General features: G+C 39.4%; 46 protein-coding genes (1 of these 46 running past the window's edge). 33 read left to right on the forward strand and 13 right to left on the reverse strand.

The window, feature by feature from the left end; translation table 11 throughout:
• Together AC6I5C_RS03450 and AC6I5C_RS03455 are read left to right on the forward strand one after the other, a co-directional pair.
• Positions 1 to 673: OmpA family protein (locus AC6I5C_RS03450; RefSeq protein WP_497903960.1), on the forward strand; the 673-nt coding region annotated here is incomplete at its 5' end.
• Between the two features lie 165 nt (positions 674 to 838).
• A complete protein-coding gene (locus AC6I5C_RS03455; protein ID WP_497903961.1) occupies positions 839 to 3,202 on the forward strand; it encodes a T9SS type B sorting domain-containing protein in 2,364 nt (787 codons plus the stop codon).
• 10 nt (positions 3,203 to 3,212) lie between these two features.
• Here the strand turns inward: AC6I5C_RS03455 and AC6I5C_RS03460 are convergent, their stop codons facing one another.
• The 3 genes from AC6I5C_RS03460 to AC6I5C_RS03470 form a co-directional block, all read right to left on the reverse strand.
• Positions 3,213 to 3,518 (reverse strand): antibiotic biosynthesis monooxygenase family protein, encoded by a 306-nt coding sequence (locus AC6I5C_RS03460; RefSeq protein ID WP_497903962.1) that lies wholly within the window; start codon positions 3,516 to 3,518, stop codon positions 3,213 to 3,215.
• 10 nt (positions 3,519 to 3,528) lie between these two features.
• On the reverse strand, positions 3,529 to 4,260 hold the full coding sequence (locus AC6I5C_RS03465) for a YqjF family protein (RefSeq protein ID WP_497903963.1): 732 nt from the start codon (positions 4,258 to 4,260) through the stop codon (positions 3,529 to 3,531).
• Between the two features lie 116 nt (positions 4,261 to 4,376).
• A complete protein-coding gene (locus AC6I5C_RS03470) occupies positions 4,377 to 9,956 on the reverse strand; it encodes an alpha-2-macroglobulin family protein (RefSeq protein ID WP_497903964.1) in 5,580 nt (1,859 codons plus the stop codon).
• Positions 9,957 to 10,192: 236 nt separating this feature from the next.
• Here AC6I5C_RS03470 and amaB point away from each other — a divergent pair, with 236 nt between their 5' ends.
• From amaB to AC6I5C_RS03485, 3 genes are all read left to right on the forward strand, one after another.
• Positions 10,193 to 11,746: an L-piperidine-6-carboxylate dehydrogenase gene (gene amaB, locus AC6I5C_RS03475; protein ID WP_497903965.1), complete on the forward strand. Its 1,554-nt coding sequence runs from the start codon at positions 10,193 to 10,195 to the stop codon at positions 11,744 to 11,746.
• Positions 11,747 to 11,935: 189 nt separating this feature from the next.
• Complete coding sequence (locus AC6I5C_RS03480; protein WP_497903966.1) at positions 11,936 to 12,838, forward strand: OmpA family protein; 903 nt, start codon at positions 11,936 to 11,938, stop codon at positions 12,836 to 12,838.
• A gap of 16 nt (positions 12,839 to 12,854) precedes the next feature.
• On the forward strand, positions 12,855 to 13,379 hold the full coding sequence (locus tag AC6I5C_RS03485) for a hypothetical protein (RefSeq protein WP_497903967.1): 525 nt from the start codon (positions 12,855 to 12,857) through the stop codon (positions 13,377 to 13,379).
• Between the two features lie 248 nt (positions 13,380 to 13,627).
• Here AC6I5C_RS03485 and AC6I5C_RS03490 read toward each other — a convergent pair whose 3' ends face one another.
• Together AC6I5C_RS03490 and AC6I5C_RS03495 are read right to left on the reverse strand one after the other, a co-directional pair.
• Entirely contained in the window at positions 13,628 to 14,761 is a 1,134-nt protein-coding gene (locus AC6I5C_RS03490; RefSeq protein ID WP_497903968.1) for an ATP-binding protein, read from the reverse strand.
• A gap of 18 nt (positions 14,762 to 14,779) precedes the next feature.
• Positions 14,780 to 15,532, reverse strand: a complete 753-nt coding sequence (locus AC6I5C_RS03495; RefSeq protein WP_497903969.1) for an SDR family NAD(P)-dependent oxidoreductase — start codon at positions 15,530 to 15,532, stop codon at positions 14,780 to 14,782.
• Positions 15,533 to 15,843: 311 nt separating this feature from the next.
• On the opposite strand from AC6I5C_RS03495, the gene AC6I5C_RS03500 reads away from it, so the two are divergent.
• From AC6I5C_RS03500 to AC6I5C_RS03570, 15 genes are all read left to right on the forward strand, one after another.
• Entirely contained in the window at positions 15,844 to 16,905 is a 1,062-nt protein-coding gene (locus AC6I5C_RS03500) for a DUF4382 domain-containing protein (RefSeq protein WP_497903970.1), read from the forward strand.
• 153 nt (positions 16,906 to 17,058) lie between these two features.
• The gene (locus tag AC6I5C_RS03505; protein WP_076662510.1) at positions 17,059 to 18,060 is read left to right on the forward strand and encodes an AAA family ATPase; all 1,002 of its coding nucleotides are present in this window, start codon (positions 17,059 to 17,061) and stop codon (positions 18,058 to 18,060) included.
• A 97-nt stretch (positions 18,061 to 18,157) separates the two neighbouring features.
• On the forward strand, positions 18,158 to 19,024 hold the full coding sequence (locus AC6I5C_RS03510; RefSeq protein ID WP_497903971.1) for a DUF58 domain-containing protein: 867 nt from the start codon (positions 18,158 to 18,160) through the stop codon (positions 19,022 to 19,024).
• Between the two features lie 15 nt (positions 19,025 to 19,039).
• On the forward strand, positions 19,040 to 20,746 hold the full coding sequence (locus AC6I5C_RS03515; RefSeq protein WP_497903972.1) for a hypothetical protein: 1,707 nt from the start codon (positions 19,040 to 19,042) through the stop codon (positions 20,744 to 20,746).
• A gap of 11 nt (positions 20,747 to 20,757) precedes the next feature.
• The gene (locus AC6I5C_RS03520) at positions 20,758 to 21,762 is read left to right on the forward strand and encodes a vWA domain-containing protein (RefSeq protein WP_497903973.1); all 1,005 of its coding nucleotides are present in this window, start codon (positions 20,758 to 20,760) and stop codon (positions 21,760 to 21,762) included.
• Positions 21,763 to 21,810: 48 nt separating this feature from the next.
• Positions 21,811 to 22,848, forward strand: a complete 1,038-nt coding sequence (locus AC6I5C_RS03525; RefSeq protein ID WP_497903974.1) for a VWA domain-containing protein — start codon at positions 21,811 to 21,813, stop codon at positions 22,846 to 22,848.
• 133 nt (positions 22,849 to 22,981) lie between these two features.
• Positions 22,982 to 23,827 carry a tetratricopeptide repeat protein gene (locus tag AC6I5C_RS03530; RefSeq protein ID WP_497903975.1) on the forward strand — a complete coding sequence of 282 codons (846 nt, stop codon included), beginning with the start codon at positions 22,982 to 22,984 and terminating at the stop codon, positions 23,825 to 23,827.
• A 36-nt stretch (positions 23,828 to 23,863) separates the two neighbouring features.
• Positions 23,864 to 25,639 carry a BatD family protein gene (locus AC6I5C_RS03535; RefSeq protein ID WP_497903976.1) on the forward strand — a complete coding sequence of 592 codons (1,776 nt, stop codon included), beginning with the start codon at positions 23,864 to 23,866 and terminating at the stop codon, positions 25,637 to 25,639.
• Position 25,640: 1 nt separating this feature from the next.
• Positions 25,641 to 26,399, forward strand: a complete 759-nt coding sequence (locus tag AC6I5C_RS03540; RefSeq protein WP_497903977.1) for a tetratricopeptide repeat protein — start codon at positions 25,641 to 25,643, stop codon at positions 26,397 to 26,399.
• A gap of 56 nt (positions 26,400 to 26,455) precedes the next feature.
• Entirely contained in the window at positions 26,456 to 26,758 is a 303-nt protein-coding gene (locus AC6I5C_RS03545; RefSeq protein ID WP_053976355.1) for a hypothetical protein, read from the forward strand.
• Positions 26,759 to 26,841: 83 nt separating this feature from the next.
• Positions 26,842 to 28,434 carry a SulP family inorganic anion transporter gene (locus tag AC6I5C_RS03550; RefSeq protein WP_053976354.1) on the forward strand — a complete coding sequence of 531 codons (1,593 nt, stop codon included), beginning with the start codon at positions 26,842 to 26,844 and terminating at the stop codon, positions 28,432 to 28,434.
• A gap of 6 nt (positions 28,435 to 28,440) precedes the next feature.
• Positions 28,441 to 29,232 carry a universal stress protein gene (locus AC6I5C_RS03555; protein WP_497903978.1) on the forward strand — a complete coding sequence of 264 codons (792 nt, stop codon included), beginning with the start codon at positions 28,441 to 28,443 and terminating at the stop codon, positions 29,230 to 29,232.
• A 38-nt stretch (positions 29,233 to 29,270) separates the two neighbouring features.
• The gene (locus tag AC6I5C_RS03560) at positions 29,271 to 29,900 is read left to right on the forward strand and encodes a carbonic anhydrase family protein (RefSeq protein WP_497903979.1); all 630 of its coding nucleotides are present in this window, start codon (positions 29,271 to 29,273) and stop codon (positions 29,898 to 29,900) included.
• Positions 29,901 to 30,077: 177 nt separating this feature from the next.
• Positions 30,078 to 31,937, forward strand: coding sequence for a SulP family inorganic anion transporter (locus tag AC6I5C_RS03565; RefSeq protein ID WP_497903980.1), 1,860 nt, complete (start codon positions 30,078 to 30,080; stop codon positions 31,935 to 31,937).
• A gap of 8 nt (positions 31,938 to 31,945) precedes the next feature.
• Positions 31,946 to 32,572 carry a carbonic anhydrase gene (locus AC6I5C_RS03570; RefSeq protein ID WP_053976350.1) on the forward strand — a complete coding sequence of 209 codons (627 nt, stop codon included), beginning with the start codon at positions 31,946 to 31,948 and terminating at the stop codon, positions 32,570 to 32,572.
• Positions 32,573 to 32,632: 60 nt separating this feature from the next.
• Here AC6I5C_RS03570 and AC6I5C_RS03575 read toward each other — a convergent pair whose 3' ends face one another.
• The 3 genes from AC6I5C_RS03575 to AC6I5C_RS03585 form a co-directional block, all read right to left on the reverse strand.
• Positions 32,633 to 33,886 carry a T9SS type A sorting domain-containing protein gene (locus tag AC6I5C_RS03575; RefSeq protein ID WP_497903981.1) on the reverse strand — a complete coding sequence of 418 codons (1,254 nt, stop codon included), beginning with the start codon at positions 33,884 to 33,886 and terminating at the stop codon, positions 32,633 to 32,635.
• A 248-nt stretch (positions 33,887 to 34,134) separates the two neighbouring features.
• A complete protein-coding gene (locus tag AC6I5C_RS03580; RefSeq protein ID WP_497903982.1) occupies positions 34,135 to 35,226 on the reverse strand; it encodes an HmuY family protein in 1,092 nt (363 codons plus the stop codon).
• 13 nt (positions 35,227 to 35,239) lie between these two features.
• A complete protein-coding gene (locus AC6I5C_RS03585; RefSeq protein WP_497903983.1) occupies positions 35,240 to 37,372 on the reverse strand; it encodes a TonB-dependent receptor plug domain-containing protein in 2,133 nt (710 codons plus the stop codon).
• 73 nt (positions 37,373 to 37,445) lie between these two features.
• Here AC6I5C_RS03585 and AC6I5C_RS03590 point away from each other — a divergent pair, with 73 nt between their 5' ends.
• Genes AC6I5C_RS03590 through AC6I5C_RS03605 form a run of 4 tightly spaced genes read left to right on the forward strand, consistent with a single transcriptional unit; the run spans position 37,446 to position 42,539 of the window.
• Positions 37,446 to 38,351, forward strand: a complete 906-nt coding sequence (locus AC6I5C_RS03590) for a DUF6607 family protein (RefSeq protein WP_497903984.1) — start codon at positions 37,446 to 37,448, stop codon at positions 38,349 to 38,351.
• A gap of 4 nt (positions 38,352 to 38,355) precedes the next feature.
• Positions 38,356 to 39,837, forward strand: coding sequence for an ankyrin repeat domain-containing protein (locus tag AC6I5C_RS03595; protein WP_497903985.1), 1,482 nt, complete (start codon positions 38,356 to 38,358; stop codon positions 39,835 to 39,837).
• Between the two features lie 12 nt (positions 39,838 to 39,849).
• Positions 39,850 to 40,335, forward strand: coding sequence for a DUF2271 domain-containing protein (locus AC6I5C_RS03600; protein WP_497903986.1), 486 nt, complete (start codon positions 39,850 to 39,852; stop codon positions 40,333 to 40,335).
• A gap of 11 nt (positions 40,336 to 40,346) precedes the next feature.
• Positions 40,347 to 42,539: a PepSY domain-containing protein gene (locus AC6I5C_RS03605; RefSeq protein WP_497903987.1), complete on the forward strand. Its 2,193-nt coding sequence runs from the start codon at positions 40,347 to 40,349 to the stop codon at positions 42,537 to 42,539.
• On the opposite strand, the gene AC6I5C_RS03610 is transcribed toward AC6I5C_RS03605, so the two are convergent.
• Positions 42,536 to 43,075 carry a CvpA family protein gene (locus AC6I5C_RS03610; protein WP_076662491.1) on the reverse strand — a complete coding sequence of 180 codons (540 nt, stop codon included), beginning with the start codon at positions 43,073 to 43,075 and terminating at the stop codon, positions 42,536 to 42,538. The genes AC6I5C_RS03605 and AC6I5C_RS03610 overlap by 4 nt on opposite strands.
• 110 nt (positions 43,076 to 43,185) lie before the next feature.
• Between AC6I5C_RS03610 and AC6I5C_RS03615 the strand changes: the two genes are divergently transcribed.
• From AC6I5C_RS03615 to AC6I5C_RS03650, 8 genes are all read left to right on the forward strand, one after another.
• A complete protein-coding gene (locus AC6I5C_RS03615) occupies positions 43,186 to 43,542 on the forward strand; it encodes a hypothetical protein (RefSeq protein WP_076662490.1) in 357 nt (118 codons plus the stop codon).
• A 35-nt stretch (positions 43,543 to 43,577) separates the two neighbouring features.
• A complete protein-coding gene (pheS, locus tag AC6I5C_RS03620; RefSeq protein ID WP_497903988.1) occupies positions 43,578 to 44,597 on the forward strand; it encodes a phenylalanine--tRNA ligase subunit alpha in 1,020 nt (339 codons plus the stop codon).
• A 120-nt stretch (positions 44,598 to 44,717) separates the two neighbouring features.
• Positions 44,718 to 45,224, forward strand: a complete 507-nt coding sequence (locus AC6I5C_RS03625) for a GbsR/MarR family transcriptional regulator (RefSeq protein ID WP_497903989.1) — start codon at positions 44,718 to 44,720, stop codon at positions 45,222 to 45,224.
• A gap of 16 nt (positions 45,225 to 45,240) precedes the next feature.
• Positions 45,241 to 46,368: an efflux RND transporter periplasmic adaptor subunit gene (locus AC6I5C_RS03630; RefSeq protein WP_497903990.1), complete on the forward strand. Its 1,128-nt coding sequence runs from the start codon at positions 45,241 to 45,243 to the stop codon at positions 46,366 to 46,368.
• An 18-nt stretch (positions 46,369 to 46,386) separates the two neighbouring features.
• Positions 46,387 to 49,527: an efflux RND transporter permease subunit gene (locus tag AC6I5C_RS03635; protein ID WP_497903991.1), complete on the forward strand. Its 3,141-nt coding sequence runs from the start codon at positions 46,387 to 46,389 to the stop codon at positions 49,525 to 49,527.
• A 4-nt stretch (positions 49,528 to 49,531) separates the two neighbouring features.
• The gene (locus tag AC6I5C_RS03640; RefSeq protein ID WP_497903992.1) at positions 49,532 to 50,947 is read left to right on the forward strand and encodes an efflux transporter outer membrane subunit; all 1,416 of its coding nucleotides are present in this window, start codon (positions 49,532 to 49,534) and stop codon (positions 50,945 to 50,947) included.
• Between the two features lie 17 nt (positions 50,948 to 50,964).
• Complete coding sequence (locus AC6I5C_RS03645; protein ID WP_497903993.1) at positions 50,965 to 51,558, forward strand: TetR/AcrR family transcriptional regulator; 594 nt, start codon at positions 50,965 to 50,967, stop codon at positions 51,556 to 51,558.
• A gap of 55 nt (positions 51,559 to 51,613) precedes the next feature.
• Positions 51,614 to 52,009 carry a hypothetical protein gene (locus AC6I5C_RS03650; protein WP_053977074.1) on the forward strand — a complete coding sequence of 132 codons (396 nt, stop codon included), beginning with the start codon at positions 51,614 to 51,616 and terminating at the stop codon, positions 52,007 to 52,009.
• Between the two features lie 6 nt (positions 52,010 to 52,015).
• Here the strand turns inward: AC6I5C_RS03650 and AC6I5C_RS03655 are convergent, their stop codons facing one another.
• On the reverse strand, positions 52,016 to 53,017 hold the full coding sequence (locus tag AC6I5C_RS03655; protein WP_053976335.1) for an NAD(P)H-dependent glycerol-3-phosphate dehydrogenase: 1,002 nt from the start codon (positions 53,015 to 53,017) through the stop codon (positions 52,016 to 52,018).
• Positions 53,018 to 53,641: 624 nt separating this feature from the next.
• Here AC6I5C_RS03655 and lysM point away from each other — a divergent pair.
• Positions 53,642 to 54,127: a peptidoglycan-binding protein LysM gene (gene lysM, locus AC6I5C_RS03660; protein ID WP_497903994.1), complete on the forward strand. Its 486-nt coding sequence runs from the start codon at positions 53,642 to 53,644 to the stop codon at positions 54,125 to 54,127.
• A gap of 42 nt (positions 54,128 to 54,169) precedes the next feature.
• On the opposite strand, the gene AC6I5C_RS03665 is transcribed toward lysM, so the two are convergent.
• The 3 genes from AC6I5C_RS03665 to mfd form a co-directional block, all read right to left on the reverse strand.
• Positions 54,170 to 55,474 carry a TlpA family protein disulfide reductase gene (locus AC6I5C_RS03665; protein ID WP_497903995.1) on the reverse strand — a complete coding sequence of 435 codons (1,305 nt, stop codon included), beginning with the start codon at positions 55,472 to 55,474 and terminating at the stop codon, positions 54,170 to 54,172.
• Between the two features lie 69 nt (positions 55,475 to 55,543).
• The gene (locus tag AC6I5C_RS03670; RefSeq protein WP_497903996.1) at positions 55,544 to 56,407 is read right to left on the reverse strand and encodes a DMT family transporter; all 864 of its coding nucleotides are present in this window, start codon (positions 56,405 to 56,407) and stop codon (positions 55,544 to 55,546) included.
• Positions 56,404 to 57,671: the 3' portion of a transcription-repair coupling factor gene (gene mfd / locus AC6I5C_RS03675; protein ID WP_497903997.1), read on the reverse strand. The gene runs 2,098 nt beyond the window's last position; 1,268 of the gene's 3,366 nt are visible here — the last part of the coding sequence; the start codon falls outside the window, past its right edge; its stop codon occupies positions 56,404 to 56,406. Before mfd ends, AC6I5C_RS03670 begins: the two co-directional genes overlap by 4 nt.

Here is a 57,671-nt window from a genome sequence, read left to right on the forward strand (position 1 = left end):
CCGCGTTAGAAAGGTAGAGGAGCCATGCGATACCCAATTGTTGGTTAAGATCACAGATGAGAAGAGCAAGGAGGCGATCGTTGGAGCGATGGCCACATTGTATGCAGCCAACGGGGAGGAACTGGGCAGTGCCGTTTCCGATGCGCAGGGTATGGTAAGCTTCAGCATATTGTGCGAGACGGATACGGAACTTGGGGTGACCTCTGCGGACCACATCGGTAAGAGAGTGTCCATAGAAGGAAGCCTTGAGAAGGAAGTAAGGGAATCTGTTGAGCTGGCACCTATCGAGGAGCTGATCGTAGCGGACCAGGTAGTACTTAACCCGATCTACTTCGACTTCGACAAATCGAACATTACGGCACAGGCGGCCTTTGAGCTTGACAAGCTGGTACAGGTGATGACCAAGTACCCGGATATGGTAATCTTGGCCACTTCACATACGGACAGCCGCGGATCTGATGCCTACAACATGTCACTGTCTGACAGACGTGCGAAGTCTACTGCACAGTACGTGATCTCGAAGGGCATCGACAAGAGCCGCATCACCGGAGAGGGTAAGGGAGAGACCGAGCCTAAGGTTGATTGTGGCGCAAACTGCACCGAAGAGCAGCACCAGCTGAACCGTAGATCGGAGTTCATCATCGTGAGCGGTGGACCTAAAACAGCAAACTAACCTAACTGAATAACTAAGTGTTAATTGAGCCCCGTCAGAAATGATGGGGCTTTTTTTGTTAGTTTAAATTATCTGAATGTTATTTGAAAGTTAATAACTGATTTAAATTTTCCAATAATTTTCATATCGTTTAAGTTTCTTGATTAATTCATGTTAATTCTTTAAATGAAATTTATTAAGCTAGTCTTGTTGATTTATGTTTTGGGAACATTTTCCAGTTTTGCACAATTAGGTTTTTGTGCTGGTAGCTCTGGAGACCCTATTTTTGTTGAAGATTTTGGAACTGGAACAACGAATGGACCGCCTTTGTCGAGTTCAGTGACAACCTATAATTATATAAATGGAGCTCCTAATGGAGGAGCTTACACTATTTCCAATTCTACAGATTATCATGCTTGGCATGAAACTGGGGATCATACCCCAAATGATACCAATGGAAAATGCTTAATTGTTAATGGAGATTTTGTGCCAGGGATATTTTATAAAACCACTATTACGGGACTTTGTGAATTTACAACCTATGAATTTTCAGCATGGATATTAAATTTGGTAAACCCTTCTACAACGGTCTGTGCTAATGGGGGGATCCCAATTAATGTTACTTTTCAAATTTGGGACAGTACCAATACCAATATTTTGGCTACTGGAGATACGGGTGATATTAATTCCCAAACTGATATAGTTTGGGATCAATATGGGTTGGTTTTTCAAACTGAAGCAGGGCAAACCTCCGTAATATTAAAAATGATCAACAATGCACCCGGTGGCTGCGGAAATGATTTAGCCATCGACGATATTGTCTTTAAAGCGTGTGGAGATACGACAGTGGTGACCGATACTTTGGGCAATACTGAAGCGACCATTTGTAATAGCGCCATTCCGTATGATTTAGATCTAAATGCTACGCCAGATTACGCCGTATATACTACACACGCCTTTCAATGGCAAGAGAGTATTGATGGTGGAAATTGGACGGATATGCCGGGAGTTACAGGACAAAATGTTACAGTAGCGGTTGATGGTCCAAAATACTTTAGAACTAAAGTTGCAGAAGCATCGATTAACTTAGCTAATGATCAATGTATCACCTATTCCGAAGTATTTTATATTGATATCAATCCAGATCCCGAAGTGGCAATTAGTGAAGGGAATGTCGATTTTAATTGCAATACAGGGCAGGCTTTATTATCCGTTACAGCTGAAAACGGTCTTATTGTGAATTGGTATGATGCGGCTACAGATGGGAGTTTGTTGGAAGAAAACAGCCTTAGTTATAATGCTACAACGGCGGGCACTTTTTACGTGGAGACGGTAGATCCTGTAACAGGCTGTGTATCTTTTCCTAGAACAGAAGTGTCAGCGTTTGGTAGTATTCCTGATGGGCCTTTGAGTGATGGAGACATAACGTTTAATTGTTATGATGATTTGGCCTTACTTTCTGTTTCTGTACCAAATGGTGTTCAGGTAAATTGGTATGATTCTGAAACCGGAGGCACTTTGTTACTGGCCAATAGTCTGACCTATGAAGCAATACAAGAAGGCACCTATTACGCAGAAGCAGTATTTCCTGATACGGGGTGTACTTCAGATATGCGAACACCGGTTTCAACCTCAATGATTTATCCAGAATTGCCTTTGAGTGATGGTGATGTGTATGTATGCGAGGAAGCAACGGCGGAATTAAGTGTTACAGTACCAGTTGGAGTGACTGTTAATTGGTATGATTCCGAAACTGGAGGCACTTTGTTAATGGAAAATAGTACATCTTTGCAAGTTTCAGAATTGGGAACTTATTATGCTGTGGCTGTTTTTGAAGATACCGGCTGTCCTTCACAAGGAAGTGTTCCTGTAAGCCTGAATCTTTTCGAAACCCCAGATGTTTGGGATGAAACCTTATATTTTTGTGAGGGAGATTATATTATGCTTCATGCTGAAATAATGGATGTGAGTTATATGTGGAGTACCGGACAGACCACGGAGGCTATAAATGTTAATGAGGCAGGAATTTATACGGTGGAAGTTACCAGTCCGGAAGGGTGTAAAGCTACAAAGACCATTACTTTAATTGAAGTTGGGCCACCAGTGATCCAAAACGTGGTTTCAAATGGTGCTTCAATTATTGTTACCATGCAAAATGACGGGGACTATTTGTATTCTTTAGATGGGGAAGATTATCAATCCAGCAATGTGTTTACCAATGTGCCTGGAGGATATTATACCATCCATGTAAAAGAAATTAATGGTTGTGAAGAAGCGGTGAGGGAATATCTACATTTTATGATTCCAAAGTTGATGACACCTAATTTCGATGGACATAATGACCGTTTTGATTTGGTAGGAATTGAGTCCTTTTCATCTTCCGAAGTTTATGTGTTTGATCGTTTCGGGAAATTGTTGGTGAGTTCAAGGAATACCTCTTTTGCTTGGGATGGCACCTATAACGATGCCCTAATGCCTACAAGCGATTATTGGTATTTCATCAAGATTGAAGGCCAGGTTTTTCAAGGGCATTTTACCTTGAAGCGATAATCCAAATGCTTTAGAACTCGTATTCGCGCTCTACCTTACAGATTTTTACATTGTACCAGCTGTACCAATGGGTTCTTCCTTTGCGTTGAGCTGCCAAATGTTCACTGTGTTGTTTCCATTGTTGGATGCTTTCTAAACTTTCCCAATAGCTAACGGTGATGCCTATGTCATTTCGGGCACTATCTATTCCCAAAAAGCCTGGTTGTTTCTGGGCTAGATCTTCCATTTGTTGGGCCATTTCAGTGTAGCCTTCAAGTGTGTTGCTGTGTTTTGAGGTGAAAATAACCGCATAATAGGGTTGAAACTCTGTATTCATTGGTTGTGTGTTAAGAGTGGGCAATGGGCAATTTGCGTTTTCCCCAAGTCAAAACCTGAACGCCTTTGGAGTAGTGGCTTCGATTTGGAGGGGTATTTAAAAACATGTCGAATTTAGGATAATGGACCTCCAATTTTTTGATATTTAGAGTTTGGATAGGCCATTCCAAATGATGGACATCATAGGCAATTAGGTTGTCTCGATAATCCTGAAAAACAGCATAACGCTCCGTTAGCCATATATCCGTCTCGTCCTTATAATTCAAATAGTCGCCAAGCCTGTATTCCACATCAAGGCTATTATTTTGTTTGGTGTTTTGTGAATGATAGCTGTAATCGTTGCGCATGATATTGGCATGTTGATAAGGGAACTTCGAAATCATTTTCAAGATACTGCAAGAGGACCTTTTGCTGCCTTCCATACTCAAAAAATAAACGCTAGGTTTTCCATGTCTTTTGACATAAGTGCGAAGGTTGATTTCATGAAAATCAGAAATATGGGGTAATTTTGGAACACTCCTAACCCCTATATTGTTCATGTCGAACGCTACCAAGCTAAGCCATGCTTTCCCATTTATGGTATCTAATTCCAATCCTTTAGGGAGTAGTGGCTCCAATTCCTTAGGTTCGATTTCCCAATGAAAAAAAAGGGCCTTGTTCCATTCTTGATAGAATTTCCAAGGCCTTTTTGGTATGTTAAACGAGCGGTGTTTAGTGTGTTGTAATAGCTCTGTAGCTTTCATTTTAGTGTATTTTCAAGGAAGATCTATCGCAGTTGTCAACTTCCTTAAAATTACACATTTATTTTGTTTTCAGCTTTATCCTGGTTACGCAATCTCAAATAGATTTCAGCTCCGATTTATTTTACAACATCCACCCATTTTCCTTTGTTTCTCACTAAATAATCATTGTCATACATAGCTTCTACTTGAATTCCCGGAAGGTAATACGTGCCCAAATACGATGCATTCAACATGATGTTGAAAGTTTTGGTATCCTGTGGACCTTTCTTGCTCAAATCAAAATAGAAATTTACACGGTCGTCCCTAATATCGGTATAGCGTGCTTGACTAACTGTAGTATCACCAAAATCGGTAAAGCGTGTGTTGACAATTTCCCAGCCGGAAGGGAATATTTGGGTTAATGCGATATCATTGACGTTTTCTTCTTTTAGGTTGCTCACTTTAACTGTGGCTACAAAGTCCTGTCCTTGCTGAAGTTTGGTTATATCCACAGGATTGCCGCCTAAATCTTTGTAAACTACCGAAACACTTAATCCGCGTTGTTCGGTCAATTCTTCACCCAGCGGTAATTTTCCAGAATTCAAGATTCGTACATAAACCGTGTTGTTTATGTTATTGGTGAAGGTTATGGCATTAGTGCCTTCAGAAACCTTCAATTGACGTTGTGCAATGGCATTTTTGGTGTTTATGGTTTCTGTTGTTCCATTGAAAGTATAAGCCAGGTTTAAAGCTTTGCCGCCATTGGAGTTTACCATTTTTGCCATGGCCATCAAGCAATAGGCCGTAGTTTGGGTACTCATCCATTTGTTGCTAGATAGGCTGTTGGCAATATATTCGGCAGTTTCCCTCATCTGCGGATTTTTGGTCAAGACCATCGTCTCAAACGCCATGGCACGATTTCTTTCTACTGAACCATAGGTGTAATAGTTGTATTGGGAAGACGTGAAATGAATGTTCGCCGAATTGGAAATTTGCTCACTTGCTTCCTTTTGACCGGCCAACGCATAAGCAGCAGCCAAACGCCATTTGGCTTCATTGGACAGCTCAGTAAACTCACGTAGGCGGTTCATGGCTGCCAAATCTGGTGCTCCAGCCAAAGCCAAAGTATATAAGCGGTAAGCTTGAGCCAAATCGGAATTATGGGAGCGGTAACTTGGTCTCCAATCCCTAGCAGCTTGTCTTTGGTATTGCAGCCAATTGCTCTTAAAGGTCAAAGGCAGTACAAATCCTTTTTTCTCGGCTTCCAACATAAAATGTCCAGCATAAGAGGTTCCCCAATCATTGGCTGTTGCTTCACCCATCCAATAGCCCATACCACCATTTGCCGTTTGGAAATGTGATAAACGTTTGATGCCGTTTTCAATATTGCTCTGGATGGATTTCTTTTTGTCTCCAGTCAAATCGAATATGTCTCCCAAATACAATTGCGGGAACACGCTGGAAGTAGTTTGCTCTACACAGCCGTGAGGATATTGGATCAAGTATTGTAATCTACGTGTAAAATCCATTGGAGGGAGGGTTGAAAACTCTACGGTAGCACTGTTGCTACCGGGCACTCCAAATGTTGTAAAGTCAATTGTTTTATTGGTATTGCCTTCTAAAATAGAATCTATCGCCCTTGAACTGATTGGATTGGGATTGATAACGTCCATTTCAACCTTATAGGAAGACTGTTCTCCGTTTCCTTTGGCGATGACTTCTACCGTGCTGATGCCTTTGGCTTTACTCACATCCAATGAAAAGTAAGCCATTTGTTCGCCTGGTTTGCTAAACGAAAGGGTTTGGGAAGGGGCTCCTTCTATGGTAATGCCATTGCTTAATTTTAAGCTCAAGTTGACAGTTTTTACCTTGTCCTCCATGGCAAAAACGGTCACTGGAAGTGTCACTTTTTCGCCAGGACTTAATTTCCGCGGAAGCGATGCCAAAACCATTAAAGGTTTTTTAACCTGTACAGATTTGTCTGTGCTTCCATAGGCTTCAGTTTGGTTGTTTCCAGCAACCACCATGGTTCTCACGGCTCCTATGTAGTTTGGGAGTTTTAAGTTATGAGTGCGTGTTTCGCCAGCTTTTAAGGTAAATGGGCCTATATAACTTACTACAGGTTTAAAACGGTTGGCTTTTTTGTTTTTACCAGCTGTAGCATAGCCATCGCCACCCACAGCAAACACTTGGTCGATACTTCCTGAATACGCACCAATCACATCGTCGTAGATATCCCAGGTTTTTACGCCCAAGGCTTCACGGGCATAGAAGGTATCCCAAGCATTTGGTGTTTTGAAACGCGTAAGATCCAAAAGGCCTTCTTCTACCATCGCAATGGTATAGGTCATTGGCTTGTCCTGTTTTTCGGAAACATTGATTTCGAAGGTCTGTTCTGGACGTAACACATCGGGCATTTTTAGTTCGGGCTCCAAACGGGTATCTGGATCTTCCACCATAATTGGAATGACCCCGTAAAGCCTAATGGGGAGATCGTTGGCCGAAATAGCATGGGGCTGCAATAGTGAAATATTGATGAATACGTTTGGTGCCATTAATGACCTAATTGGCAATTCCACAGTGGTTTCACCGGGTTGGGTTTTTACCCAGTTGAAGTCGATAACCTCGGTGCCGTTTTCAATACTTAACAAAGCTCTTCCCTCAGATCCGGATTGGAAGGTGATTTTGGCTGTTTCGCCTACATTGTATTTCTCTTTATCGGCCGCAAACACCAACATTTTGGCGGCTTCTTTATCGGCTGATGGGGCTTTTTGCCACCAATTTTTGTAGAAATAAACGGTGAGCCCGGTAGCGTGCCCGCTTACTGGATCGATAACTCTAATCAAGTAACGGCCGCGTCTATAATCAGGGACATTTACTTTAAAAGTTCCTTTTCCTTTGGAATCTGTGTCTATTGTTGTATTGAAAAACGGTGTGTGGTATGAGCTGGAAGCATAGCTGGATAAGTTGTCGTAAGAGGAGTTCCACCACCAACGCCATTCAATTTTATATACTTTTACTTCCAAACCATCACGCTGTACAGGTTTTCCATCTTTATCCACAACAACAATGTCAACGGTTTGGTCTTCTTCCGTAGGTAAAGACCCGTAGGCATTGCCTTTTGGGGATTTTAAACCAACGAAAGTTTTGTATGGGGCATAAGATTTTGTGAAAGCGTTTAATGAGAAATCTCCTCCGTTTTCAAAGGCACGTACCAAAAATTGTGCGTTCAACATTCCTGGGGCATTTTTGCCAATCTCCAGTTTTGAATTGATTTGAGCTAGACCCTCGGCATCTACATTGCCTTCAAAAATGTTGAGCTCTTCGGTGTTGAATTCTCTTGAAGGATCTACAAAGGTATAGTCCTTATAGTTTTCAAAACCGCTATAGGAAGTACTGAATTTAGCTTTCACTTCGGCTTTTAGATTTTTTCCTGGGGCTCCATGTAACCATTTTACATCCAAAATTCCTTTGAGAGGTGCGTTGTAGCCTAATATCTCATTTTCAAAATCCAAATTTAGCTTTAACCTGTTGGGCTTTACCGTTTCTATTTTAAGGGATTTATGAAATACCGCTCCACCAACGGAAACTTTCGCGCCATAGTTCCCTGTTTTTCCTTCGGATAATGTTGGTACAGTAAATTTGTAAAACTGATCAACATTTTCGGTAGTGACATTTTTGTAAATGAGTTTGCCGCTAGGATCTGTAACTTCCATTTTTACGGGATGTCCTTTTGGAAGTTTGTTTTGGACATCATTTAAGATAAAGGTAAGGTGCAGTGAATCGCCTGGACGCCATACGCCGCGTTCGCCATAAATGTAACCTTTTAGGCCGCGTTGCAGTTTGTTTCCGGAGATGTCAAATTTGCTCAGCGATAATGAATTTCCATCGTGAAGTTTGACATAAGTGGTACTTTGTCCTTTAGTAACGATGGCAAACGCCGCATGTTTATCGGAGTCAATCAAAGTAAGACCTTCTTCGTCTGTGGAGGCTCTTGCGATTTCCTGTTGTTGGTAGTTGTAAATGGCTACCGTGGCGTTAGACTCTGGATTGGTAGTTAAAATGTTGGTTACGGCAAAATAGTAAGAGTTGTTGGCTCCTTGTTTTACAATGGCTCCTAAGTTAGATGCGATCAAGTTTTGCGTGATGATGCGGTCTTCGTTGTAATAGGCATCATGGCAAGGATTATTTTTCTCGTTCCAATTATAGGTATAGTGGCGGTAGCGGTAGGTGAGATTGTCCCAATATTCTTCTTCCTTTAAATCCTCGTCTTCGGTGTCGGTTTCAGTATAATCTTCGTCATAATAATACTCTTCATCATAATAGTATTCATCGTATTCCTCATCATCTTTGGAAGTGGAGGTCGCCGAATGTGCATCGCAATGGTACAGAGAATAACTTTTGTCGAAACTTAATTCTACACGGTAGATAGCGCCTGGTTCAGCTTGAAAGTATTTTGAAAGGTCGATACTGTAAGACTTCCATTTTCCTGTGTTTTCAGTTTCGTTTTGAATAAGTGGAATGGTATGTTTGGCAATTCTTCTCCCCACTTTTCTAATGTCTCGGGAACTGTTACTGTTTAGGTTATTGTCTTGTAAAAACTGAAGCACATTGTCTTCGAAAATCTTGATAATGCGTACATCAACCGCTTTTAAGTTAACAGCTTCAAAATTGAATTTCAGTTCTTTTGAATTTGGTAAAATCGAGCCGCTTCCAATCAATTTCACATTGGGTTTGAGCTCTTCAAAGGACAGGATTTCAGAATAAGGCGTTTTTAGTTTGAAACCGTCTTGGTTGGTGATGCCTTGAAAAACATCAATTTGGATATTACCCACCAATTTAGCATCTGGATAGACTTTTAACACATTGCCATCCACCACAAATTTTGGGGATTTCACATTTTGAATGCTTACCAAACCATCAAAATTCTGCTGTTGCTTTAAAGGATCGGAGAAGTTTAGGGATAAGCACTGCTCTGGCGACTGGATTACGGACACATCTACAATAGTGAAGTTATTGGTGCCGGGAATGGTGATTTCGCGTTCTCCTTCATTGGTGGCCTTTATGGTTTTTCCGTTCCAAGTCACCACAATTTTGGAGTCTTCCATCTTACGGTTGATACTATCGATTTTGAATTCGAAGACCTTAGCACTTGCACTGCTTTCATTGAAAACAATACTTAGAGGCTTATTGTTTTGGGAGGCTGTAAGCAGTTGTTTGGCGTTGTCAAGAGAGATTACATCAGCCGACTTAATCATACCTTCCAAATATTGCCAGTTCTTGCTGTACGACTGCAGGTTGTTAGTGGTAATGTTGAAATTTGGAGTGATGGTTTTAAATTGAAAGGTGTAATCCTTAAACTCATCAGGAATGTTTTGGTAGATGTCTTTCAATTTAACGGTTACCGTATACTCTGTTGAAGAATCAAATGGTTCATCCGGAGTAAATAATAAGGAATGGTTGTTGGCAACGGTCAAAGTTCCCTGAACATACGGTGATATACTAACTAATTTATCATTGATTTCCTGGCCCATTTCCCAGCCTTCCACATCTTTGGCCAAATTAATTTGAATGGGTTCGGCTACAGAGACCATCCCAGAGGTGGTGTAGCTAATGTATTCCCTGAACTTAAAAATATTGTCGGGTTCTTCTTTCTTTTTACAGGATACGGCAAGCGCCATCACAAGTGCGATAGCAAATAATTTTCTTAGAAGCATAGGTTGGTGGTGATAAAATGAATGAACTTAATTGTAAGAAATCGTGCGTGGTTTCTTGTTAAAATAATTACGTTCAATGGGTTAGGTTTAGATTCGGTTTGGTTGTTAAATTTGTCTTAAAATGACGGTGTAAAGGGCTAAAGTTAACACTTATAAAGCAATGTGGACTTTATAAAAGCGACTTATTATTAGTATATTCGCAAAAAAGCAAACAAATAATTCAAAAATTTTAAATTATGCAGGCAGTTGCAATAGATTTCGGGATAGAAAAAGCCCTAGAGGAATTAGGGATAAAAGATATAAATGAAGGGACTTCCACAGGATCTCAAAGTTTTTCAAATGGTGATATTATTGAAAGTTTTTCTCCAGTAGATGGACAACTTATTGCCAAGGTAAAATCTACTACAAAGGAAGATTATGAAAGGGTTATGGAGTCGGCAACTTCTGCCTTCAAAATTTGGCGCAGTACTCCTGCTCCTCAAAGAGGGGAGATAGTAAGGCAGTTTGGGGAAAAATTGAGAGAGAAAAAGGAAGCGCTAGGAAAATTGGTGTCTTACGAGATGGGGAAATCGTATCAAGAAGGTTTGGGTGAAGTTCAGGAAATGATAGACATCTGTGATTTTGCTGTTGGTTTGTCGCGTCAATTGCATGGTTTGACTATGCATTCGGAACGTCCAGGACACAGAATGTACGAACAGTACCATCCTTTGGGAGTTGTTGGTATTATTTCGGCCTTTAATTTTCCGGTAGCAGTTTGGTCTTGGAACACGGCATTGGCTTGGGTTTGTGGTGATGTGTGTTTGTGGAAACCAAGCGAAAAGGCACCGCTTTGTGGGGTGGCTTGCCAAAATTTGGCAGCAGAAGTTTTTGCCGCCAACAATTTGCCAGAAGGAATTTCCTGCTTGATCAATGGCGATTATCGTGTAGGAGAGTTTATGACTAAGGATACTCGAGTGCCTTTAATATCGGCAACAGGCTCCACCCGAATGGGAAAAATTGTAGCACGGGAAGTGGCCGCTCGTTTAGGAAAATCTTTATTGGAACTGGGAGGAAACAATGCGATTATTGTGACTCCAGATGCTGATATTAAAATGACGGTGATTGGCGCTGTGTTTGGGGCTGTGGGAACCTGTGGACAACGCTGCACCTCTACACGCCGACTGATCATTCACGATAGTATTTATGATAAAGTGAAGCAGGCCATAGTGGATGCTTACAAGCAATTGCGCATAGGAAACCCTTTAGATCAGCACAATCATGTTGGGCCTTTAATTGATAAGGATGCTGTGGCCATGTACGAAGCGGCTTTGGACAAAGTGGTTGCCGAAGGTGGTAAAATTTTGGTTGAAGGCGGAGTTCTTTCTGGTGAGGGTTATGAAAGTGGATGCTATGTAAAACCTGCCATTGCCGAAGCACAGCCAGAATTTGAAATTGTGCAGCACGAGACTTTTGCACCAGTACTGTACTTGCTGAAATATTCTGGAGATGTTGAAAATGCCATTGAGATTCAAAATGGTGTTGCCCAAGGTTTGAGTTCGGCAATTATGACCAATAATTTGCGTGAAGCAGAACGCTTTTTGTCGGTTGCAGGGTCTGATTGTGGGATTGCCAATGTAAATATTGGAACTTCAGGAGCTGAAATTGGAGGTGCTTTTGGAGGTGAAAAGGAAACCGGTGGCGGACGAGAATCTGGAAGTGATGCTTGGAAAGTGTATATGCGTAGACAAACGAATACGATTAACTACACTACTGAGCTGCCATTGGCACAAGGAATTAAATTCGACTTGTAGAAGACGAATTATAGTTAGAAAATCTCCATTGAAAAATGGGGCTTTTTTTGTTTAAAGCGTATTAAATTGACTTGTAAATAATTTCATCTGTTACCTTATTTTAAGTCAGAAAAATTTTCCTTGTTCATTTATGTTAAAAGTTGCTCAAAATTTAGTAATTTCAAGGTTAATTAATTAATCCTTAGCTAGATGAGTAAATTAACGTACCAACTCGGTATTCTGATTACAATCCTTCTTGGCGCATTTTTAAACTATTATTACTGCTGTGATAAGGTGGAGGAAATTGTGGTGGAAGAGATTGTTTCAGAACCAGTAATTGAACCAACCAAAAATCCATTTTTGGTTCAAGATGCCAATGGCAATTTGGATGTCAAGGTTAATGACAATTTTAACTTTAAGACATCGGAAATGACCATTTTAGAGCCACTTTCCGGAAAAGTTACAGACGGGGTAATGCAATTGTCGGCCTATTTGGCTGAAAACCCAGACAAGTCTGTTAGTATTACAGGGTATTACAAAAGTGATGAGGTCAACCACACGGCTTACCCCAATTTAGGATTGGCCAGGGCTGGAGCGGTCAAGAACTATTTTGTATCCAAAGGAATTTCTTCTCGAGTTATTGATACTCATGGCAAGCTTTATGATGCCATGGTTCCTGATGCAGACAACATTTATTACGGTCCTGTGGAGTTTGCTGTGGCAACTACTGGGGATCATGGTGATTTGGATGCTTTGGCAGACGAGATCAACAGTAACCCTTTGGTGCTGAACTTTGGAATTGATGAGTTCGTCATTAAGCTAACCGAGGAACAGCGTGAAAAGTTTGCTAAAATCTCAAGATATCTTGACAAGGTGGATGGTGCCACTTGTACCATTGTTGGGCATACCGATACCACAGGTCCAGAAGATCACAACATGGTATTGGGTAAAGAACGTGCCGATTTTGCCAAAACCTATTTGGTAACACATCACATTCCAGAGGCTAAAGTCATGACTGAATCCAAGGGGTCTTCTGAACCTATTGCAGACAATAGCACTACCGAAGGGCGTGCTGCTAACCGAAGAACCATTGTAACTGTTAACAAACCATAAACCAAAAAGATAAATTATGAATATGTGTAGTTTAATTCCAATCATAGTTGGGGCCATTTGTGCCCTCTTAGGGTATCTGTTAGGCAAAATGCTAGGAAAAGGACCTGACAATACCGCAGAAATTCAAGCGTTGAAAAACAAGATTGCCGATTTAGAGGGCAACCTGAAATCCTGTAAAGATAAACTTGGAGCCATCCAAATGCAGGATAGTCGTATGGCGGCTGCCATGGCGCATGCTGCTATGCCTTTTAATGCTGCGGAAGCCAAGGCGATCTTTGGCAAAGTTGTCAAAGAAAATGACTTGACTATTGTAGAAGGTATTGGTCCTAAAATTCAAGAGTTGTTTCATAAACATGGCGTGCATACTTGGAAAGCACTATCGGAATGTAGTGTACCGAAATGTCAAGAAGTATTGGATGATGGTGGTGAAGCCTATAAAATCCATAATCCAAAAACTTGGCCAAAACAGGCTTTATTGGCCTATGAAGGCAAATGGAAGGAACTTTTTGATTGGCAACAAGAACTTGATGGAGGCCTTTAAATAAATTAGAGTGGTGGGGCTGTATGATAAAAGCCGTTTCGATTTTTGAAGCGGCTTTTTTATTTTAAGAAAGTATTGGTTTAAAAAACAAAACCCTATTTCAATGCCGAACTTTTATCGGGAGAAATAGGGTATGTATTTAATTGATTAATAGCTAGGCTAAATTCGTGAAAAAGAAGTTTCTGAAAAGATGGAATTCTATAGTTGGTACCAAAAAATGTATAATCGGTAAAGGTCGAAAAGACCATTTAACTGTACTTCACTTTTCTTAAAATCCGCATGGCATCTTTGTAGGAATCATAGATGCTTTCGCTGTATTGTCTTAGGTAAGGTTTGGCCTCGTTAAGTTTGTCAATGGCATTGTGAAACAAGTTGAGATAGCAAATTAAATAGGTTTCAGGAAGGTTTCTTAGGTCGGCAAGTTCATTGGGTGTTAAGGTGAGTCCTTTTTTTAGTTTTGTCAATAGGGTATTGTTGGTGTTGTAAATGTGATGCAATACCTTTTTATCGAATTGAGGTGGCTGAAACAATAATTTGGCGTCGATATTGTAATTGGCGTTATCCTCAAAACTGATAAGCGTTTCTTCCAAAGGGTAGTATCTGTAGGAGTTTTGAAGCCCTAATCTAACGTATTCAATGATTTTGAAACTGCTATCGTCATAACTAATGGAAACCTCGTCTAGATTGGAAAAGAAAATTCGAACTTGTTCATTTACCAATTCAATATCTACTCTAGAAAAGAATATTTCCTCCTTAACTGTCTTTTTCTTTCCAGACCAACATAACACGAAGTATTCCTTAAAAACTTTGTACTGCGGGTTGTAATCCTTGCGCTTGTTCATGAAGTCGAACACCCCATCCAAAGTGTATTCAATATTGTTTTGGGAATGGTGCTCGATGGCCTCCACAATTTTAGAGTTGACATCTTTGATCTCAACATCGAAAACTTTGGGCATGCTCATGCTGCCTTCCCTAAAAAACACAGAACCTCCGTAGTATTTCCAAATGTTTTTCCGTAGGGAAGTAATTTTTCCAATGGGCCTGATGGTTACCAAACCCACCACCTTGTTATCTGGCAAATGCGGAAAGGGAATATTCTCATATTGCACAATGGGTGGGTTGGTTAAATAGGCGTTGATCAGGTTTTGAATCTTACTGTCATCAAAGAAATCCACTCCCCAAATTTTATTGTCTTCATCATCAACACCAATAACGATATACGAGTTGTTTTTGGGGTTGCTATTGGAAAGCGCGCAGATGTGCTTTAAAAATTTGGCCTTTCCTTCCTTTTGGCTAATATCGATTTTACGCTTTTTATCATAAAAACTGTTCTCGTCGTTATGTGCGAGTAGGTTTTTAATGAGTAGGCGTTTATTGATCATATAGCTGTTTCTTAAAGGTTATAGCTCTTTTTTAACGATGGTTGAGGAAGCCTGTGCAGTTGGAAATACCAATAAGTCTGCAACATTGACGTGTGCCGGGCGTGATACAACAAAATAAATAATCTCGGCAATGTCTTCTGCTTGAAGGGCCTCAAATCCTTTGTAAACGGTATCCGCTACAGGATCTCCCTTAAAACGCACTTGAGAGAACTCGGTTTCTACCATCCCTGGATTCACGGCACTTACCTTAATGCCAAATTGGTTGAGGTCAATGCGCATTCCTTCCGTTATAGCCAATACGGCATGTTTGCTTCCGCAGTAAACATTTCCTTTGGGGTATACTTCTTTTCCCGCAGAAGAACCAATGTTGATAATATGACCAGATTTGCGTTCTGTCATTCCTGGAATTACAGCTTTGCTCACATACAACAGTCCTTTTACATTAATGTCCATCATAGCATCCCAATCGTCTAAAGATCCATTTTGTATAGGGTCCAATCCATGGGCGTTACCTGCATTATTGATTAAAATATCGATATTTTTGAAATCTTCGGGCAAGGAAGCAATGGCATTTAAAGTGGCTTCTTTATCTCTCACGTCGAAGTTTAAAGTAATCACGTTGGTCTCTTTCTTAAGGGCTTCTTCAATAGTGTCCAAACGTTCTTGTCGTCTGCCGCATAATACCAATTGAATGCCGTTTTTGGCAAAAATATGGGCGGTGGCGCGTCCAATTCCGCTGGTTGCTCCGGTGATTAAAGCAGTTTTTTTCATTGATTTTATATTAACTAGGTAATTTTAGCGTTTATGATTTTAGATTATTGCAAAAATGCCTTTCCTAAATTGAGAAATGGCATAAATTTGCAAACTTTTTTGGCGGTACAGGTCTTTAAAAACAAACTAAAGTTACAGAAATGTAAAGGAATAAAGTAAGCTGAAGAAAGCTTATTTGTGAAGTTTTGACTGTTTATGTTAAAATATTTTTGTAATCGATTGTTTTTTAGAAATGTATGGTCGGATTTTTGAGTTGAATAATCTAAATGAAGGATATGCTGCGTATATATAGACAAAACCCCAAATTATTTATGAAGATTTTAAAAACATCCTTTTTATTATTTAGCGCTGTCATATTTTTTACCCTTTCAAATTGTAGTAGCGATTCCTCTACTGGAAATGGCGTGGAAGGCACCTCTTTTATTTCTGTTAGATTATCCGATGAACCTGGCGATTTTGATAACGTCTTTATAGATGTTCAAGATGTTATGGTGAAGGTGAATGATAACAGCGACGGCGAAAGTGGTTGGCAGAGTTTAGGACCTATCAATGCTGGTGTTTACGACCTTTTGGAACTTACCGGAGGTATCAGTGTATTGTTGGTAGACAATTTTGAAGTGCCTTCTGGCATGTTGAATCAAATTAGGTTGGTGTTGGGCGACGATAACACTGTGGTTATTGACGGAGTGACACATGACTTACAAACCCCAAGTGCACAACAATCTGGTTTGAAGATTAAAGTAAATGAAACCTTGGATCCTGGATTTACCTACGAATTCTTATTGGACTTCACTGTTGATGAGTCTATTGTAATTGCTGGCGATTCTGGAAATATCAATTTAAAGCCAGTTATCTATGCCAGTGCAGAATATGCTTCTGGTATTATCGAAGGGATGGTTTCTCCATCCAATATTCAAGCGGTTGCTTCTGTTGAAGTAGATGGTAATATTATTTCGGCTTATACAGATGAAGAAGGCGTTTTCAATTTAAATGGCGTGCCTCAAGGAACTTATGACGTTACCATTACCCCAGCCGAAGGTTCTGGATATACGTATACAGTGGTGCAAGGTGTTGAAGTTATCAATGGCCAATATACAGATGTAGGTGTTATCAATTTGCCGTTAATGCCTGGAAGTATCGCGGGAACGGTTCTTAACGAAGGACTTTCCGCTACTGCCTCAGTAATGGTGGAAGGTGAAATGGTTTCTGCTTCAACTGATGAACTTGGAACCTTTTTGTTGGAAGGGATTCCAGCTGGAATATATAATGTTTATGTGGCGCCAGAAGAAGGTTCTGGTTTGGAAACTTCAGAATTTATTGAGGTAGAAGTAATTTCAGGTGAAACAACTAACTTAGGGGACATTATGTTATAAAATGTTAGGAGCCTAATAAAAAATTGTTAAAGAGCAGCACAATACGTGCTGCTCTTTGTTTTTTAACCTACAATTAACAGTTTGGCAGGAAAAAATTCAACAATTTGCAAGCCTCAATTAAGGATACTATATTCGAGTTTAAAAATAAATAGAATGGAACAAACAGGTACAATTGATATCGCGACCATCAATGAGAAAATTGAAAAAGAGAGTGCTTTTGTTGATTTGCTTACCCTAGAAATGAATAAAGTAATTGTGGGCCAGAAACATATGGTGGAACGATTACTTATTGGTTTATTGGGGCAGGGACACATTTTATTGGAAGGGGTGCCTGGATTGGCAAAAACGCTTGCCATTAATACGCTGTCGAAAGCTGTTCACGGTAGCTTTAGCAGAATTCAGTTTACTCCAGACCTGTTGCCTGCCGATGTGGTGGGAACCCTTATTTATAACATCAAGGAGAATGATTTCTCCATCAAAAAAGGACCAATTTTTGCCAATTTCGTGTTGGCGGATGAGATCAACAGGGCGCCTGCTAAGGTGCAGTCGGCATTATTAGAAGCCATGCAAGAAAAGCAGGTGACCATTGGTGATGAGACCTTTGTGTTGGACAAACCGTTCTTGGTAATGGCCACTCAAAACCCTGTAGAGCAGGAAGGGACCTATCCGTTACCGGAAGCGCAGGTAGACCGTTTCATGTTGAAAACCGTAATTGATTATCCTAAGTTGGAGGAAGAGCAATTAATTGTTCGTGCCAACCTAAAAGGTGCTTTTGAAAAAGTGAACCCTGTGGTGTCCATCGAGCAGATCTTGAGTGCCCAAAAGGCGGTTCGTGAGGTGTATATGGATGAGAAGATTGAGAAATACATCCTCGACATCATTTTTGCGACCCGTTATCCAGAGAAATATAGATTGGCCGATTTGAAACCGTTGATTTCCTTTGGAGCTTCTCCTCGTGGAAGTATCAACCTTGCCACTGCCGCCAAATGTTATGCATTTATCAAACGTCGAGGGTATGTAATTCCTGAAGATGTGCGTGCGGTGGTTTATGATGTATTGCGCCACAGAATTGGAATTACTTACGAAGCCGAAGCAGAAAATATTACTTCCGTAGATATCATCAATAAAATTGTAAACGAAATTGAAGTGCCTTAGTCGGTGCCTTTACGAGATAGATTTTGTTTCGCAGCAAGGCCTTAGCCAAACTGTGACCAATACTTTATTTGCTGATTGCTAAATACTGTAGGCTAATATGGATACTAAAGAGTTATTAAAGAAAGTTCGAAAAATAGAGATTAAGACAAGACGTTTGTCCGATCATATTTTTGGGGGTGAATACCATTCTACCTTCAAGGGACGTGGTATGACTTTTAGTGAAGTACGGCAGTACCAATTTGGTGATGATGTAAGGAATATTGATTGGAATGTAACTGCACGTTACAACGAACCTTATATAAAGGTTTTTGAGGAAGAACGCGAACTTACTATGATGTTGATGGTAGATGTGTCGGGTTCTGAATTGTTTGGTACGGAACAGCAGTTCAAAAACGAAGTGGTTACCGAAATTGCCGCGACTTTAGCCTTTTCGGCCACACAGAACAATGACAAGATTGGCTTGATTTTGTTCTCAGATGAAATAGAGCTTTTCATTCCGCCTAAAAAGGGAAGATCGCATGTACTGCGTATCATTCGTGAGCTTATCGAATTTCAACCTAAAAGTAGACAAACCAATGTGGTGGAAGCCTTAAAGTTCTTGACCAATGTCATGAAGAAAAAGGCCATTGTATTCATGCTTTCCGATTTTATTGCAGACGATTATAAACAGACCCTAAAAATAGTATGTGGTAAGCACGATGTTACTGGAATTAGGGTGTATGATCAACGCGAAGAGGAAATCCCAAATATTGGTATGGTGCAAATGCAGGATGAGGAAACGGGCGAACTTATGTTGGTCAACACACAATCCAAAACCGTACGCCGCAACTACACTAAATTCTATCTTGACAAGGTAGATTATTTTAGGGACAGCTTTACAAAATCTGGAGCAGGAACTATTGACTGCCGCGTAGATGAAAGCTATGTGAAAAAATTGTTGGGATATTTTAAAAGACGCGCTTAAAAAAGACAATAACCTATGAAAAACAGCCTCGGAATTATAAAATTGAACCTCAATAGACAACTGCAAGTTTTGGGTGTTTTGTTTTTGGTATTCGGTTTTACAAAGGTTTCATATGGTCAAGTAACTTCAACCGTAGATTCTACCAAAATTAAAATTGGAGAACAGATTACCTACAAAATTGCCGTGGAAGCGGATTCAACAGATTTGGTTGTCTTCCCCGAAGGGCAAACCTTTTCGCCTTTGGAAGTCATTCAATCTTATGAAATAGACACGACAAAGCGCGATGCCAAATTCAACCTAATCAAGAAATATGGTTTGACCCAGTTTGATTCTGGGAGTTATATCATTCCAAAACAAAAAATTCTTATTGGCGACAAAACCTTTTTCACAGATTCTTTAAGAGTTGAGGTGAATACAGTCGTAGTGGATACCACCAAACAAGGCTTGTACGATATCAAACCCTTTATGGAAGTCAAGGAACCATCTAGCAATTGGTGGAAAATCCTCTTGGCTGTTTTGGGCATATTTGCTTTGGTAGGCGGTTTGCTATATTGGTTCTTATGGCGAAAAAAGCCATTGACCGAAGAAGAAAAAATAGCGTTGTTGCCGCCTTACGATCGCGCAAAAATGGCATTGAAAAGCTTGGATGAAAGCGATTATCTGCAAAAGTCAGAATTGAAAGAATACTATTCTGAATTGACTTTCATCATTAGAAGGTATCTGGATGAAAAGGTCTATGACCGCGCTTTGGAAAGTACTACGGACGAGCTTATCGAACGCTTGTATTTGCTTAGGGAAGGCAACCAAATTTCCATAAGCAAAGAAGACATCCAAAATTTGGAAAGCATCTTGAAGCGTGCCGATTTGGTGAAATTTGCTAAATCTGCTCCAGATGTGGCTTTGGCCGAAATGGATAGAAATACGATTGATTTGGAGATCGATCATGTAAAGGAATCTCTTCCAGAGCCAACCGAAGAAGAGAAATTACTGGACCAGCAATACAAGGAAGAGCAGGAACGTAAAAAGAAACGCAAAAAGGTCATCATTACGGTTGTTATTGCCTTCTTCTTGATGATGGCTACTGTTGTAGGTCTTGGTATTAAATACGGGTTTGCCTATGTAAAGGATACGGTTATTGGTCATGAAAGTAAAGAACTTTTAGAAGGTGAATGGGTGAGTAGCGATTATGGGGTGCCGCCAATAAGCATTTCAACTCCTAGAGTATTAAAGCGTGTAGAGCTGCCGCTTCCAAAGGAAGCTCAAGGCTCGGTAAAAGTGACGGCATTCAGTTATGGAACCCTTTTGGATATGTTCAGCGTAATGGTAAGTACCACCGTCCTACAGCAACCACCACAAGGGCAACAAGCTCAGGGAGCCGATCAAAGTGCTCCAAAGATTGACTTGGCCCAAGCCTCAGAAATGGCTATTGCAGGTATGGAACAAAAAGGTGCTAAGGATATTCTGGTGAAAAGAGAACAGTTTATTACGCCTAATGCGGCCGAAGGTTTAAAAACGTACGGAAGTTTGAGCATTCCATTGTTGAATACAGAAACTTTGGTGCCTGCAAAATATACCATATTGCAATTTACATCAGAAAATGTGTTACAGCAGGTGATGGTTACCTGGCCAGATAATGACGTGTATGCTGATGAAATGATAGATCGCATTATCAATTCTGTGGAATTGGTTAAAAAAGAACAAGAAGCCGAACAAGAGAAATAAACAAGAGCTAAATGTTGGAAGGTATAGAGTTTTTAAATAAAGAATTTTTTTGGCTGCTGTTGGTGTTGCCCTTGGCATTGTTGTGGTATGTGTTGAAGCATAAAAAACAAACCGCCGAACTAAAGATTTCCAGTTTAAAAGGTTTTAAACTTACTAATACTTGGTTGCCAAAATTGAAGCATTTATTATTCGTTTTGCGACTTTTGGCTTTGGGGTTGCTTATTACAGCTATAGCTAGACCTAGAACCGTGGATGTTTCCACTAAAACCAAGACTACGCGAGGGATTGACATTGTCATGGCTATAGATGTCTCGGCCAGTATGTTGGCAAAAGATTTACAGCCTAACCGTTTGGAAGCCTTAAAGGATGTTGCTGCGGAGTTTATCAAAGGGCGTCCAAATGATAGAATTGGTTTGGTAGAGTATGCGGGAGAAAGCTACACAAAAACACCAATTACCAGTGATAAAGCCATTGTATTACGTTCTTTGGACGATATTAAGTACAACACCATCATTGAAGGTGGTACGGCTATTGGTATGGGATTGGCGACTTCTGTAAACCGGTTAAAAGACAGTAAGGCTAAAAGTAAAATCATCATTTTGTTGACCGATGGGGTGAACAATTCTGGATTCATTGATCCTAAAATAGCTAGTGAATTGGCTTTGGAATATGGTATTAAAGTATATACCATTGGTTTGGGAACCAATGGAATGGCACTTTCTCCAATTGCCATAATGCCTAACGGTAAGTTTCAGTACGGTCGTGTACAAGTAGAAATTGATGAGGCTCTGTTGAAAGAAATCGCTGAGGTTACTGGAGGAAAATACTTTAGGGCAACCAACAATAAAAAGTTGGAAGAGATTTATGCGGAAATCAACAAACTCGAAAAAACGGAAATAGAGGAATTCAAATTCTATAATTACGAAGAGAAATTCCGTCCATTGGTATTGTTAGCTAGTATTTTGTTGCTGGTTGAAGTGCTGCTGCGGTCTACGGTTTTTAGAAGTTTTGTGTAATAATAATTAAATGGATAACCTGATAAAGGTTATCAACAAGAATAGAATATGTATCAATTAGACGAAAAAATATGGTTCTGGGGATTATTGGTTATTCCAATAATCATCCTACTCTTTTTGATGCTCCAGGTTTGGAAATACAGAGCCCAAAGAAAATTTGCCAATAAGGAACTGTTACAGCGTTTGAGCCCTAACCAATCCTTGTTTAAATCCATCTTGAAAATAGTGGTATTGTGTTTGGCCTTTTCATGTTTGGCTTTGGCGATGGTGAACCCTAAGATTGGTACCAAACTTGAAACGGTAAAACGTGAAGGGGTGGATGTAGTGTTTGCGGTAGATGTGTCCAAAAGTATGTTGGCCGAGGATATTGCGCCTAACCGTTTGGAAAAGGCCAAGCAGTTGGTAACCCAAATCATCAATAATTTGGCCAGTGACCGTGTAGGGATCATTGCCTACGCAGGGAAGGCTTTTCCGCAATTGCCAATTACCACAGACTATGCTTCGGCCAAGATGTTCCTTCAAAATATGAATACAGACATGTTGTCTTCACAGGGAACGGCTATCGATGAAGCCATCGAATTGGCCAAAACCTATTTTGATGATGAAGAACAAACCAATAGGGTGTTGATCATCATTTCAGATGGGGAAGACCACAGCGAAATGTCTTCACGTGTTGCAGAAGAAGCCAATAAACAAGGCATTCGTATTTTTACTATTGGGGTTGGAGATGTTAAAGGAGGCCCTATTCCTATTAAGAAAAATGGGGTAGTGCTCAACTATAAAAAGGATAACAACGGTGAAACGGTAATTACGAAGTTACATGAGGAAACCTTGAAAAGTATTGCTGAAGAAGCGAACGGAGAATATATAAATGGAAGTAATACGGCTACAGTTGTGGAGACCATCCATGAGATTTTGAACAAGATGGATAAAACTGAGTTTGAATCTAAGGAATTTGCCGATTTCAAAGACCAGTTTCAATGGTTTTTGGGCTTTGGGATTTTCTTTTTGTTCATCGATATTTTCTTATTGGAACGCAAGACTGCATGGTTGAAGAAGTTGAATTTATTTAACGAAAACCTGTAGATTCCCTACTATTTATGTAGCTTGTCGGCATAACGGCAATTTTATAAATTTTTTAACGGACATAAAAAACAGGGTTTTATATCTTGGTATGTCAAATGGTTTAAAACAAAGGTTTTGGCCTTTTAGTTTAATAATGAAGTCACAAATGAAACAATTGGTTTTAGTACTCTTAATGGTCACCACCGGATTTTCCTTTGCGCAGGATAAAGACAAGGAAAAAGAGCAATTAAAGGCTATCCAAAAAGCCAATTCATATGTGTATGATGCCAACGAATTGGTAGAGCAGGAGGATTATACAGGGGCTGAAATGGAATACCGTAAAGCCATTTCTGAACAGCCTACTACCGTATCCGGAACCTACAATTTGGGAAATTCCTATTACGAAAAGGGAAATTACGATGAAGCGCTTTACCGCCACCAACAGGCGGCTAAAAATGCTACAGACAGAGCGGAAAAACACAAAGCTTTCCACAACATTGGAAATATTCTGATGAAAAATGAAAAGTGCCAAGAAGCTGTGGAAGCTTTTAAGAATGCCTTGCGCAATGATCCTTCAGATGATGAAACAAGGTATAATTTAGCCATGGCCAAAGAGTGTGCAGAGCGTCAGCAGGAAAACAATAAGGACAAAAAGGACGAAGACGAGAATAAAGAGGATAACCAGGATCAGGAGAAAGAAGATCAACAAAATCAGGATCAGCAAAACCAAGATCAAAAGGATCAAGGTGATCAAGATGAAAAAGATGGCGATGATCAAGAAGATGACAAAGGAAAGCCTAAGGACGACAAGAAAGACAATCAGGGAGGTGACGAGAAGGACAAGGAGCAGCAAAAGCCGCAGCCACAGCCTGGACAATTGTCGCCACAACAGATAAAGAATTTATTGGAGGCCATGAACAATCAAGAACAAAAAGTTCAGGAGAAGATGAATGCCGAAAAGCAAAAAGGCACTCCCGTAAAAGCAGAAAAGGACTGGTAGAACAAATTTTCAAGATTTATAGTTGCAGATAGACACATGAAATTGATCAAACATATCACAATATTGTTATTTGTTTTAAGCACCGCAATAACGGCTGCCCAAGTTAAGTTTGAGGCCAAAGTGAGCAAGACCAAACTTGGGATTAACGAGCGTTTGCGCATCGATTTTGAGATGAATAAGGACGGGGACAATTTTACTCCTCCGGACTTTGCAGGTTTCAATGTTGTAGGTGGTCCCAATACTTCGGTGAGCAACTCGTGGCTTAACGGAAAGCGCTCATTTTCTAAAACCTACAGTTATTTTCTGGCCCCTAAAAAGCGAGGAAAAATTACCATTAATCAGGCTACCATAGAAATTGATGGAGAAATTTATAAAACCCAAACCGTAGCGGTTGAGGTTACGGCAGCCGTAAAACGTCCCAACGATCCTTACAATGCCGATAATATAGCAGAAGATAATATCCACTTGGTAGCTGAGGTTTCCAAAACCAATCCCTATCTCAACGAGGCTATTTCGGTGGAATACAAACTTTATGTGTCTGCCAATACAGGTGTGAGCAATTGGAGGGAAATTGACAATCCTAAGTTTAGTGATTTTTGGAGTCAGAATATTGATATCAAAGGGCTGAAGGTAGAAAACGGCACCTACAAAGGCGAAGAATACCGTTATGTGGTGTTGCGTAAAACCGTGCTATATCCACAGAAAACCGGAAAATTGGACATAGAACCTTTAAGTTTGGATGTAACGGTTGATGTACCCACCAACCGCCGCGATATTTTTGGTGGGCGCTTAATGACCAAGGTGCACCGTACAGTCTCAGCTGGGGCAAAAACCATTAATGTAAAACCCTTACCGGAAGAAAATAAACCTTCGGATTTTACTGGAGCTGTGGGAGATTTTGACTTTAAATTGAAAGCTTCCAAAAACGAATTGAATGCTACTGAATCACTTCAGTTGAAGGCAGAAGTAACTGGAAATGGAAATTTAAAACTATTCAAGCTTCCCAAATTGACCGTGCCTAGTTCTTTGGAGATTTATGAGCCAGAATATAATGAGAATGTTAGAACAACACTTGGAGGAATGCAAGGGAGTATTTCCGATAGCTATACTGTGGTGCCTCAGTTTAAGGGGAAATATCCAATCCCGAAGGTGTCCTTTTCCTATTTCGATTTAAAAACAGAAAGCTATAAGCGCATCACTTCAGATGAAATTGTCATTGATGTTTTGGAAGGTCCAAACAACAATGCCACACAAGATAATAGTCTTACTACAGCGGCGGGCAATAAGCAAAAGGTTATTTTAAGTAACGACCAATTTGCCTTTATAAAAACCGATGCTCATTTAAAGCCTATCAAACCTCAGTACTTCTTTAAGTCTACATGGTTTTGGAGTTCTTTATTGCTACCATTGTTGGCTATTCCATTGGCGATGGTTTACAGAAAGGAACGTGACAAACGTGCCGCAGATGTCTTTGGAAATAAAATCCGTAAGGCCGATAAGTTGGCCAAAAAGTACCTTGGAGAAGCTAAGCGCAATTTGGGACAAAAGGAAGCCTTTTATGTGGCTCTTGAAAAGGCCCTTCACAATTATTTAAAAGCGACTTTGCATATTGAAACCAGCGAGTTCAGTAAGGATAAAATTAGAGAACTCCTCACGTCCAAAAATGTAGAAACTACGGTGGTGGATGAGTTTGTTGGAATTTTAAAGAATTGCGAATTGGCGCGATACACCCCAATTACCAATGTAGAAATGCAGCAGGATTATGAGAAATCTGCCAAGACAATTTCATTAATTGATAAGCAAATTAGTTAAGATGAAAAAGTTATTCCTTATCCTTTTCGTACTGATCTCTACTTTAGGCTTTGCCCAAAACGATTCATTGTTTGAACAGGCCAATAAGCTTTACAATGATGGTGATTATGCCGAAGCCATTGAAAAATATGAAGCTATTTTGAATAATGGTAAGCATTCTGCCGAGGTGTATTTCAATTTGGGAAATGCCAACTATAAGCTCAACAATATTGCGCCCAGTATTTTCTATTACGAAAAGGCACTGCAATTGGCACCAAACGACAGGGAGATCCAAAATAATATGGCATTTGCCAAAAATATGACCATAGATGCCATTGATGTAATTCCAGAAGTTGGTCTTTCAAAAATAGTAAATGGTGCCACTAGATCATTGGGATTTGATGGCTGGGCCTATGCAGCAGTGGCTGGGTTATTTATTTTTGTGGTGCTGTATCTTTATTACTATTTCAGTTATTCCACGGTTACCAAACGTATCACGTTTGTATCCAGTTTTGCTTTCTTAGGAATTAGCCTAATAGCCTTAACATTTGCGTTCCACAGGTATGAATTGGAGCGTAGGGACCAACCTGCCATAGTGTTTGCACAAGAAAGCCAAGTGAAAAGTGAACCTAATTTAAGAAGTGAAGAAGCCTTTAGGTTGCATGAAGGTACCAAGGTTCAAGTTTTGGATACACTTAACGATTGGAAAAAAATTAAACTCTCCGACGGAAAAACGGGCTGGATAAGCGGAAATGACATACGCTTGTTGAAGACTTTTTAAATTATTTAACGAATTTCTTAGTAACGAGTGTTATATTTGTTACTTTACGAATTCTAATGTTTCAAAAGGCCATTACAATTTTCTTTTTATCAGTATTTGTTGCTTTTATTGCAGCACCTACTGTTGTGGCCGTTCTTGATAACGATTTTGATATGGCAGCCTTTTTCAGTGTCAATGAAGAAGAGGAAAAGTCTGTAGAAAAAATTAAGGATAACGAAATCAAGTTTTTTGAATTTGATAAAAACGAATTGGTATTTGATGTTTCCAAGGAAAAAAGGATAACGGTATTACCTGTAAAACATTACTCCAAGAAGTTTTTTAAAATCATTTCTCCCCCACCAGAACATACAATAGTTTAAACCCAGTTTGGTTTGGATATACTCATCTAGGCCCACATTTTATGTTTAACTATAGCCTTTTTAAAGGTGAAAAAAATTAGCGTATGTTTAAGTTTATTAAGCAAGATTTTCCGGCTAGTATAGTCGTGTTTTTTGTGGCTTTACCCCTATGTTTGGGTATTGCCTTGGCAAGTGGAGCTCCTTTGTTTTCTGGAGTCATTGCCGGTATTATTGGAGGAATTGTAGTAGGGTCTTTAAGTGGATCCAATATAGGTGTTAGTGGGCCAGCCGCCGGTTTGGCTGCTATCGTTTTGACAGCTATTGGAACTTTGGGAGGTTATGAAAATTTTCTGGTTGCAGTAGTTTTGGGAGGAGTCATCCAATTAGCTCTTGGTTTTTTGAGAGCGGGAGTAATCGGGTACTATTTTCCGTCTTCGGTGATTAAAGGAATGTTGACGGGAATTGGAATTATCATCATTCTCAAGCAAATTCCTCACTTTTTTGGTTATGATGCCGAGCCGGAAGGGGCGGATAGTTTCCTTGAACTTTCGGGAGAAAATACCTTTTCTTCCATCTTTCATATTTTCGATCATTTAATCATTGGCTCCATGGTCATTGGTATCGTTGGACTTGGAGTAATTCTCTTTTGGGACAATGTATTGGCTAAAAAGGCAAAATTCTTTAAGATCATTCAAGGGCCTTTGGTAGCCGTGGTATTAGGTATCGTGTTTTATGTTTTAACACAATCCAACAGTGCTTTAAACATTTCGGAAACACATTTGGTAAGTGTGCCAATTCCTGATGATTTTAGTTCCTTTTTGGGGCAGTTTACCTTTCCTAATTTCGCAGCTATTACCAATCACGAAGTTTGGGTAACAGCCTTTACAATTGCATTAGTGGCAAGTTTGGAAACTCTATTGTGTGTAGAGGCCACAGATAAAATAGATCCTCACAAAAATGTAACACCAACTAATAGAGAATTGTTGGCTCAAGGAACAGGAAATATCTTTTCTGGGTTGATTGGTGGGTTGCCTATTACTCAGGTAATTGTAAGAAGTTCTGCCAATATTCAATCGGGAGGGCGTACTAAATTAGCTACCATCATTCATGGATTGCTGTTATTGGTATCGGTAGTTCTTATTCCAAGGTTATTGAACATGATTCCACTTTCTGTTTTGGCCGCTATCCTGTTAGTTGTAGGATATAAATTGGCAAAGCCAAAATTGTTCATCGAGATGTATAAGTTGGGTTGGAAACAGTGGTTGCCTTTTATTGTTACCGTAGTAGGGATTGTATTCACCGACCTATTGGTGGGAATCAGTATGGGACTATTGGTAGGAATCGTAGTCATTCTTCTAAAAAGCTACCAAAACTCACACTTTTTGCATATTGAAGATAAGAGTAATGGTAAGCACCAAATTAAAATGACCTTGGCAGAAGAAGTAACCTTCTTTAACAAAGGTGCCATTTTGAAGGAATTGGATAGCTTGCCTCGCGATACGTATTTGGAACTTGATTTGATGAAGACCCGTTATTTGGATCATGATATTATTGAGATCCTTGAGGACTTTACGCATAAAGCAAAAGAGCGAAATATTGATGTAAAACTAGTTTCAAAACGTGGTGTTGTTGAAAACCCTCCAAGTTTTGTGAAGTTTTTTAAGGAGCGTCCAAAATCAAAACTAAGTTTAAGCTAAACGGTTATGGAATCCAAGGCACATCACATATTGGTACTTTCAGATTTGGGAGTTGCAACGGAAGCGACACTGAAAAGTGCAATAAGTTTGGCCAACATGATTCAAGGCAATATTGAGTTGTTTCATGTAAAAAGGGCAGGAGATATTGTGCACAAGGAAAATCAGCTGTCCGCCATGCGTAGCATTAACGAAGAAAAGAGCAGTACCAAGAAAAGAATTCAAGAATTGATCCAGCCCATTTCGGAAGCTTATGGAATTGAGATTCCTTTCAACTTCGCTTTTGGCAATGTGAAGAACGAGATAGCTTCGCATATCAAGGAAAGTCGTCCAGATATTATCGTTATGGGCAAGAGGCAGTCCAAATTATTGGGTCTGGGCAGTGATGGTCTTACCCAATTTGTAATGGAGGAGTTCAAGGGTATCTTGATGATTGTAGGTTCTGAGAACAGTTTGGAGCCTAAGCAACCCTTGTCATTGGGAGTGTTTAATGGTAACGTTCCAAGTTTTGCAGGAAGGTTGTTGGCCTATACCAAGCAGCCATTAAAATCCTTTAAGATTATGAATGGGGATGTAGCTAAGGAAGAACAAACAGATGTTTACGAAACAGTAGAATATGTGTTTGAGTCAGGAGACCAAAGCATAAAAAATATGTCCAGTTACCTTTCCAAAAGTAACGTAAATCTATTCTGCGTAGACCGTGGAAGGACAAAAACAGGACAAGAAGTAAAAACAAAACATTCAGATATTACTAATATTGTAAACAATTTTAATATATCCCTTTTAATATCAGCTCAATAATTTGATGCTAAAGCAGGATATAAAATCAAAATAAAATTATGAAAGCACATACTAAGGAAACACAAGCAACCATGACCCCAGAAAAGTCATTGGCATTTTTGAAAGAAGGAAACCAAAGATTTCAAAATAACCTTAAGGCAAACAGAAATTTATTGGAACAGGTGAATGACACCAGCGAGGGGCAGTTTCCTTTTGCTACCATTTTAAGCTGTATCGATTCCAGAGTTTCTGCCGAGTTGGTATTCGACCAAGGATTAGGGGACATTTTTAGTGTTCGTATTGCAGGAAATTTTGTAAACGAAGACATCCTTGGAAGTATGGAGTTTGCTTGTAAATTGGCAGGAACCAAACTTATTGTGGTGTTGGGGCATACCAGTTGTGGCGCTGTAAAGGGCGCTTGCGACCATGCCGAAATGGGTAATCTAACCAAGCTGATTCAAAAAATAACACCTGCAGTAGACAGTGTGGCAGAACCTGCAGATGAAAGCTTGAGAAACTCTAAAAATTTAGAGTTTGTAGATGCCGTTGCAGAGAAAAACGTGCATTTAACCATTGAAAGAATCCATGCAGAAAGTCCAATTCTAGATGAAATGGAAAAGAATGGAGAAATTAAGATTATTGGCGCCATGTATGATATCAATACAGGAGCCGTAACTTTCTATGAATAAAACTTAGCATACAACATACGTTAAATTTTTATTTGGGCAGCGCCATCACTTAGTTGGCGCTGCTTTTTTTATTCTTTAGTATTTAAAATACAATTTGTTTCAAAGTGTTTTTGAATGCTCTTTTTTCTTTAAAATATTAGAGGTAAATTTAGTGTAGCATTTATAAATAGATAGAAATTGAACAAATTGTTCTCCAATTTTAAAGGTGATGCTTTTGGAGGTGTTACAGCAGGTATTGTGGCATTGCCATTGGCCCTTGCCTTTGGGGTGAGTTCTGGTTTAGGGCCCAGTGCCGGACTTTATGGTGCTATCTTTTTAAGTTTCTTTGCGGCCTTATTTGGAGGGACCAATACCCAAATTTCGGGGCCTACCGCTCCTATGACGGCGGTGAGTATGGTGGTTATTGCTGGTATTGTAGCTGCCAACGATGGCGATGTTCAAAAAGCGCTTCCTACTATTTTAATTGTGTTTTTACTTTCTGGGCTCATGCAAATTGGCTTGGGAGTTTTAGGGTTGGGAAAGTACATCCGTTACATACCATATCCTGTAGTTTCTGGATTCATGTCGGCAATTGGAGTGATTATTATTGTGACTCAAATTTTACCTTCTCTCGGATATTACCCAAAAGAGGATGCTGCTTATGTAAATCAATTCAAGCCCATGGCTGAAGAGGTCATTCTTGAAAATATTTTGAAGGAGGAAGCGGGTGAAGGTATTTTGGTTTTGGAAGATTTTAAGGAAACCATCAATCGAGCAGAACTTATCGATGAAGCCGATATTCTTAAAGAATCAGAAACCTTGGCTGCCAATGATGCTTCGGGGGTTTTGGGTGCCATTAAAGTATTTCCAAGAGCGCTAATGAATATTAATTGGTTGGAGCTTGTCTTGGCTTTAGGCACCATTTTTATCATTTATGGATTTAAGCGAATTACTAGGGCAGTGCCAAGCACCTTGGTAGCATTATTGGTAATGTCTACCATAGCGATTGTTTTTGGATTGGATTACAAACCTATACAACAAATCCCCAGCGGTTTTCCTGCGCCTAATATTAGCATGTTTGCCAATTTTAGTGTTAAACAGTTAACACCCTATATTTTTACCGCATTAACCTTATCTCTTCTAGGCGCCATTGACTCCTTGTTAACTAGTATCGTGGCCGATAATATGACCAAAACCAAACACCGTCCAAACAAAGAATTGATAGGGCAGGGTATAGGCAACAGCATTGGGGCTGTTTTTGGTGGCATTCCTGGAGCAGGGGCAACTATTAGAACCGTTGTAAATATTCAATCCGGTGGTAAGACTCGGTTGTCTGGAATGATTGCAGGTTTGGTATTACTCATCATTTTATTGGTATTAGGGCCAATTGCTTCTAAAATTCCAGCAGCGGTTTTAGCAGGAATTCTGATAACCGTAGGAATAGGGGTTATGGATTACAAAGGTTTAAAGGCCATCCCGAGTCTTCCAAGAGATACACGTATTGGTCCATTTTGGGTGAGTTCGGAAGTGTTGATCATGATCGTTGTGTTAGTGCTGTCATCTCTTTGGAATTTGGTCTATGCCGTTGGAATTGGACTTATCATTGCCTCGTTGATGTTTATGAAAAAGATTGGGGATCTCACAGCCGAACGTTCGGATGTGAAACCTTTGGCCAAAGAAACCGCCTGGGATGACGCTCCCAATTTTCCTGAAAAATTAAAAGACGAAGTATTTGTAAAACATGTAAAGGGGCCATTGTTTTTCGGTTCAACCAGCGACTTTCAAAGGTTGGCGGCCCAAATCCCATCAAATGCCAAAACAATTGTAATTAGGTTGGGACGTATGCAGTATATGGATCAATCGGGTTTATATGCCTTTGAAGATGTTTTACAGGAATTGAGTAAAAATGGAGTAACCGTTTTATTGGTTGGTCTATTAAGGCAACCTCGTTACATGATGGAACGCATTGGAATTATACCGGAATTGATATCGGAAGATCGTATTTTTGGTACTTTCAAGGAGGTAACAAATTGGATAAAAAATAACGTGATTTATTAGAGTGGAAAATGGATTTAAACAGAGTTTTTGAAAATAACGAAAAGTGGATTCAAGAGAAATTGGCCAAGGATAACGCTTATTTTCATAAGTTGGGAAAGGGGCAAAGCCCCCAGTTTTTGTATATCGGCTGTTCCGATAGTCGTGTAGATGTGGAAGGTCTTATGGGCCTAGAGCCAGGAGAAGCTTTTGTGCACCGTAACATTGCAAACATGGTTATTGCTACCGATTTAAACGCGATGTCTGTGGTGGAGTATGCGGTGAACCATTTGAAGGTTGCAGATGTGGTGGTATGTGGACATTATGCCTGCGGAGGTGTCAAGGCAGCCATGTTATCGGAAGATTTAGGACTATTGAACCCTTGGTTGCGCAGTATTAGGGATGTGTATCGATTACATGCCGAAGAACTCAATACCATTGAAGACGAAAATAAACGCTATGATCGTTTAATTGAGCTCAATGTACAGGAACAATGTGTCAATTTAATTAAAACGGCAGCCATTCAAAAGGCAGTTAGGGAGCGTGGCTTAAAAGTTCATGGTTGGGTGTTTGATGTGCATTCAGGGAAACTCATTGACTTGAAAATTGATTTTGCAGCTATATTGGAAAACATTAGGAAGATTTATCATTTAGATTAAAACAAAAAAGCCACTCAAGTTGAGTGGCTTTTTTTGTTGTCAATTTTTCAGATCGAGAGGTTATTTCAAAATAACTTTTTTACTTAAAGTATAATCTCCAGAAGTGAAATTAAGCATGTATACTCCTTTTTGTAGGTGAGATAGGTCGATGGTTTTATTGTAAAAACCTTGTTGGCTAGAAAGTGATGTTTCCAATACTTTGCTTCCGTTCATGGAATAGATGGTAATATGGTTGGTGCCAGATTTAGCGACATCATAAATCAAGTTGATTTTACCATCAGAAGAAGGATTTGGATAAACACCAAAAGTAACATTGTTGTCTAGTTCCTCTACTCCCAATGACTGGGTTACATTTTCAAAGGCAAAAGAAAGGTTTCCTGTGGAGCTACCTTCAAAAGAGGTAAAGTAAATCCTGTAAACCGAGTTGTCAGCATATTTTACATAATAAGCCATATCAGAATTCACATCATATTGCACGGATGAAACATAGGTTTTCCAATCGCTACCAATAGTATTGATTTCATCGGAATAGGTTAAGGTTGGATTTTCTGGAGCGCCTTCCATTTCTTCATTTTGAGCTACGGTAACTTGGTCGCTGTGCAATATACCTGTTACTGGCCAAAACAAAGACCCATTACCATTGTAATCTGAAATGTATTTTGTAGCAACAAAGTCCCAATCTGCTGTGGCCGGTTGAGCATAAACTTCTTCTCCGGTTTCTAAGGAATAGAAGTTATAGGTGTTGTCGGGGTTATTTGTATTGTCTAGTGTTACCGTGGTATCTTCTCCCCAAGTATTGGTACTGGTATTCCAAGTGGCGTATGTGAATGTGTAACCATTAAAAGCATCCTGGTTTATAAATTTGCGATAGGTGCCGTCTGTATATTTTAAAACAAAAATGACAGAGCCTTCGATGTGCTGGTTATCTGGGTTGTATTCTCCAAAGCCATAGGTTGCAGAACCGTTGTCAAAAGCTCCTTCCCAAGAAGTTTCACTATTGTACAACTGCGTCCATTCGGATTGGGCTTCGGATGTTACTGGTATGTCATCCCAAGCGTTTGTATTGGTAGTTACCTCATATACTTTAATCCCCGCATGATCATTGATGCGAATTCCTATATCGTCTTGTCCAGTTCTAAGAAATGCCAGATCCCAAACACTGCCGGGATAGGAGGTAGTGGTTAGGGTACTTAGTTTAAAGTAAACTTGGTTTGCATAAGAAGCCCCCATAGTAAGATCTATATCTTGTTGGGCTTTGGTATTAAAGATGCATAGGAACATCAAAAAAAGTGTACAATGTAAAGTTTGTTTCATAATGAAATGATTAAAGTTGGTTATTGATTTTGTATGTCTTAAAAATTAATTTGGGCACTTTAGATCCAAATTTTGACAGTGTTTTCCGCCTAAATTTAGTTTTTTTTCGCTATCGAGCAAGTGATTTTTGAGTTATGATTTGTCACTTTTAAATAAATTTCTTGTAAGAATTAACTTAATTGCTTGATATGCGTTATTTTGTGTTTTTGAAAAAAAAGGCCACTGAATTTCAAGTGGCCTTTATAGTGTTATTGCAACAATGAGTATACAAACTCGGGGTTTCCACGTTCACCAGATGCGGTGGACATTGCCAGGAATTTTAGTTTGTAAAGATTCCCATCGGTATCACTGATGATGTAGAATACATTTTCTTTAATGGAAGGAGAAGCACTAGGACCTCCACCATTTCTCCAACTGCTTCCAATAGCTCTTTGGTCATTGTAAACGAAATTTGCGTCAACAACATTAGCCAAAGTGAAATCATTATAGGTTAATTCGGTTTCAACTTCAGAATCTATCATATAAATGCCAACGTTGGCCTTTGTGTTATTCACCACAAAATCGGAATATCCATAAGCACCGTAACCTTCGATTAAGTTTGTGAATACCGTGAAGTTTAAATCCCAATTAGCTGAGGCTGGTTCAACAGTAACTTCACTGTTGGTATTGAAACTAAAGAACGTGAAATTATGTTCGTTGCTTTTTGAAATCACAATTTCTTCATGGGTAGTATCATCCAAGTTAGCATATTGCAATACATAGTCATTACCGTCTTTTAAAACGCGAATTTTCATCCATCCTCTTGATTCACCTGTTACGGCAATGGTTCCAGTTTCCGGAGTTTCTGTACCAACTTCATAGCCCAAGTTCAATAAGTATACCTTGTTGTCTGCATCATTTTCTGAAATCGTTGCAATGGCGGTTTCAGAAATATCACCTGATGGCGCATCTACAAAGGCTGCACTCGCCGCTTGAAAGGTTCCAACCGCAACTTGAGGTTGTAATTCCTGTACTTCCTGGTCGCTAGAGCTCACAGCATCAATATCGGTTAAAGTTAAAGCCGCAGTAGCCATATAGATAGATCCGTTGATGGTTACTTTGAATTCATCACCAGAATAAAATCCTAGGTCCCAAGAATCGCGTTGTACACTAGTACTGGTGTTGGTGCTCAAATCTACATAGACTTGGTTTTGTTGGTTAGGGCCTCCTACCTCTGGGCTTACACTTGCTCCCTCAATTACAATGGAGATTGGACCAGAGGGTGAATCGTCATCACTACTACAGCTTATAAAACCCAAGGTAGCAGCTAGGCATAATACAGTAAAAAGTTTGTTGATCATAATGGTATTAATTTTAAAAATTCAGATTATATAATAGTTTTAAATAATATGAGCGTCCGTAACCCAGTAGCAGCGATTGGCTCCCAGATGAGTGGGTACCTCCGGAACTAGAATTGCTAATATTCACACTGGTGATGTCCAAAAGGTTTCTAGCTCCTAAAGTGGCTGTTAGTCTTTCTTTAAAAAATGATTTTTTAGCAGAAGCGTCCAGCCAACCATAACCATCGGTGGTTTGTTGGGTGAATAATGCATTCCCATCTTCATCTTCATCTGATTGGACATATCTCTGAGTGGGGCCTTGGTATTTAAAAAGCATGGTGATAAAGGTGTTCCATTCTTTTAGGTGATAAGTACTGCTTGTATTGATTTGGTAGGCATATAGAAAATTGTCATTGCCATTGATTTCATTGTTGTTGACACGTGAAATGCCTTGTAGGGTAGCTCCCAATTTAAGTGTCCAACGATCTGTGTTTATGGCATTGTCTGAGGTGAGTCCCCATAGTGTATACCTGTCTATATTGATGTATTGATATTGAAGTGGAAGAGTATTTACCACGGCTAGATCAATTTTATCCTGAACATCTATATAGCTCAATTTTATTGAGTTTAGTAAAGAAGTGTTGTTGATGTAACTGCGTTTTTTTAAGTTTATAAAAGTGGTAATTCCGTTTTCGGGGTCTAAGTTTTCATTTCCCCTAACGTCATGGTTGGAATCCACAAAATAGTAATAGAGCTCTTCAAAATTTGGAGTTCTATAAGAAGTTCCTACATTGGCTCTAAGCTCAAATCCATGAGGCATTAAATAGCGAGCACTTAAACTAGCTGTTGTTTTGGAGCGGTACTTTGTATTGTACTCGTAACGTAATCCTGGTCGTAAAGAAATGGCTTTGCTAAATTGGAATTCCGATGAGCCAAACAAAGCGTAATTCCCTTGAGTATGAGTTTTGTTATTTTGGGTGTAGTCTCCTGAAGCTTTGGTGTCAAATCCTTCAATATAACGGGTCTCATAGCCCAACTGAAAATTGAATGCTTTGCTTTTTAGCAAGTTGCTCATGGTACCTTTAGAAAAGAATACTTTACTGGATTGGTAGGTAGTGTCAGCTTCATCCGTTTTTGTTTCGCTAAGGATGAAATAGGTGAATTGATTTAGGTCACGTTCCTGTTGTTGATAGGAAAGGGAAGCTTGGTAATTTCCTCCAGATTTTAATGTACCATTAAGGTTTATATTGTTGACTAATCGTTTGGTGGTATATATTTTATCTGTAGACGAAGGGTTTATGGTTTGCGAAGGAACGTCGTAATTGGATCTTACGGCTTGGTCGTAAAAATTTAGGGTCTCACTAAAATATTCAAACTTATAATTGAGGTTAAATCTGTTTACTTTATAATTGACCATGGCTCCACTTGTAAATTGGGTTTTTGGCAACCATTCGTATCCGCGCAAACTATCTGTTAAGTAATGATCTTTTCCTTGTCTATCATTCAAAAAACCTGCAAATTGGTTACGGTTAAAGCCTATTTTAGCGAACCATTTATCAGAGAAATTGTGAGCTAGGTTTAGGCCTTGTATATGTCTTCCCTCATCAAACCAAGCATATTCATCGCTTACGGTTTCCTCTTGGACTAAAGCTTCCAATTTCCAATTGCTGTCAATGGATTTTTTGGTAATGATGTTAATGACACCAGAAACTGCATTAGCTCCGTATTCCACACCCATAGCACCTTCCACAATTTCGATGCGCTCAATATCGTCTAGGTTGATTTGCGTTAAATCAATATTGTTACCAAGTCCGTTATCACTTACCAAAGGAATGTTATCAACGAGAATATTAAAGTATTGGGAATCCAAACCAAAGAAGGAAATGGTTGATTTTCCAGTCTGTGAGCTTGGTAGGATGGTAAGGTTCAGGTTGAAATTGAGCAAATCGGCCAGATTATTGGCTGCCTGATTGTCTATTTGTTCCCTTTTTATAACAATAACATTGTGAACCGATTTTTTAATGGACTGGGGATTGTACTGCCCTGTAACTACTACTTCGGATAGAGCTTCAACTTGGGTAGAGTCTTGTGTTACTTCCTGTGAAAAGGCGAAGCGGCTTAAAAAAAGTAAAAAATAAACGACAATTTTATTTTTATTTAGACTCATTCTTGATTAGTTTTGCGGTGCAAATATATCAATGTTATTTTAAATCAATCTAAATAAGAATAAAATTTTCTCAATGAAACGTATTTTTCCATTAGTCGCAGCGGCATTATTTCTTAGTGTGAACCTAAATGCCCAAAACAAGAAGAAGCAAGATCAACAAGCCATTAAAGATATGTGTGGCTGTTATAAGGTAAACTTCAATTTTGCCGAAACTTTTGAGTATTCAGGAGATTCAACTTACGTGCCTTCCAAAACAAAACACGATAGAGGTTTGGAGTGGGTACAATTGGTAGAGGACAGCAAGGATAAAATTTCCCTGCAGCATTTATTGATTGTAGGACCTTCGGAGGCGCCTCATATTGTAAAGCACTGGAGGCAGGATTGGGAATTCGAAAACACCGATTTGTATGTGTACGACCATAATAATAAGTGGAGCTACCAAAGTTTGCCGAAAAGTGAAGTAAAAGGACAGTGGACTCAAAAAGTATTTCAAGTGGACGATAGCCCAAGATATGAAGGGACTGCGACTTGGGTACACGTAGATGGCAAAAGCTATTGGGAAAATACTACAACTGCGCCACTACCAAGACGTGAGTATACCCAACGTAGTGATTATAATGTAACTGTAAGAAGAAATCGTCACGAAATCACCGATAACGGTTGGATCCACAACCAAGACAACGACAAGTTAGTGCGTGAGGAAGGAAAAGAAGATAAGGTTTTGGCTCAGGAAAAGGGGTACAATATCTATGTAAAAGTTGACGATAGCATGTGTAAAGCGGCTCAAGATTACTGGAGTACCAATCAGGCTAAATGGGCTTTGGTAAGAGCTAAGTGGGATGAAGTGTTTGCTAGACATAAAGACTTATATTTGGAGGAAAAAGTTGATAACAAAGTATTGTTTAAATATTTGTTTGATGCTGAAAAATACCAAACAGTGGAGGAGATCAATCCGTTAATTGAATCTTTTGTAAAATAAACTTATGAATAGTTGTTTTAAATCCTGTATCCTCGGTGCCATGTTGCTACTGGGGATACAGTCGTTTTCACAGGATAATGCTTTTTTAAGTCGTGACTTCTGGAAATCGCAGCCAGATGTTGCCGTGGTAAAAGAAAAAATTGCCGAAGGAAATGACCCTGCCCAGGCCAATGCTAATAATTTTGATGCTGTGGTTTATGCCATTTTGGAAGATGCACCGTTTAATACCATAACTTATTTGATGGCGCAGAAAGGCAATGATGTAAATAAATTGACCCACGATGGGCGTACCTATATTTTCTGGGCAGCTTATAAAGGGAATACCGAAGTCATGGAATACTTGTTGCAACATGGTGCCAAAACCGATATCAAGGATGATAAAGGAAATACCATTTTGAATTTTGCAGCCTCTTCGGGCCAAAAGAATACAGCGGTGTATGACCTTTGTCTGGCCAATGGTGCTAACCTAAAAAAGGATGTAACTCCAAATGGTGCCAATGCTTTGTTGTTGGTGGCTCCTAATGATCAAGATTTTCAATTGGTTGAATATTTTCAAAAAAAGGGATTGGATATCAATAGCGTGGATAGAGATGGAAATGGAATTTTTAATTATGTTGCCAGAACAGGCAATTTGGAAGCTTTGGAAGCTTTACAGGGTAGAGGCATAAAAGGAAATAACCAAGCTTTTATGTTTGCAGCCTATGGAACCAGAGGAAAGACCAATGGTATTGAAGTCTATAAGTTTTTAGAAGAACAAGGTCTTAATCCTAATGTTATCAATAGAGAAGGGCAGACACCTTTACATATTTTGACTTCAAGAAGTAAGGATGAAGAATTGATACGCTATCTCTTGGAGAAAGGTTTGGATGTGAATGAAGGAGATCATAATGGAAATACACCTTTTATGAATGCCGCTTACCGTAATAATTTGGACATGGTGCAACTGCTGTCCAAAAACCTTGAGGATATCAATCACGCCAACAAAAAAGGACAAACGGCTTTGTTTTATGCTGTGGAAGGAAATACGGTTGAAGTGGTTAATTTCATGATGAAAAGAGGAGCGAAAATAGATGTTGTAGATAACGAGGGAAATAGTTTGGTCTACGCGTTGGTCAATTCCTATTCAACTAGGAACCCTAAGGAGTTTTCAGAAAAATTAAACAGTCTAGAAAAACATGGATTACAGTTGGGGCAAACCCAAAGAAATGGAAATACATGGTATCATATGGCTGTTGAAAAAGGGAATTTGGACCTTTTGAAAATGGCTTCGGAAATGAAAATAGATGTGAATGCCAAAAATGGCGAAGGGAACACTGCTTTGCATTTAGCCGCAATGAAAGCTTCCGACGATAGTATTATGAAGTTCTTGGTTGCACAGGGAGCCAACAAAACCCTAATGACCGAATTTGAGGAAACGGCCTACGAGTTGGCCCAGGAAAATGAATTGTTGAAGAGCAATAACATTTCAATAGAATTTTTAAAATAAGACATTTACAGAATGAAGAATATACGTTTGATAGCAGTAGTATTGGTAGCGGTTTTTGGGTTGGTGTCCTTCACCAATCAAGGGCCATCTACCAAATATAAATGCATGATCCAATTGACCAATTATACAGGGGAAGGTGCTTATGTAGCCATTTCATTGATCAATCCAGCAGGAGACTATGAGCAAACACTGTTTGTGCAGGGAGATGATAATGAGTGGTACAATACCTTGGAATCTTGGTGGAAGTTTTATGGTAAAAAGCGTAACAATATCGATGCCATTACAGGCGCTACGATCTCTGGGGGAGAGCGTAGTATTAATGTCATCGAAATCGAAGATTCCAAAATTGATGCCGGTTATAGCATTCGTTTTGAAACCGCTGTGGAAGACCAGGAATATTACACGCAGGATGTTGAATTTCCATTAACATCCGAAACCGTAAAAGGTAAAATGGAAGGCACAGGGTTTATTCGCTATGTCCGCATGATGCCTAATTAAACAAACTTAATATGACCATTTCAATTTGGAGATACAGTCACCTAGCATTGGCTGTATCTTCTGTTGTTTTTATCCTTTTGGCTTCCATAACTGGGGCCATTTTGGCGTTTCAGCCTATTTCTGAACAAATGGTACCTTACAAGGTTGCCGATTTGGATGAGGTTTCTTTGGCCCAAACCGTTGAGGTATTTAAGGAAACCTATCCTGAAGTTATCGAAATCAACGTAGATGCCAACCATTTTGTAATGGCTTCGGTATTCACGGAAGAAGGAGACAACTTGGAAGGATATTTTAACCCAATTACGGCTGAGTTTTTAGGACAGAAATCGGAGCCTTCCAAATTTTTTCAATGGGTAACTAATTTTCATAGGTCTTTATTTTTAAAGAGTGTCGGCCGTTTTTTTGTGGGACTGTGCTCTTTTTTACTGTTTGTGATTGCTATTACCGGGACCATTCTAATAGTGAAACGGCAAAGAGGCATCCAACAGTTTTTTGCCAAGATAGTCAACGAGAATTTTAGTCAGTATTGGCATGTGGTACTGGGACGTCTGTCCTTAGTTCCTATCATTATCATTACCCTTACTGGGGTATATCTGTCTTTGGAAAAATTCAATCTGTTGCCAGAAAGCAAGGAAAAGCACACGATTGATTTTAATACAATTTCAGAGACTCCAAAACGTGATGTTTCTGAATTTAAATTGTTCCAAAACACACCACTTTCTGAAGTTGAAACATTGGAATTTCCCTTTTCTGACGATGTGGAGGATTATTTCACCTTAACGTTAAAACAGGAAGAGTTGGTAGTGAACCAATACACAGGAGAAGTGTTAAGTAGCTTGAAAGCACCCATGGTGGAAGTGGTTTCCAATCTAAGTATGGTGTTGCATACAGGTAAGGGCAATACGATTTGGGCTTTTATTTTGGGTTTGGCCAGTATCAATATCTTGTTTTTTATTTATTCTGGGTTTAATATGACCTTGAAGCGTCGTGCGTCGGGATTAAAGAATAAATTCCGAAGAGAGGAATGTCAATACATCATTTTGGTAGGCTCCGAAAATGGTTCGACTATGCAATTTGCCAATGCGTTTTACAAACAATTGTTGGAAGCTGGTGAAAAGGTGTTTATTACGGAACTGAACAATTATACTCAATTTCCAAAAGCGAAACATCTTATTGTTTTTACGGCGACTTACGGACATGGAGAAGCACCCACCAATGCCGATAAGTTTTTGGAACGTTTGCAAAGTATCAAACAGTTGAATACTTGTGGATTTACAGTAGTTGGTTTTGGGTCTTTGGCCTATCCGAATTTTTGTCAATTCGCTTTTGATATAGATAAAGCTATGGAGGTGGATTTTGAAAGAACCATGGAAATTACGGCTATTCACGACAAATCGATGGAAACGTTCCATCAGTTTGTGAGTACATGGAGCTCTAAAGTAGGCTTGAGTTTGGAACTTCCACAGGAAGCCTTAGTTCAAAATAAAAAGCAGACCAAAACATTTAAGGTTGTGGGGAAAACAGAGATTGCTGATAGTCCAGACAATACCTTTCTACTCAAATTAAAACCCAAAAAAACACAGCAATTTAGCTCAGGGGATTTGTTAGCCATCTACCCAAAGAATGATTATCGGGAACGGTTGTATTCTATGGGGAAGGTTGATGGAAACATTCAATTGAGCATTAAATTCTACGGCCATGGTTTGGGTTCCAATTACCTAAATGATTTGGTGGTAGGAGATAAATTCAAGGCAAAAATTATTAAAAATACGTCGTTTCATTTTCCTGTTAAGGTACCAAAGGTCATCCTTATAGCCAATGGTACGGGAGTGGCGCCCTTTCTGGGAATGCTCCATCAAAATAAAAAGCATAGGGAAACCAAACTCTATTTAGGTTTACGAACTCAGGCGTCTTTCAATTTATATAGACCTGAAATAGAAGCCTTGTTGATTGAGAAAAAATTAAGCGACTTTGAGTTGGTGCTTTCCCGTGAAGCTGAGCAATGCTATGTGCAGGACAAACTGCATGACAATGCTTCTGAAATAGCTCAAACCCTTTATAATGGTGGGGTTGTTATGATCTGCGGGTCTTTGGCAATGCAAAAAGGAGTTTTGGGAGTTTTGGAATCTATTTGTGTAGAGTTTACCCATAAACCCTTAAGTTTTTATCAGGCACAAGGGCAACTGAAAATGGATTGTTACTAATCGTTACTGTCTTCTTCGGTTTTAGAATCCCCTTCAAGTAGGCCTTCCATTTGGTCTGGATTTAAAAAGGCGGGAAATATCATGGGTGCTAAAGACTTTACAGGGCTGTAAAGTATGGAATCTTCAAATTGCTTTTCATTAGCAAAAGGCATGGAGTTATTCATGCGTTCGTAAACAATCAGAATAACACTTAAGATCAAGCCTATCTTTAAACCTCCAAAAAGGGCGCCTAACAATTTATTGATGATTCCCAAAGCCGCAAAATCGGCTAATTTGGTAAGCGCTTTCCCTGCAAGAGCGATCAACAATACAATCACCACAAACGTAATGGCAAAGGCTGTAATGGTTATGGTGTTTTCATCCCAATCTACTTTACTTTTCAAAAAATTGGCGGCATAGTTGCTAAAATGCATGGCGCCGAAAACACCAGCAACCAGGGCGATCAAAGAGGCTACTTCTACAAAAAGCCCTTTTAGAAAACCTCTAATAATTCCAAAAAGCAGTAAGGCTCCTAAAACAATGTCAATTACACTCATGGGGTCAACAATTTCAACAAATATACACATTTGGGGCACTTATCTTCTTTTTTTGGAAGAGATGTCCTTAGGTAGCACGATGTTTAGTAACTTTGCCCTTTTTAAAAGCTATGTCAAGAGACGAACAATTAAAACAACGATGGGATTTGGTGGTTGAAAAACTGTCCAAACAATTTGCCGATGGGGATACGTTGGACCTTGATGCTATAATTTATCTTATCGGAGTGCAGGAATTGGGCCAATTGGGGCGCCGATTTAAAAAGGACCATAAAGTGGATTTAATGCACATTGCCATTTGCCGTTTGTTGGAACCTTATGGTTACTACGAATTTGATTATTATGACGAAGATAAATGGCCACATTACAAGGTGAAGGAAGCCTTACCTTTTTTAAAGGCAGGCGAGCAGTCGGTGTTGATGAAGGAAGCCATTGTTAACTATTTTGTGGAAGCAGAATATATAGAATAAGATTTATTAAATTTGCAGTCATTTCAAAGGATATCATGATAGAAAAGATTAAAGAATTAATTGCTGAAGCAGAAGATTTTAAGGCGCAATCCAAAGAGGAAGTTGAAGCGTTCCGAATTAAATATTTGGGGTCTAAAGGCTTGTTGAAGGAGTATTTTGCGGAATTTAAAAATGTTGCCAACGACCAAAAGAAAGAATTTGGTCAGGTAATCAATGCCCTTAAAAAGACCGCCGAGGAAAAGGTGAACGCTTTAAAGGAGGAGTTGGAAGCCAAGGAAGAGGTGAAAGGTGTTTATGGCGATTTGTCCCGTCCTGGAGAACCTATTGAATTGGGCGCAAGACATCCGGTGTCGATTGTGAAAAATCAAATTATCGATATTTTTTCGCGCATCGGTTTTAATGTAAGTGAAGGACCAGAAATTGAAGACGACTGGCACAACTTTACCGCATTGAATCTTCCAGAATACCATCCGGCACGAGATATGCAGGATACGTTCTTTATTCAAACCAATCCTGATATTCTGTTGCGTACCCACACCAGTTCTGTACAGGTGCGTTACATGGAAGAACACAAGCCGCCTATCAGAACGATTTCTCCAGGAAGAGTGTATAGAAATGAAGCTATTTCGGCACGTTCTCACTGTTTCTTCCACCAAGTAGAGGGATTGTATATTGATAAGGATGTAAGTTTTGCAGACTTAAAACAGACTTTACAATATTTCACTACGGAGATGTTCGGGAAATCTAAAATTAGATTAAGACCATCATACTTCCCATTTACCGAGCCAAGTGCAGAAATTGATGTGTACTGGGGATTGGAAACAGAATCTGATTACCGAATTACCAAAGGGACCGGTTGGTTGGAAATTGGAGGCTGCGGGATGGTAGATCCTAATGTTTTAACAAACTGCAACATCGATCCAAAAGTGTATTCTGGTTTTGCCTTTGGAGTTGGGATTGATCGTATTGCAATGTTATTGCATCAAATCAATGATATTAGATTGTTGAGTGAAAACGATGTGCGCTTTTTAGAGCAGTTTAAATCAGCATTTTAAGAAATTACTTATATATGTAGGAAGCCGGTTAGTGCCGGCTTTTTTATTTAACAATTTTTTAACGACTAGTTGGTTCGGTTTTTTCCGAACTAAACTTATTTTTGTGTAAATCTTTTGGTTATGGAAGCAGATTTACTCAAAGAGAAGCAAAGGCTGGTCGAAAAATTAGGGGTGCTTATTGAGAATAATGATAAGTTGGCTCCCGTAGCGGCGCGCATTGTTTCCTATGCCATACTTACTGGGAAATCGGGTTTGACCTTTGATGATCTAGTAACCGATTTATGTGCTAGTAAGAGCACCATTTCCACACATCTAAACCATTTATTGGATTTAAAGAAACTCACCTACTTTACAAAGGTTGGAGACCGCAAAAAATACTATATCGTTAGTAGTGACAGTATTTTTCAGCATATCAACGGACTTATAGATATGTGGTCATCCATCCGTGACTTACACCTTGAAATAAAAACCTATAAAGAAAATGTCAACGCTGTTTCAGAAGAGGAACAAAAAAAGTTCGATTTGGAATTTCACAATAATTATATCATGTTTCTAGATGAGATTATTGGAGCGGTAACAGGTTTAAAAAATAAAATCATAGATAAACAATCAGAAGAGCAGCACTAAACAATTAAATACAAATATGAGAAAAGGAAGAATTACTATACTGTCGCTTACATTGGCGGCGATGTTTTTTATGGGGTGTGGTAACGATAATAAGCAGGTGGCACCGCAGCAACAACAGCCAAAGCCATTTCCGGTAACCGTTGTACCTCAAAAAACGGTCACTACTTTTGTAACATATCCTACCAGTATAGAAGGAATCATTAGTAGTGAGGTAAGAGCCAAAGTGAGTGGTTACATTCAGGAGGTTTTAGTTGACGAGGGCCAAACAGTAAAAAAGGGGCAACCTTTATTTAAACTGGAAACACAATCCCTAAGTCAGGATGCCGATGCCGCCAAAGCTGCTGTTAATGTGGCAAGGGTTGAGGTTGAAAAAATAAAGCCTCTTGTAGAGAAAGGGATTATTAGCAATGTACAATTGGAAACGGCCAAAGCGCAATTGGCACAGGCTCAAAGTACCTACAATAGCATTAATGCCAATATTGGTTACGCTACGGTAAAAAGCCCAGTGAATGGGGTGGTTGGTGCCATACAATTTAGGGAAGGTTCATTGGTCAGTGCGACTAGCCAGAAGCCCTTGACCACGGTGTCTGATATCAACCAAATCTATGCTTTCTTTTCAATGAATGAAACGGAATACCTAGACTTTTTACAAAATACTCCAGGTAATACGCTTAAAGAGAAAGTCGCTAATTTTCCAAAAGTGAAACTGACATTGGCCAACGGATTTGAGTACAAAAAGGAAGGGACCATACAAACCGTAACTGGCCAAATCGATGTTAGCACGGGGACCGTTAGTTTTAGAGCCATTTTTGACAATCCTACTGGATTGATTACTAACGGTAATAGTGGAACAATTAGCATCCCCAACGAATACGAAAATGTAGTGGTGATACCGCAATCGGCTACCTTTGAGCAACAGGGACAAACTTTTGTATATACTGTAAATGCCGAAAACAAAACTGTGGCAACCCCAATTAGTATTAAGGATAAAAACAATTATTTGTACCTAGTTGGTTCGGGTGTTTCAAAAGGTGACAGAATAGTAGCTAGTGGTACAGGGAAATTAAGAAACAATACGGTCATACAGCCACAGGAAGTTGCTTTCGATAGCGTTGCAAAACCTATTCCCCCTTTATTTCAATAATCTTTTAGAAAAGGACATATGTTAAAAACATTTATAGAGAGACCGGTATTGTCTACCGTAATATCCATCATCATAGTCATTTTAGGGGTGTTGGGCTTTTTTACACTGCCCGTAGAGCAATATCCTGATATCGCCCCACCAACTATTACGGTAAATACTACCTATCCAGGTGCGAGTGCCGAAACCATTATGGAAAGTGTGATCATTCCTATTGAGGAACAGATTAACGGGGTTGAAGGAATGACCTATATAACCTCGACGGCCTCGAATGCTGGTACAGCTTCTATAACCGTATATTTCGATCAGGAAACCGATCCGGATATTGCAGCGGTTAACGTTCAAAACCGTGTGGCGAGAGCCAATCCGTTATTGCCGCAGGAGGTTATTCAAACAGGGGTGTTAACACAAAAGCAACAAACCAGTGCCTTGATGTTCATGTCTGTTTATTCAGAAAATGAAAATTATAATGCCACCTTTCTTCAGAATTATTTGAAAATTAATGTGATTCCGTCCCTGCAAAGGGTGAAGGGTGTTGGTAATGTAAACGTGTTCGGTAGCCAAGATTACGCCATGCGTATTTGGTTGAAACCAGAAAAATTGGCGGCCTTTAATTTGTTGCCTTCGGATGTCACAGCGGCTTTAAAGGAACAGAGTTTGGAAGCTTCTGCTGGTGCTTTAGGGCAAAACTCAGGACAATCGTTTACCTATACCATTACATATAGCGGCCGATTTAAGTCTGAGGATCAATATAATAATATCGTCATTAAGGCATTGGACAATGGTGAATATTTACGATTAAAGGATGTTGCCGAAATTCAATTAGATGCACAGTCTTACGATTCGTATGGGTTTACGGATGGCTATCCTAGTATCAACATGGGGATTTACCAAACGGCTGGGTCTAATGCCCAGGAGATCATTAAGGAAATTCAATCAGAATTGAAGCGCTTGTCACAAGATTTCCCAGAAGGGGTGAATTATGTGATCAATTACGACACCAACGAATTTCTTACTGCTTCAATGAACAAGGTAAAACATACCCTTATTGAAGCATTTATCTTGGTGTTTATTATGGTGTTTATCTTCCTTCAGGATTTTAGGTCTACGTTAATTCCTGCCATTGCAGTACCCGTGGCTATTATTGGTACGTTTTTCTTTTTAGGCGTTTTTGGTTACTCTATTAACTTATTGACCTTATTTGCGTTGGTATTGGCTATTGGTATTGTGGTGGATGACGCCATTGTGGTGGTAGAAGCGGTTCATGCCAAATTGGATGAAGGCGAGCCTAGTGCCAAACAGGCAACCTTAAACGCCATGCACGAAATATCTGGAGCTATTATTTCCATTACTTTGGTAATGGCAGCGGTATTTATTCCTGTAACCTTTGTGCAAGGACCAACAGGTGTGTTTTACGAGCAGTTTGGGGTAACCCTTATTGTCGCTATTTTGATTTCGGCAGTTAACGCCTTGACTTTGAGTCCGGCCTTATGTGCCCTGTTTTTGAAAGGTCACGATGAAAACGAACATGAAAAGAAAAGTTTTCTGCAAGGATTTTACGACCGTTTCAACAAAGGTTTCAGTGCCACCACAGCACGTTATGGTAAGTCTTTACGATTCTTGTATAAAAATAAATGGATCTCTGCTTTTCTTTTAATACTTGCTGCTGTAGGCATTTGGTGGACAGCCAATACTACACCAACAGGATTTGTCCCAGATGAAGATAGGGGAATCATCTTTATGAATGTTGAATTGCCTGCCGGATCGTCTATGGACCGTACCAATATGGTAATGCAGGATATGTACCGTAGAGCTAAAGAAGTGCCGGGAGTAAAAGGCGTTACTGTTATCAACGGTAGAAGTTTGATTAGTGGAACTGGTTCCAACTATGGTTTAGGATTTATAAAACTGGAAAAGTGGGATGAGCGTGAAAACGAAGACGAATCATCTTCTGCCATTGTAGGTAAATTATTTGGGATTGCAGCGGGCATACCGGAAGCTCAAATTATCTTCTTTGCTCCACCGAGTATTCCTGGTTTTGGATTGTCTTCTGGTTTCGAAATGAATTTATTGGATAAATCTGGAGGTAGTTTTACCGAACTGGAAGCTGCTACCCAAGATTTTATTGGGCGTTTAATGCAGCATCCGGCCATTCAATACGGACAGTCGTCATTCAATACCAAATATCCTCAGTACGAAATGGAGATTAACGTACCGTTGGCCAAAAAATATGATGTGCCTATCAGTTCTATTTTTGCTACCATGCAAGGGTATATTGGTGGAGTTTATGCCGCCGACTTTTCCAGATTTGGAAAGCAGTACCGTGTATATGTTCAAGCGCCGCCGGAAAGTCGTTCGCAAAAGGAATCTCTAAACGAACTGTATATAAAAACAGGTAGCGGAGAAATGACGCCAATTACCCAATTTGTAAAACTGAAACGAGTGTATGGACCACAATCGGTAACTCGTTTCAACCTTTATAATTCTACCAAAATTTCGGGAGCTTCAAATCCTGGATTTAGTACAGGAGACGCTATTAGCATCATTGAAGAAGAACTGAAAAGTCTGCCAACACAGTACGATGTGGCTTATTCTGGTTTAACACGTGAAGAAGTAAATGCGGGGAACCAAACCGTACTTATTTTCATATTGTGTGTGGTCTTTGTATACTTCTTGCTGGCCGCCCAATACGAAAGTTATTTGTTGCCATTAGCGGTTATTTTATCCCTGCCTTTAGGTGTGTTTGGAGCCTTCTTTACTACAAAAATGATGGGCTTACAGAACAATATCTACTTCCAGATTGCCTTAATCATGTTGGTTGGGTTATTGGCCAAGAATGCTATTTTAATTGTGGAGTTTGCGGTACAGCGCCGACGTAATGGCGAAAGTATTCCTGATGCCGCCATACATGGTGCCCAAGCGCGTTTAAGACCCATTTTAATGACCTCGTTTGCCTTTATTTTAGGCTTAATGCCCTTGGTGTTAGCGAAAGGGGTTGGTGCCGAAGGGAACAATTCTATTGGTAGTGGAGCTGCAGGAGGAATGTTGATAGGAACAATATTGGGGATTTTTGTAATACCAATCCTCTTTATTTTATTCCAATGGCTACAAGAAAAAGTATCCAGTAAGCCAGCAGTAATAGAACAAACTAAAGAAGATTAATTGTATGACATCCATTATAAAACATAAAACCCTAACCAAGGTTGCGCTGATCGTATTCGCTTCTGTAACACTGCAAAGTTGTTTCGTTACGAAAAATTATGAACGCCCAGAGTTAGAGGAAACGGAGCACCTATACAGAACAGATAATTTGCCTACAGATAGTTTGTCTATGGCTGATGTGTCCTGGAAAGAGTTATTTACAGATACTTATTTGAGTCAGTATATCGAAGAGGGATTGCACAACAATTTGGATATCAGAATTGCCATTCAGCAAATGGCTGCGGCAGAATCATATGTCAAACAAGCAAGGGCTAGTTTTTGGCCTAGTGTTGGGGCAGACGCTTCCTTAACGCATCAAGAGTTGGCAAAGAACAGTCAGTTCGGAGCTTTTTTTAACGGTTCTTTGCAACAGTATCAATTATCGACTAACCTTTCATGGGAAGCCGATATTTGGGGGAAAATTAGAAGTCAAAAAAGAGCCTCACAAGCTAGTTTCCTGCAAAGTGTAGCGGCACACCAAGCCGTAAAAACGAGATTGGTTTCTAGTATTGCCAGTACCTACTACCAACTATTGGCCTTGGATGCGCAATTGGAAGTGACTAAAGCTACCATTGAAAATAGGGAGCGTAGTGTAGAAACCATTAAAGCCTTGAAGGATGCTGGGCAGGTGACACAGGTGGCAGTAGACCAAAATATTGCGCAGTTGAACAATGCCAAGGCTTTACAAGTAGATATTGAAACGGCTATTTTTGCAACAGAAAATACCTTGGCTCTTTTATTGGGCAAACAACCCCAACAGTTTGAGAGAAGCCAACTGCAAGGTCAAAGCATCGATACAGAAATGAAATTGGGAGTGCCTTCTTTGTTGTTGAGAAACAGACCAGACGTTATGGCGGCAGAGTATAGCTTGGTCCAAGCCTTTGAAATGACCAATGTAGCTAGAACCAATTTCTACCCATCCTTAACGTTAACAGCTACGGGGGGATTTCAAAGTCTTGAGTTTAATAACTGGTTTGATACGGGATCATTATTTGCGAATCTAGTAGGAGGGTTGACCCAGCCTATTTTCAATCAACGTAAAATTAGGACTCAACAGGAAGTGGCATTGGCACAACAAGAACAAGCTTTATTGAGTTTTAAAAAGACTTTGTTGGTTGCTGGAGGAGAAGTGTCTAATGCACTTTATGCCTACGAAGCAGAAACCAAGAAATACGAATTCAGACAGAATGAAGTAGAAGCTTTACGACAAGCCGAGAGTAACTCTGAAGAATTATTGAACAACGGTTTTGGAACCTATTTGGATTTATTGACCGCCAGAGAAAGCGCGCTTAGTGCGGAGCTGAATGTTATCAATAGCAAGTTGCAGCAATTGCAAACTGTAGTGACGCTTTATGAATCTTTAGGTGGTGGCTGGAAATAAACTTTAAATATGAATCTATGACCTTAAAAAGCGACATCTTAGAATGCTCCATTACAAATTTCACCAAATTTGGAAGCAAGCGTTTTACATTGGATGATCTGGCAGAGGTTATGGGCATTTCCAAAAAAACCATTTATAAGCACTTTAAGAATAAGGAAGAACTGGTAGCTGAGAGCTTATCGGTTTTGGTTGAGAATTACACAGCAGAAATTAACGAGGTGATTCAGGATAATATTGATGATCCTATTTTGTGCATTATTTTAATTTATGAAAGAGGGTTTGAGTACTTGAGGTATTTCAAGCCCTCTTTTTTATTTGGTATCAAAAAGTACTATCCAAAGGCAGATCAGGTATTCGCTGATTTTTCCGAAATGTTTGTGTTCGAAATCGTCTACAAATTACTTCAGTCGGCTAAAGAAAAGGGATATATCAAGCCAGGTGTAAATTTAAAGTTGGTCTGCGAACTGTACTTTTTAAGAATTGATGCCATTGCCTTTAGAAATAACAATCTCTTCGAAATCTATAACAAAAGAGAAATCCTAAACCATTTAATTGTATATAACCTTCGAGGGTTTACGGAGCCAAATTATTCAAATCCTTATTTTGAATAGCTTGTTTTTGACTAATTTTGCAAAAATTATCAAGCCTAAAAGAAGAAACAATCTCATGAAAAAAGATATCCAGATACCAAAAGTAGAAGAGGTTTATGTAGCGGTGGTGAATGAATTCAACAAAGTACACCAAACTCAAGATTGGAATGCCTACATCATCAATAATAAAGATGTGGATTTGGATACGGTGTTGATTGTTTCCAAAGGGTATAGCGAGAGCAAGGAAACTCCAGTAATGAGACATACCTTAAAAATGCTTCCTGCCAGAAGTTTTGCAAAAATTGAGTTTATGCCAGATGAACTGTTGGCACTTAACAACGAGTTCAAGATTACCTTTTTTGAAGGCAATACCATGTTTGACAAAACCTATTTGTTTAGAAAAAATACCATCAACAAAAATGCATTGCAAACCATCCCACTGATGCAGGAAAGAGGTGTTTTGGTAAAATAAGTTGGATTAGTCTAACTTTTCCGTCAACTTTTTAAAGACCTTTTTAGGCTCTTTTCCTTCGTATAAAATACCATATACGGCATTTATAATGGGGAGATTGGTCTTCTTGTTGTTTTTCTCGTTAAGTAAATGAGCACTTTTGGTGGCGTAATAACCTTCGGCAACCATACTCATTTCCATTTGTGCAGACTTTACTGTATAGCCTTTACCAATCATGTTTCCAAACATTCGGTTACGGGAAAAAACAGAATAACCAGTTACCAACAAATCGCCCAAATAAGCCGAATTGTTGATGTTGCGTTTCATTTTGTGCATCTTCTTGATAAAACGTTTCATCTCACGAATGGCGTTGCTCATCAAAACACTTTGGAAATTGTCTCCATATCCCAATCCATGGGCAATACCCGCTGCAATAGCATAGATGTTCTTTAACATAACAGCATATTCAACACCAATGATATCATCGCTTATTTTGGTGCGGATATAATCGCTAGATAAGGTTTTGGCAATGGTTTTAGCCTTGCTGGAATCGGCACAGGAAATGGTCAGGTAGGACAAGCGCTCCAAAGCAACTTCTTCGGCGTGACATGGCCCTGCAATCACGGCTATATTTTCAAAAGGAATATTGTAAATATCGTGGAAATGCTCGCCAACCAATAACCCAGATTCAGGAATGATTCCTTTTACGGCGGAAACTACAATTTTTTCAGAAATATCGGTAGTTAGTTTTTCAAGTTCCGAATGCATGAACGCCGAAGGAATGGCAAAGATCAATACATCGGCATACTCGGCTATTTCATTGATGTCGTTGCTCAATTTCAATTGGTTCAAATGAAACTCAACCGAGCTAAGGTAACTAGGGTTATGTTGTTCTTTTTCAAGATGTCCCTTAATGTAAACACTGCGCATATACCAGCCCACTTCATCTAGGTTTTCGCATAGCATTTTTACTATGGCAGTGGCCCAGCTTCCCGCTCCAAAAACGGCATATTTTAATGGTTTGCTCATCTCGTCACAAATTTGTAGGCCAAAAATACATAAAATATAAGTCTTAAAGGTTACCAAAGCCTGAAGTCCATTCCTGATAAAACTGGTTTTGATGCGATTCTAAGCTTAAAAAGAGGAGCTAAAGTGGTTTAAACCAAACATTTTTTTGAATTTATATGAGGTTTCGGGAAGATTTAGGAAATTTCTGTACTTTTTTTATGAAAAAATTAGGTTATATTGGTCCAAACTTTACTATATTTAGCTCGTTATTTTAGGGTTAAAGTGTTGTGAATGTGGTCGATAATTCGTAACTTAAAACTTTAACATTAGATTATGATTTGTTAAATAACTATTTTGTTTCTTTGGGCGTTCTTAAGATTGAGAGTGCTACTCAAAATATAATTGTTGAACTGGCACTTTTCAAAATAGATTGAAACAATATTTCTAAGCTCATTAGAAAAAAAATATAACGATAGAAACTAAATTTTGGTTGGTTATTTAGTTTCCTAAAACGCTCACTTCGATTTCTTCGAGTGAGCGTTTCTTCTTTTCTTACTTTTTTAGTTAGTAACTTTTATTGGAATTGACTTTTTATTTTTTGAATTTTACATTAATCATTTGTTAATAATTAAAAATCAAATAGTTATGGGGTTATTTTCATTCATTAAAGATGCGGGTGCCAGTGTTTTTGGCATTGGGAAAACGGAGGCTGAAGAAGCAGCCGAAGCTACGGCGGCTAAGTTGGAAGCAGAAGCTGCAGCAGCTAAAAGTTTAGAGGAAACTATTACCGACCTTGACTTGAAGGTGAGTGGTTTAAAAGTGGGTGTTTCTGGTGATATGGCAACGGTTACTGGAATGGCCTACGATCAAGCAACCAAGGAAAAAGTGGTTTTGGTAGTAGGTAACACAGCTGGGATTGCTGCGGTGGACGACCAAATGTCAGTAGAACATAAGGAACCCGAAGCCCAGTTTTATACAGTAAAAAGTGGAGATACTTTAGGAAAGGTTGCCAAACAATATTACGGTAATGCCATGAAGTACCCCCTTATTTTTGATGCCAATAAGCCCATGCTCGAAGATCCCGACAAAATTTATCCGGGGCAGGTGTTACGTATCCCGCATTTAAATTGATTTATGCCTCAAAAAAGCAAAAGCCCAATGGAAATTGGGCTTTTATTTTAAATCCTCTTTAAGTTCTTCCAAGTCATAAGGCTTAGCGATGATGGTTTTGTCTTTGTTCAATAAGAAATATGAAGGTGTTCCGGTAACATTATAATCATCGGCTATTTTGTTGTCCCATTTGCCCAATGCCAATACATGGATGAAATTAGGGTAGTTCAATTTTTCAGACGACCAAGTTTTGTCATCATTTTCCAAGCCAATGGCAATAACTTGTAAGTCTTCAGGAATGATGGTTTTTACTTCAGGCAATTCGGCTAAACAATGTGAGCAAGTACTGCTCCAAAAGATGATTAGGTAACGATCGGCAGTATCTAAATCATACAAAGTGGTGTTTATTGCCTTATTCCTTTTTGTAAGTGTGATATCAAAATTTTGGGCTTTATTGCCTACGGCGTTTTTCTTGTAATTGATAATTTCCCGGCTTAGTTCCCCATTGTTGGTTTGCTCTGCTAGATCTTCCAAATAAGTGTCAATGATGTAATTGGAAACTTCGGTATTTTCCATCATTACAAAACGTTGCCAAACGGTGTTTAACAAGGTGGTCTGCACTACAGGATCTGTTCCTTTCATTTGAGACATCAAGGAGTCTACATTGGCAATATAGACTTTGTTGTCGGTACTTGAAGCCATTCCAAAGACATACGCAAGCACTCTATCATTCAGGAAATTGGAACTTAGTAAAAGGGGATTGGAGAAATTTACGTTTTGAAAATAGGTGCGCTTTAAATTTTGTGAGTAGGTAGGCAGATCTTCAAAGCTCGAGGGAATGTATGGGGCGTTGGCTTTAATAAAGGTATTAGCCATAGTGCCTTTTGAAGCATCTTCAAACCCTTTTTGGGTATCTTCCAAAGTTTTGAAAATATCCTTATAGGCTGTTTGATCGGTGCTTTCTTGTGAATAAAAATTGCTGATGGCCATGTTTACCAACTCCATACTCTTGGTATATGAAGACCATAGTTTGTTTTCATTGGAAGTTGTGAATTCCAAACCTGTTTCAATACTAAAATTGAGAGCTACGTCTTCCTTGCCATTATAAATTAAGTCGAAATTGTATTCTTCCGGAGGAAGGGCATACACAATTTTATAAATGCCGGGTTTTACAGAACTGTCCAGTTGGATATGAAAACTGCCATCCTTCTCAATTTCACTTTTATCTATAAAATTAGTACCTGTTGGAGTCGCTTCATAAAGTAGGGCATAGGTATAGTCTTTCGCTGGGGTGAATTTTCCAGAAACTTTATGTTGGGCCAAAAGTAGGGTAGGTAAAAGCAATAAAAGCTGAACGATTGTTTTCATAGGATTTTTTTAATTAAGCATTGAAAGTTGGTATGGCAACTTCGGTTCAATAATTGCGCCAAAATAGGCTTAAGCTTGTTTTTTATAAGATCGAAAACTCTCGATCATAACGGTAAATATAATTAATGTTCCTCCAATAAAGGTATTCCAAGTAGGCCTTTCATTTAAAAATAAAAAGGCAATCAAGATCCCGAAAATAGGTTGTGTACTGCTAATGATGCTGGCGGTACTGGCTTTGAAAAAGCGTAAACTTTGGATAAACAAAGTATGGCCAATAGCTGTGGTTACCAAGGCAAGCATCAATACATAGGGAAATTGTTCGGATACGTTTCCAAAACCAAACAACCCTATAAACGGAAGCAATGCAATGGATAAAATAGCTACTTGATAAAACATGAGCATGATGCCATTATAGCGTACCACATGTTGTTTTAAAATCAAGATGCGAATGGAGTAGCAAACAGCCGAAGCCATACCAAACAGTGCACCTTTAAACTGACCACTTTCTAAACTGAATTCTGGGGCTAGCATATAAATGCCAAAACCCACAAGTCCACCTAACAATAGATGTATGGGGTCAAATTTTACTTTGGAAAATAGGGGCTCCAATAATGCTGTAATTACGGGAAAAGTGAATAGGGATAACATTCCAATGGCAACATTGGAAAGCTTTAGGGCATAGAAATACGTAATCCAATGTCCTCCCATGAGTAATCCACTTAGCAAAAAAGTAAACCGGTCCTTGGAATGGATTTCTAAAGGAATCTTCTTGAAATAACAATAGAGAAATAAGAACACTGCAGCCAAAATAGAGCGCCACCAAATGATGACCGTTGTGGGCATGTCAATGTACTTGCCCAAAGCTCCTGAAGTGCTAATAAAAATAGTAGCAAGGGTTAGCCAAAAGATATTCGTTACATGGCTTCCTTTCATATGTTTTGTAGCATGCTTAGTGCTTGTTTCACGGTTTTTATATGGTCGAAGGTTAACAACAATCTTAGTCCGGCACGTGTTTCTTTTTCTTTCATTTTACAGGCCTGTGGATTGGACTGTACATATTGCAATATTTTTGTAAAACCAGGACTTTGGTAAAAGTTGCTTTGCTGGTCGCTGATGAAGTAGCCAATAAGTTTGCCTTTTTTCATCACTACCTTTTCAAGTCCCATTTTGGCTGCAATCCATTTAATTCGAACACTGTTTAAAAGATCCACCACCTGGAATGGCAATTCACCAAAACGATCTACCAATTCGGTTTCAAACTTTTGCAGCGCTTCTTCGGTTTTTATCTCGTTAAGTTGGGTGTACAGGTTGAGGCGCTCCGTAATGTTATTGATATAATCATCAGGGAAAAGCAATTCAAAATCGGTGTCGATGGTAATGTCCTTTACGTACTCTTTTTCTTTGCCATCGTCTGGGTAAAGGTCCTTGAATTCATTTTCCTTAAGCTCCTCAATGGCTTCATGTAATATCTTTTGATAGGTATCAAAACCAATATCGTTGATAAATCCACTTTGTTCACCACCCAACAAATCTCCAGCACCACGGATTTCCAAATCTTTCATTGCGATGTTGAAGCCACTACCTAATTCAGAAAACTGTTCCAAAGCGGTAATACGCTTTCGAGCATCGGGGGTCATGGCAGAATATTCAGGGGTAATGAAATAGCAAAATGCTTTTTTGTTGCTTCGGCCTACACGACCACGCATTTGGTGCAGGTCACTCAATCCAAAATTATTGGCATTGTTGATGAAAATGGTATTGGCATTTGGCACATCCAAACCACTTTCAATAATGGTAGTACTCACGAGCACGTCAAATTCTCCATTGATGAAAGACAGCATAAGTTCTTCCAATTTTTTACCGTCCATTTGTCCGTGGCCAATAGCAACCTTCGCATCGGGTACCAAGCGCTGGATCAATCCAGCGACTTCCTTAATGTTTTCTATACGATTATGTATGAAGAAAATCTGCCCGCCACGCTCAATCTCATAGCTCACCGCATCACGGATGGTTTCCTCGCTAAAACGAATGACATGACTTTCAATAGGGTATCTATTTGGCGGAGGTGTGGTGATCACCGAAAGATCCCTAGCCGCCATTAAGCTAAACTGCAAGGTTCTAGGAATAGGGGTTGCCGTAAGCGTTAGCACATCTACGTTGTCCTTAAGGGTTTTAAGGCGCTCTTTAACAGCCACTC

Source organism: Mangrovimonas sp. sgz306409 (assembly GCF_059735265.1).

Coding starts and splice junctions, on each gene's coding strand:
- AC6I5C_RS03580 (WP_497903982.1), bottom strand. CDS start 35,226: ATGATCAACAAACTTTTTACTGTATTATGCCTAGCTGCTACCTTGGGT.
- AC6I5C_RS03530 (WP_497903975.1), top strand. CDS start 22,982: ATGAAGTCACAAATGAAACAATTGGTTTTAGTACTCTTAATGGTCACC.
- AC6I5C_RS03460 (WP_497903962.1), bottom strand. CDS start 3,518: ATGAATACAGAGTTTCAACCCTATTATGCGGTTATTTTCACCTCAAAA.
- AC6I5C_RS03555 (WP_497903978.1), top strand. CDS start 28,441: ATGGAATCCAAGGCACATCACATATTGGTACTTTCAGATTTGGGAGTT.
- AC6I5C_RS03590 (WP_497903984.1), top strand. CDS start 37,446: ATGAAACGTATTTTTCCATTAGTCGCAGCGGCATTATTTCTTAGTGTG.
- AC6I5C_RS03525 (WP_497903974.1), top strand. CDS start 21,811: ATGTATCAATTAGACGAAAAAATATGGTTCTGGGGATTATTGGTTATT.
- AC6I5C_RS03470 (WP_497903964.1), bottom strand. CDS start 9,956: ATGCTTCTAAGAAAATTATTTGCTATCGCACTTGTGATGGCGCTTGCC.
- AC6I5C_RS03615 (WP_076662490.1), top strand. CDS start 43,186: ATGTCAAGAGACGAACAATTAAAACAACGATGGGATTTGGTGGTTGAA.
- AC6I5C_RS03515 (WP_497903972.1), top strand. CDS start 19,040: ATGAAAAACAGCCTCGGAATTATAAAATTGAACCTCAATAGACAACTG.
- AC6I5C_RS03665 (WP_497903995.1), bottom strand. CDS start 55,474: ATGAAAACAATCGTTCAGCTTTTATTGCTTTTACCTACCCTACTTTTG.
- AC6I5C_RS03655 (WP_053976335.1), bottom strand. CDS start 53,017: ATGAGCAAACCATTAAAATATGCCGTTTTTGGAGCGGGAAGCTGGGCC.
- AC6I5C_RS03465 (WP_497903963.1), bottom strand. CDS start 4,260: ATGAAAGCTACAGAGCTATTACAACACACTAAACACCGCTCGTTTAAC.
- AC6I5C_RS03560 (WP_497903979.1), top strand. CDS start 29,271: ATGAAAGCACATACTAAGGAAACACAAGCAACCATGACCCCAGAAAAG.
- AC6I5C_RS03630 (WP_497903990.1), top strand. CDS start 45,241: ATGAGAAAAGGAAGAATTACTATACTGTCGCTTACATTGGCGGCGATG.
- AC6I5C_RS03640 (WP_497903992.1), top strand. CDS start 49,532: ATGACATCCATTATAAAACATAAAACCCTAACCAAGGTTGCGCTGATC.
- lysM (WP_497903994.1), top strand. CDS start 53,642: ATGGGGTTATTTTCATTCATTAAAGATGCGGGTGCCAGTGTTTTTGGC.
- AC6I5C_RS03650 (WP_053977074.1), top strand. CDS start 51,614: ATGAAAAAAGATATCCAGATACCAAAAGTAGAAGAGGTTTATGTAGCG.
- AC6I5C_RS03670 (WP_497903996.1), bottom strand. CDS start 56,407: ATGAAAGGAAGCCATGTAACGAATATCTTTTGGCTAACCCTTGCTACT.
- AC6I5C_RS03625 (WP_497903989.1), top strand. CDS start 44,718: ATGGAAGCAGATTTACTCAAAGAGAAGCAAAGGCTGGTCGAAAAATTA.
- AC6I5C_RS03550 (WP_053976354.1), top strand. CDS start 26,842: ATGTTTAAGTTTATTAAGCAAGATTTTCCGGCTAGTATAGTCGTGTTT.
- AC6I5C_RS03520 (WP_497903973.1), top strand. CDS start 20,758: ATGTTGGAAGGTATAGAGTTTTTAAATAAAGAATTTTTTTGGCTGCTG.
- AC6I5C_RS03585 (WP_497903983.1), bottom strand. CDS start 37,372: ATGAGTCTAAATAAAAATAAAATTGTCGTTTATTTTTTACTTTTTTTA.
- AC6I5C_RS03485 (WP_497903967.1), top strand. CDS start 12,855: ATGAATATGTGTAGTTTAATTCCAATCATAGTTGGGGCCATTTGTGCC.
- AC6I5C_RS03505 (WP_076662510.1), top strand. CDS start 17,059: ATGGAACAAACAGGTACAATTGATATCGCGACCATCAATGAGAAAATT.
- AC6I5C_RS03540 (WP_497903977.1), top strand. CDS start 25,641: ATGAAAAAGTTATTCCTTATCCTTTTCGTACTGATCTCTACTTTAGGC.
- AC6I5C_RS03645 (WP_497903993.1), top strand. CDS start 50,965: ATGACCTTAAAAAGCGACATCTTAGAATGCTCCATTACAAATTTCACC.
- AC6I5C_RS03635 (WP_497903991.1), top strand. CDS start 46,387: ATGTTAAAAACATTTATAGAGAGACCGGTATTGTCTACCGTAATATCC.
- AC6I5C_RS03575 (WP_497903981.1), bottom strand. CDS start 33,886: ATGAAACAAACTTTACATTGTACACTTTTTTTGATGTTCCTATGCATC.
- AC6I5C_RS03500 (WP_497903970.1), top strand. CDS start 15,844: ATGAAGATTTTAAAAACATCCTTTTTATTATTTAGCGCTGTCATATTT.
- AC6I5C_RS03595 (WP_497903985.1), top strand. CDS start 38,356: ATGAATAGTTGTTTTAAATCCTGTATCCTCGGTGCCATGTTGCTACTG.
- AC6I5C_RS03605 (WP_497903987.1), top strand. CDS start 40,347: ATGACCATTTCAATTTGGAGATACAGTCACCTAGCATTGGCTGTATCT.
- pheS (WP_497903988.1), top strand. CDS start 43,578: ATGATAGAAAAGATTAAAGAATTAATTGCTGAAGCAGAAGATTTTAAG.
- AC6I5C_RS03455 (WP_497903961.1), top strand. CDS start 839: ATGAAATTTATTAAGCTAGTCTTGTTGATTTATGTTTTGGGAACATTT.
- AC6I5C_RS03600 (WP_497903986.1), top strand. CDS start 39,850: ATGAAGAATATACGTTTGATAGCAGTAGTATTGGTAGCGGTTTTTGGG.
- AC6I5C_RS03510 (WP_497903971.1), top strand. CDS start 18,158: ATGGATACTAAAGAGTTATTAAAGAAAGTTCGAAAAATAGAGATTAAG.
- amaB (WP_497903965.1), top strand. CDS start 10,193: ATGCAGGCAGTTGCAATAGATTTCGGGATAGAAAAAGCCCTAGAGGAA.
- AC6I5C_RS03480 (WP_497903966.1), top strand. CDS start 11,936: ATGAGTAAATTAACGTACCAACTCGGTATTCTGATTACAATCCTTCTT.
- AC6I5C_RS03495 (WP_497903969.1), bottom strand. CDS start 15,532: ATGAAAAAAACTGCTTTAATCACCGGAGCAACCAGCGGAATTGGACGC.
- AC6I5C_RS03610 (WP_076662491.1), bottom strand. CDS start 43,075: ATGAGTGTAATTGACATTGTTTTAGGAGCCTTACTGCTTTTTGGAATT.
- AC6I5C_RS03535 (WP_497903976.1), top strand. CDS start 23,864: ATGAAATTGATCAAACATATCACAATATTGTTATTTGTTTTAAGCACC.
- AC6I5C_RS03545 (WP_053976355.1), top strand. CDS start 26,456: ATGTTTCAAAAGGCCATTACAATTTTCTTTTTATCAGTATTTGTTGCT.
- AC6I5C_RS03490 (WP_497903968.1), bottom strand. CDS start 14,761: ATGATCAATAAACGCCTACTCATTAAAAACCTACTCGCACATAACGAC.
- AC6I5C_RS03570 (WP_053976350.1), top strand. CDS start 31,946: ATGGATTTAAACAGAGTTTTTGAAAATAACGAAAAGTGGATTCAAGAG.